Origin of the sequence: Mesorhizobium sp. M0074, assembly GCF_040322975.1 — a bacterium.
GTDB lineage: Bacteria > Pseudomonadota > Alphaproteobacteria > Rhizobiales > Rhizobiaceae > Mesorhizobium.
In genome coordinates this window covers 115,344-159,004 of the sequence record NZ_JAMYUM010000017.1, presented here as the reverse complement: position 1 = coordinate 159,004, position 43,661 = coordinate 115,344, and the positions used below count along the sequence as shown (strand labels likewise).

Here is a 43,661-nt window from a genome sequence, read left to right as displayed (position 1 = left end):
TATTCGGGTTGTTGTGTCCATAATTCAGGGCGCCGGACCCTACGAGGAAATCGATATATGGGTTGCCGGCCTCGTCCCAGATTGTCGCCCCAAGGGCTTTCGTAAAGACTGTGGGAAACGACCGCGCGTAGCGACGAACGTTAGACTCATAAGTCGTAAAAACGTCGGTGTTCATTTCAAGATCCCTCTGCATGTAGAGTCGCGTTCAACGAGAGATTGGTTTATGCGTTTTGGTCGGTCGCGGTTGTTCTTCAATTTCACCTAAAGATCAGCACAGTCCGGACGGCCCTTTGGAGGTCGGTGACTTCCGACAAATTTGTTTGCTACATACTCCTCAAAAGTTCCGCGATAAAAGGAGACCGGGGCGTGCGCGGCAGCTCAACTGCTGCACAGACTCACTTGGAAACCTCCCCGTCGTCATGTGGTAATGTATGCCCATATCTCTCGGTCAATGCGTTGGAACGAATTCAGTTGTAGAGTTTTCGGGCAGGCGTCGATACTACGGCATCTGGTAGTTGACGCACCTGCTTGTACCCGGCGAAACGCCCTGCCGGTCCTATCAAGCTCAGCGCTAGACCGGCTCATGTGACCGGCGCTTCTGCCGTGCAGCAGCATGCTAAGGCGTTGCAGGCCGCTCCGGCAGCAACACGACCCCTCGTGCCCCGGCTGGTGGTTTAGCTCGGCCGGTAGCGAAGCCGCTCGCGAGCGCGCCCTCAACAGCGCTCTAGCGAGCGAGCGGTGTAGCGGCGACGATCGGCGTTCTTCGATGTCGGAGCCTCTTCGGACCGTTTCTGAAGCGTCTCGACCAACTCTGCCTGAATGAGGATCAGGGTCTCAAAAAAGCCGACAGCGGAGGATAACACAATCTGAATGTGGGACCAGACTAAGCCGGTTCTCCCCCTTTTAGGCCAATAAAAGCTTACAGACAGCTTCGTGCTGGGAGATGCAACCACAGGATCTGTCGAAGCCGCGTAAAAGTAGGGGACTTGACTCCATCGACCAGGTTCACGCGAGGCAGATGGAGGCGGCCCGCCTTATGCAGTTTCGAGAGGATCGACATTCGCTCCGGCCCCGCTTTCAGGCGGCTCGCCGACCCCCAATCAGCATGCGGACGCCTTTGCATGGGCATATTCGCACATCCTGCAAAGCAAAAAAACCATCCGTCCCATTCATGCGGTCGACGATCTCACAAAAAGCTGACCCTTCGAAGAGATCTTCGTAATGTCGCGCAGAAGATTGCCCAATACGTGGCGCCGTTCAAAATCCATGCAGCAGAGCGTAACGTCACCGTTTGGGAGAAGAACATTCCGATACTGCCGTCCGTCAACACATGTCAGCACTCCGACGACCGGCTGCCGTGGTTCGACGATCTTCGGATCGACGCTTCCACCCCTGCTGCTCAGAGGCGGGCGCGAACTAGCGCGTCGGCGGGGATTATCTCGACGATATCGGGATGGACCTCGCCCAGGACTATAAACCGAACTGAGGCAATGTCTGTGTCGACCACTTGACGAATCAAAGCGAGATAATTGTCTCCGACGAGGCGGCTATTCATGTATGCGCCATCATCGAGAAAATGGATCACGAATACCCTTGAGCGCAGCGCTTGCAAGCGGTGTAGATCCCGCCCCTTCATTCCTACAAGCGTCGTGAAAATCCGGACGCCATGGCCCCCGGCGTAAGCGTGCCGACCATTTCGGTGCAATCCGGATTGAGCCAAGGCTCGCAGTACCCGGCGAAACTATTGTCGACGGAAGTTGGTACGCGCGCCAGACATCGCTTGAAATCTTCAAGACGAAGATGCTTCACACGAGAGACCGCTCTTTGCCGATGGGCGAACTTGTCCTGCGGACAATAAGAACATCCGACGATGCAGCCGGTGGTCGTCGTTATTTCCAAAACCCTGCCGCCCGGGATGGCAGAGCCCAGTTCCTGTAAGATCATCGGATGCCTCCACTTTTCTGGCGCTATTGGCCATTCCTGAACTTTCAAATAACAAGTTAGTTCATTTAATTCTGATCGAACGTTGTTTCGCCTGCCATCAGATATTGAACTATGTCGCTTGGGATGTCCGGTCTATCAACTAGAATTCCAATATTGCTATGATCATACTCCCAGGGATTTTCGATTTCCTCAGCAAATATCCATCGATCAAAGTTTTCCAAATGAACTCAGTCAGCTTCGCGTTGGGCGGCAATCAACCGCCGGCTCCCTCGGTTTGCTGGGCGGCCCGCACCTACTTTGGGCGCATCGCCGGCACGGCAGGACGGCGAAATCGCAATCTGTCGAGCGTCAGCCGTTGCGGAAGGTGTAGCTGTACCGGTTGATGGCCGGCCCGCCGCCGAGATGCGCGTACGCTCGATCCCTCTGGAAAGAAGCCTTTCTGGACGAGGTCGATCATCCCTTGCATGGATTTGCCCTCGTAGACGGGATCGGAAATTATACCCTCGAGCCGCGCACACAGGCGGATGGCCTGCTTCGTTGCCTCGGACGGAAGGCCGTAACCGGGAGACGCGTACCCCTCGAGCAACACCACGTCATCCTGGACGATTTCCATGCCCAATTTGACGAGCTTCGCAGTATCCCGGGCAATACTTAGCACCTGCGCCTTGGTTTGGGCGGGTGGCGGAGGCATCGATACCGAGCACGTTGCGCTGTCGACCGTCCTTGGCGAATCCAACGAGCATGCCGGCATGCGTCCAAGCACAGTATTCCGTCTAATATCTGCTCAATGTTTATGGTTGGTCCAAAGTGGCGCTAGCTTGAGCACTGACCTTGTCATGGCGCCTCAAGGCAGCAGCAGCGATATGGCCAGCATTTGATCGCGCTGGAGCAAATCTGGGGATTCATTCGTCACCTCATCAAAGTCTGGCGGCTCGGATCCAACTTCCTTGCAACTGTCGAAATGCTCAGCCCTTTGGCCAGCTCGGCTAACGCAGCCAGACCGCCAGATCAGAAAGAGCACGCTTGCGAAATACGCCAGCTGAAGGAGCAGCGAACAAGTCAGCGTCGTGATGACTACTGTGCCAATGGAATGAGAAGCGAAGTAGACAATCAGTGCGGTGCTGCACAGCACCAGGCCCAGGACGCGACAAAAGATTCTAAAGGGCAACGCCGTTCTCCTGGTTTTGTCTCCTCAGATCATGCTGCGACCTGATCGGCCGCAACATGGGTCTGGCAGTTCTTTGGGCAGACGCGGCCGCAGGCTCTGCAGCCAATGCAGCGGCCGGCATGGTCGATGACCATGATCATGCGATTGAGCTCACCATCGAAGTCGTCGTCGTCCTCGCCGTCGCAGGCGCCGAGGATTTCACCCGCGTCATCGACGCCGTAAAGATGCATGACCTCGCGAGAGCAGACTTTGAAACAGCGGCCGCAGCCGATGCAGGTCGCGCCGTCAATAGCGGTGAGATATTCCGGCATCCATTCGGAGCCGTCGCGGGTGGTGAATGTGCTCCTCATCGTAACTTCTTCATTGCAGCGAGCTCTCTCTTGGCACCATCCAACTCGGCAAAAACGGCGGACGTTTCCTTGGCAACGTCCTCTATCTCCGTCCATTTTCCCGGGAGATCCTCTGCAAGGTCGCGCAATTTCATCTTGGCGACTGCTGCGCGCAGCTGAAGCTTTCGGACTTTCTTCCCCATTTCATCTAGCTTTGACATAAACCCTTCCTCGAAATCGGTTCATCACGCCGGCGCCACACCGGGACCGGCTTCAGTGGCTGCGGTCGCATCGTCGATCAGTTTCGCACCGGCCTCAGCCAGTTTCCGGAGCATCTCGAAGCCGAACCGATGAACGTCTTGCCAGAACGACCAACTGCCCGGCCGTGGAAAGCATGCGGCCCCAAGTCCTCGTGAATTTCATCTCCATCATTGCCGATGTCATCAGGCCGGAGCGCTCCTCGATCGCGAGCCCGACGGCGGTTTAGAACATGTCGAGCCTCCACAGCACGTCAGGATCGGGATCATCGATGATGGGGATCGCACCGCGCTGTTTTCTGCTGATTATGAAGTCGCCCAGCAGTTCGGCGTCCGATTTGCCTTCCCGTGACCCGAAGGCATCCTGAGCACGGATCAGCCGCACGAGGCATCTGACAAAAGGCATGGCAACGGCCGCCTCGTCCTCGTTGACAGCCGGGCTGACCGCGGCATCAGACATTTCGCCTTCTCCTGATTTCAGTCCTCGTCGTCGAAGCACGATGTCTGTTTTCTGGGATGCCTACTTCGGGCACACTTGCGCAGCCGACGCCCGGCTCGGCGCGGCTGATGCCACGCAATTGATATCCCTCTGGCCGACCTTGAACACGTCCTTGACTGCGAAGTCTTCAACGTGGATTCGCGTCGAACATCACTTCCGCCGCAATGCGGCCGGTGGCCATGAAGTTTCGAGCCTCGATCCTGCTGCAGACGATCGACCAAGTGCTGCATGGACCCTCCTGCTGCGGTCACGCCAGGGAAATGGACGAATTGCCCAGTAAGCCATTTCGACCAATTACCCTTTTTTATCTTTCCTCCTCGGCCGACCGCGCTTTGGCACCTTCGGGAAATGGTTTTGCGGAGCCGCACAGAGTGGGCCGCAACAAACCTTCCCACCCCTGTACTTGGCGAGGGCCTGCAGCAAATCCGGCAGATGCTGCTCTTTCAATTCGGCCGGGATAGGCTCCGGACCGTCCAGCGACGTCAGTGCCAGTTCGACCAATTCGATCGCGCGATCATTGTTGCCGTTCTCGTGATAGTACCGGGCGACCGCGGGATAGGACCGGAACTTAGGGCTGTCGCCTTGCGGGGGATTCAGCGCCAGGATGTGTTCGGACAGCTCCTTGCCCATCGCGAAGCGCTCAGCAGGGGGAAAGCGCGAATGGTCATTCGCCGGATGGAAAAGTTGGTCTAGCGCCGAAACCATCCAGTCCTCAGAGTTTTTGTCGATCGCGTCGCGAACCAATTGGCTCATCACGGGCAAGCCGGTCCACATGTCTTGAATTTTGTGAAGCAACAGATGCGCATGAGCCAGACGGAAATTGATGTCGTCCGGCATCAAGGCAATGCCTTCTTCGATCGCCCAGAGCGCCGTCTTCCAATCTTCTAACTTCACCGCCGCCCAGAATCTGTCATCGATCGGCTTCTTCAACGCTTGTTGGGGCGCCATGGGTTCGCTTGTGGCGATCCGCTCCCTATCGGCGGCTTTCGCTTTGTCGCTGGTGCGCCAGCTGCCGTTGAGCACTTCCGGCAAAACCTCATCGAGTTGGCTTGGATGACCGATAAAGGCGATCTGGCCGTCTCGGTCGACCACGTACGAAGTCGGAATCCCGGCGGAAAAGCTGGGTTTCATCCAAAGCTTGTTCATTTCACCCGTGTGGTCGAACGCGATCCGATAGCTCAGATGCGAGCACTTTTCGGTCAACCACGCGTCCAACTTGGTGCGAGCCTCAACGGCCGTTGGAGCGTCTTCATTAGCCGCGACGCCGACGACCTCAAGTCCGCTGTCCCTGTATTTTTCCTGGAGCCGCATCAGATCGAGCATCTCCGCCATGCATAGTTCGCACCAAGTTGCCCAAAATTCGACGATATAGACTTTGCCGGGCTGGAAGTTCGCAAGGGGCTCGCCACGCAGCCAGCCCTCCATTTTGATCGAGGGAGCCGGTGACCCCATCTGCAATACCATGTTGTCTCCAAAGCTGTTGCCAAAAGTTGCGTGACCTTATGCGCAAGCTTGTTCCCCCTTTGAGACGGGGCACGAGGGTTCAAGGAATGGAGAGCATCGCTCGTCTTGCGCATCTGCGTGCAGTCAGCCTTCACTCAGTGTTGCTGAATCTCAATTCGCAAAGGCCGTGCCAATGCGCTCAGCGCGCAGTAAACGCTTGATTCTACTTTAAAAAAGTTTCGGAGTGCCCAAGATAGGCGGTTGAATTGGACGCGACATGTCTTCTTCCACTGTCAGGTCTTGGACACGCATCACGCGCTTCGCGTCGCCAGAGAAGCGTGGCCACGGACGACTCGACATATATTCGCGCTGAGGTACGAGCAGATGGACATTATGACTGCGTTGGCTACCGCTAGGCTCGTCATCATCGTCCGCCTCAAGCCTTGCTTGAGCTTCTTGCCGTTTCGGTCGCTCAGGTGGTAGCGGAACGCCATTGCGATTGCAGAGGCCGCTCCATCCGAGCATCGCCTCTACCCTACCTCTTGCGCGTTGCGATTGAATTCCTGGCTGGCGACATGGGAGTTCTTCACGACTAAGCCGGTCATGTCCGGCTGCGGGTCGCGAGTACCGTCTTCGCCAGATTGACGATGATGATCGTGGCGAAGAGGGCCAGGATGAGTGCCGGCATGTGCCGGCGCGGTGAACTCTCCCGGATTCCTGCTTTTGTCGTTCTGTGTCCCTGTTCACAGGCCCTACAGGGACCGCCTGGTGCGAATGTGAGCGTTGTCGGAATTGACCGGCCAAAGACCACTCGGTCGCCACGCGGGTTGGGCCGGACCGACTGAAAACGCTGAAGATGCGGCCGTCCTCACCCCTAACCCGCCTGCCATTCCAGACCATGGCAACGTGATTTATGCGATCGATTCCCGCCGACCGCGGCAGGAGCTCGACCGTTCCGACTCGAAGTTGAGGGCGTCGGCCACGGCACGGTCGTTGCGTTGTTAAGCTCCCGGCCAGTAATGACGAGATCGTGATAACGCCAATACGATGCGGCTACGGTCCGAACGCGGCCTGCCGCGCTGAAGCGACTCTCTTTCTCGACCTGGACGCCGACCTGAAGCGGTGGTTTTGAGTGCATTGAGGAGCGCCTGTACCTCTGCGCGGCCTGGGCTCCGCGTTACGGATCATCTCGGGCGAGGAGAACCCCCGAGCGCGCGTTAGAGACGTCCGGGATGTCTCGGCGACGGCGCTTGCAGATTCGAGCTTCGCGAAAGTTGCGCTTTGCGCGATCTTCCTCCGACTTGGCATCAGGATAGGTGACCCAGGGGGTAGAGCTTCGGACAGCATCGGTGCTAGTTCAAAGCCCGTCAGCGAGCCAAAAACAGCGGCAATGGCGGCTTCCCAACTATCCATCTCGTCACGCCACCGAAGAGCCGCTCGCGCAGCCGGCGGCTGCCATAAGCTCCCATGACTATCATATCGGCAGACGTGTCGATTGCGTGCTGCGCGAGCACCATAGCCACCGGTTTGCCGGCGCTCGCCAGCCGGTCAACCGACACCCGAGCACCGTGCCGAGTGAGATAGGCAGCGATGTCGGCTCCCGGCTCGGCGCCGTTTCCGGTGCAGGTCGCCTCCGGATCGACTAGTGCGACACGAACTTCCTCAGCACCGGCTAGCAGATCCAGCGCTTCCCGAACCGAACGGGACGCCTCGACTCGCGAATCCCAGCCGACCAGCACGCGCCGTGGCGACAGAGTCGCCTCAGCGCCCTCCGGCACGACAAGCACCGGCTTTCCGGTATCGAACAGGCTGCCGTTGATAACAAGGGGTCCGAGGTTAATGTCGTTGAGAAGTGCGGGGCCGACGATTGTCAGGTCATTGCAGAGCGCCCGCTGTCGCACCGCGTCACCGACGCTGGCCTGATCGCAGTTGGCAATATCGACATCATAGCACCGCCACGTGGCTCTCAGCAGTTTGTGAATTTCCCTGGATGTTTTTTCCAGACTGGCCGTGTCCTGTGAAAATCTTTCGATCTGCCTAAACCGTTTGTCCAGTCTGGCGATGGCCTGTGCGTTGTCCAGGCCACTCGGGGATGCCATCGCCGAGCAGCGGAGACGGCATAATGAGCGGCGGAGGCGACATCACCAGTACGGAAAGATACGCGCCGACTTCGGCACACAAGCTGGCGGCTGTACTGACATCCTGATCGGAGTGGTCAGCTCCCGTCACACTGAGTACGCTTCTGAAAGCCATTTGACTGCTTCTTTCTGAATATGTCGTACCTGCCGGCGCGTTTCGAAGCCGCAAGACTTGCCCTCAGCACGGCGGAAATGCGGAGTGGCACCACATCGGTTATCTATTCAGCCGTCCGGCCACTCGAGCGAGTAGCCGGCCGACCTGACGGTACGAATGACGCTGGAGGGGGAGGCCGCCTTCAGCGCCCTTCTGAGCCGGCTGATATGGACGTCCACGGTGCGTACACCGACATGGATATTGGCCGGCCAGGCCGCGCTGATCAGCTCGTCTCTGGTGAAGACCTTGCCGGGAGTCTCAAGCAGAAGCCGCAGCAGGTTGAACTCGATCGGCCCAAGGTGGACTTCGTGGCCATTACCCCGAACGCGGTGGGCATCGAGCCTTATCTCAAGGTCGCCACAGGAGATCCAGCCGCCGTTTTCAATCCCGTTCGAACCCGGCTTTGGCAACGCCAGCTTCATCCGTAGACAGTCAAGCAGCTTGGCCGGCGCGAAGGGCCGCACAAAGCTCTCGTCAATACCAGCCTTCAAGAGATCGAGGTGCTGGTTCTCGGCGCCGGGCGCGATCAGCGCAATTACGGGCAGGCCGCCGGTCCGGGGCTCCCCCTTGAACCGGGCGCAGATTGTGGAGCCTGTCGCGCTTGCCGGCCCGCAGTCCAGCACTACCGCCTGGAGCTCCCGTTCATCGGCCAATGCAAGTGCTTCCTTCACACCGCCTGCCGGCTCACTCGTGAAGCCGTCCACTCCCAGAATGTGGCTGAGGAACAGATACAACTCAGCATCTTGCGAACAGATCAGGACCAGTGGCTTCATCAGCGCTACCCCAAGAACCACATCGGCCTCGACCGCCTCCATTGAGAGGGCTGGCCATCGCATGTCCTCAAGGCCTGACATGATCCCCTTGATCGAAAATCGGTTCCATCACGCCCGCGCCACCTCGGGATGAGCCTCAATGGCTGCGGTCGCATCGCCGGCCAGTTTGGTACCGGCCGCGGCGAGTTTCCGGAACGTCTCGAAGCCGAACCGGTGGACGTCGCGCAGGGTCTTCGACAGAACGACCAACCGCCCGGCCGTGAAAAGCACGCGCCCGAAGCCCTCATGGCTCATCTCCATCATCGGCGATGCCATCAGGCCGGAGCGCTCCTCGATCGCAAGCCCGACGGCGGTGTAAAACATCTCGAGCCTCCACAGCACGTCCGGATCGGGATCGCCGATGATCGGGATCGAACGGCGCTGTTCCCTGGTGATGATGAAGTCGCCCAGCAGCTCGGCGTCCGATTTGCCTTCCCAAGACCCGTGGGAATCATGAGCCCGGACCAGCCGCACGAGACATTTGACGAACGGGGTGGCAAGGGCCGCCTCGTCTTCGGCGACAGCAGGGCTAACCACGGCGTCAGACATTCGCCCACTCCTCATTTCAGTCCTCGTCCTCGAACGACGGTTTCTGTTCGGCGACACCCGCCTGCGCCAGCACCTTGCGCAGCCAAGGGGGAGGACACGTCCTGAGCATCATCTGCGTGCGCAACAGCACCTCTTCGATTGTTTGGGGCTGCGGCACTTTGATCGGATGAATTTTTGCCGAAACAACCTTGGCTGCCGAAGGTCCGCCGATCGCCAGACAAAACAGGAGGTGACAGCCCTTCAGCGCCTCCACCTTCGGGGTGATGCGGTCATCGCCCTCAGTTCGGTGCTTCCCGCTCTCGTCGGAAACGTCATCGAAGGCCACGGCCTCGACGAGATTCCACTCCTCGCGCGTCACGTCGTAGACAGCAAAGCGCCTGGCCGAACCGAAATGCGCGTTGAGGTTCTTCATGTCCTGCGTGGCGATCGCCACGCGCAATGCGCCGGCTTGGCGTTCCGGCGTCGGTGCGTGAACCTCGTCAGTGACGAGCGAGAGGCGACGAACGGAGCTCATCTGGCATTTCTCGCTTACGGAGTGGATCAAGCGCCTCAGGCGTCGGCGCGTGCCGGTTGGCTTCGAAAATGTGGGCGACCTCGAAGATCAGGTCGCGGGTTCCCTGGTAGAGGATTGTGAGCTTGTGCTGGCTGCCGAGCCGGTCGAAGATCGGGAAGCCGACCCGCATGAGCGGAATGCCGAGGCGCTGCGCCGCCTGGCGGCCATGGGAATGGGTGACGAGAAGATCAGCGCCGGCGCCAAGAGCTTCCAAATCGCCGAGATCGCCGATTTGAACCGACTGCGCCGGTACTTCCTCCAAAATTTTCGACATGTCGGTCGTGGTGACCGCCGCCGCGATTTCGGAGCCCATGCCGATGAAGAAGCTCGCGAGTTGGTAGAGTTGGTCTGGTTCAGCAGCGATCGCAATTTTCTTGCCTCCAAAGTGGAAATGTCCGTCGAGCAACGCGTCCTGCAACTGCGCCCGGCGACGGCGCACCCCAGCCGGCGCCGCCGCGCCCGAAACCGCGGACAGCAGCGAGACGAACCGGTCGGCGTCCTTCAATCCAGTCAGCGACCGGAACAGCACGTAAGGCACGCTGGTCAACCTCTGCAGCAGCTCGGCCGGGCGGCGCATATGCTCACCGATGACGATGCATTGCTCGGCCGTGCCAAGCTCACGGATATCCTCGACACTGGTGCCGCCATAGGTGGTCGTGACCCAGCGGTTGGGCACCGTCCCGTCGAGCGAGCCGGAGACGTCCGGCAGTATCACCGGCTTGAGTCCAAAGCTTTCAACCATCTCACGCAAATGCTCGATATCAGCCACAGTGAGGTTCCAGCCAGGCAGGATCACGATCTTCTTCGACTGCCGCGCCTGCTCGCCGGGCCGCGTAATCCTTTCGATCATCGCTGTGACAGCCTTGGCCCAGCCCTCTTCGATCGCGCCATCGAAATCCGGTGTGTTGGCCAGCACCACCTCCGTACCTGCGAGTTCTTCCGTGCGCTTCAGCCTGATATTGGCGATATCTCCTGCGCAGTCTTCGCCCCGGGTTTCCACCAGCGCCGTCGTGCAGACCCCGATCAGCGTTGGCTTTGTGCGGGCCTTGAGGTTGAGGATCGCCTCTTCCAGATGGTCTGCCCCGCCGAGGATCGTCGCCACCTCGTCCATCGCCGTGGTCTGCAAGGGGATGGCTTCCTTGAAATGCCGCACGAACAGCACGAGCGCAAAGCTGGTGCACCCCTGGCTGCCGTGGAACAACGGCATCGCGCCGTCGACGCCAAGAAAGGCCAAGGTGGCACCCAGCGGCTGCGACGACTTGAGCGGATTGACCGCCGCCGCTTTGGTGTGGGGAAGGATGCGGACCATCGGCTTTCCTCAACACTCGCCGAAATCGTCGGCCATCGTGCCGGCGAATTTCTTGAGAGCCTGGACAGTCGCGGTCTCGCTTTTCGTGCTCGGCAGTTCCTCCCTCACCGCAGGCTGGCAATCCCATGGTGCCGGCTCCCGCACCTGGCGCCAGATCGGGTTATGAATGGCGAGGTCGATCTGGCGTACGAGTTCCACCATGCCGTCATAGCCGGCGTAAGGATGTTGGCGCTCCTGGTTGATATCGAGCCAGGGTGTCTTGGCCTTCAGCGCGATGAACTGCGTGCGCCCGCCCGACAGCATGATATCGGCCTTGTGTTCTGAGAGCATGGCGTAAAGCTCGCGCGGCGCCATCTGCTCGAACATGTGGTTGTCGTCCTTGAGGATCTGCTTGATGCGCTCCTTGTCTTCGACGGTCGACTTCTTGACAGAGGTGCCGACGATCTCGATGCCGATCTCCATCAGCGCATGGACGACCGACCAGGACTTCACACCGCCGGTGTTGAGCAGCACGCGCTTGCCTTCGAGCCTCGGCCGGTAGGCCGCGAGCTTCTTCCAAGCGATCGCCTCCTCTTCTGCAATCAATGCCTCGGTGCGGCCGAGGATCTCCGGATCGGCACCCTTCTTCACGAGCAGCTGAGAGATCTGTCGGAGCGCTTCCGAGGTGTCGGTGATGCCGTAGAAGGAGCCCTCGAAAAACGGGATGTCCCAGCGCTGCTCCATCTTGCGGGCGAGATTGATGAGCGCGGTCGAGCACACCATCATAGCCGCCCGGGCGCGGTGCGCGCAGGCAATGTCGAAGTAACGCGCGTCGCCCGGAATGCAGGCGCGCACCCGGATGCCCAGCCGATCAAGAAGCGGCTTCACCAGCCAAAATTCACCCGAGAGGTTGAATTCGCCAAGAATGTTGATGTCGTAAGGGCCGGCATCGTCGGGCTCCACCGTGCCGATGACATGCTCGAGCAACGCCTCGCCGGCGAGCTTGTTGCCGAGATTCTTGGAGCCGACGAAGCCCGGCGCATTGACCGGCACCACCCGTAGGCCGAACTTTTCCGCCGCGCGCTTGCAGACGGCCTCGATGTCGTCCCCGATCAGCGCCGTCACGCAGGTCGGATAGACGAAGATAGCCGGCGGCCCATACGCTTCCTTGATCTCGCGGATCGCTTTGAAGAGCTTCCGCTCGCCCTGCCCCATCACAACATCGAGTTCGGTGAGGTCGGTCGTGAAGCTTGTGCGCCACAGCGTTGGCCCGGACGAAGCCGCACCGCGGTTGTCCCAGGAATTGCCCTCGCAGGCGAGCGGCGCATGGATCAGGTGCGCGACGTCGGTGATCGGCTGCAGCACGATCTTGGCGCCATCAAAGGCACAGCCGCCGGCCGCCGCCCCGGGGGTCAGTGGCTTCGAACAGCCCTTTTTGCGCGCCTTGGCATCCTTGCCGCGGTTCTCCTCGCAGGCAGGCTCGTTGAAGGCATCCTGGATTTTGGCTCTGAGCAAGGACATTGCGTCGGTCTCCAAAGTCCCTCGGGAAGACGACCGGCCAAAGCCGACCGTCACGCTTAGCGGGTGAGGTCATACGAATAGTCCGTCTCGCTTGTCTCGCGATCGAGCTTGTCGAAGATCTTGTCGAGGATCGTCGTCAGGACGCGCAACCCGCCTTGGTAGCCCATGAGCGCAAAGCGATGGTGATGGTGGCGGTCGAAGATCGGAAACGTCAGCCGGATCAGCGGCGTGCCGGTGTCGCGCTCCAGATACTTGCCATAGGAGTTGCCGATCAGCAGGTCCACCGGCTCGGTGAAGAGCAGCGAACGCATCGCCCAGAGGTCCTTGCCGGCCCAGACTTGAGCATCCTTGCCGAAGGGCGATGATGCAAGCAGTTCCTTCAACTCCGCTTCCCATGCCGAGGTGCCGTTGGTGGCGAGGCAATGGGTCGGCTCGCCGCCCGTCTCCATGATGAAGCGGGCCATGGCGTAGACAAAGTCCGGATCACCGTAGATGGCGTATTTCTTACCGTGCAGCCAGGATTGGCTGTCCGCCATGGCGTCAACAAGTCGGCCGCGCTCGAGGCGGATTGTCTCGGGGATTTGCTTGCCGGAAATCGCGGAGACCTCCATCAGGAAGTCGTCGGTCGCCTGGACTCCGAGCGGATAATGAAACGAGGCCGTCGCCTGCCCTACCCCCTCGCAATACTCCAGTGTTTTTCGGGTGTTGTAATGCTGTAGCGAAAGTGTCGCCTGGGCGTTGAGTGCCTTCCTCACGTCTTCGATCTTCGTGCCGCCGTCATACATGCGGTATTCGCCGTCCGATGGCGTGTCGAACTGGTCAGAGGCGTCTTGGATGAAGGTATAGGACACGCCTATCAGATCGAGCAGGCGCTTGAGTTCCCGGTTGTTGCCGACACAGAAGCCGTCGAAGCCCGGAATGATGTTGATGGTTCCCTCGGCTTCCGTTCGCTCCTCGCCTTTCCAGAAATGCTCCAAAATGCCCTTGACCGCGACGTCATAGCCGTCGACATGGCTGCCGACGAAGGCCGGCGTGTGGGCGAAGGGCACGTCGAAGTCGCGCGGGACCGAGCCTTCGTCCTTGGCGTTCTCGATAAAGCTGTGCAGGTCGTCGCCAATGACCTCCGCCATACAAGTGGTCGAGACGGCGATCATCTTCGGGTCGTAGAGTTGGTACGTGTTGGCGAGCCCGTCGACCATGTTCTTCAGGCCACCGAACACTGCCGCGTCCTCGGTCATCGAGGAGGAAACTGCCGAAGCAGGCTCCTTGAAATGGCGCGACAGGTGCGAGCGGTAATAGGCCACGCAGCCCTGGCTGCCGTGGACGAAGGACATGGTTCGCTCGAAACCGGCGGCCGCGAACACCGCGCCGAGCGGCTGGCAGGCCTTGGCGGGGTTCACGACAAGGGCATCGCGAGCGAGGTTCTTTTCGCGGTATTCCCACGTCTTGGTGAATTCGCGTTGGTCGGTAACGACCTGGTCCGGGTGAGGACATTCGAAATTCAGCCTCTTCTCGGCGAGCATCTGCCTGTATTCCGGCTCGCGGAACAGGGGCGCGTGGTCGAGAACTTTTTCAGCCGACTGCGGCATGGATGGTCACCTCTTCTCCATCTGGCCGCGCCATACGGCGGCACAGGGACGTCGAAACGTTTCAGGTCTCCCGCGGACAAAGCGCCACAGGCGTTCAACGGCCTCCCAGCTTCCGGGAGGCCAGGTTTTCATTCGGCTGCGATCGCCGCCGACGGCTCGGCTTTTTTCTTCCAAGGGGCGTCGTAGAGGTTCCAGACTGGGTTGTTGATGGCCAGATCCATGTCGCGGGCGAAGATGGCGAAGCCGTCGTAGCCGTGATACGGGCCGGAATAATCCCAGGAATGCATTTGACGGAACGGTATGCCCATCTTCTGGACCGGGTACTTTTCTTTGATGCCGGAGCCAACGAGATCAGGGCGGATCCCCTCGATGAACTTCTCCAGCTCGTAACCAGTCACGTCGTCATAGATCAGCGTGCCCTTCTTCACGTAGTGGCCGGTGCGCTGATAATCGTCGTTATGGCCAAATTCGTAGCCAGTGCCGACGATCACCATGCCCAGATCCTCATATGCCGTGACGACGTGACGGGGGCGCAGCCCGCCGACATAGAGCATCACCGTCCTGCCTTCGAGGCGCGGCCGGTACTTGGCGATGACGGCATCGACCAGCGGCCGGTATTTTGCGATGACCGCCTCGGCCTTGGCCTCGATTTCCGGTCCGAAATGCTTGGCTATCTTGCGCAGAGAGGTTTCAGTCTGGGAGGGGCCGAAGAAATTGTACTCCATCCAGGCGATGCCATACTTTTCCTCCATGTGCCGGCAGATGTAGTTCATCGATCTGTAGCAATGGATGAGATTGAGCTTGGCCTTCGGCGCTCGCTCTATTTCGGCCAGCGTAGCGTCGCCCGACCAGTTGCCGACCACGCGCAGGCCCATCTCCTCGAGCAGGATGCGCGAAGCCCAGGCGTCGCCGCCGATATTGTAGTCGCCGATCACATTGACATCGTACGGGCTGGCCTCGAACTCGACGTCCTTCTTGTCGAACACCCAGTCGCGGATCGCGTCGTTGGCGATGTGGTGGCCGAGTGATTGCGAGACGCCGCGGAAGCCCTCGCAGCGCACCGGCACGATCGTCTTTTCGTGCTCCTTGGCCTTGTTGCGGGACACCGCTTCGGTGTCGTCGCCAATCAGGCCGATCGGACATTCGGATTGCACGGTCATGCCCTTGTTCAGCGGAAACAGTTCCTCGATCTCGTCGATGATCCGTTCCAGCTTCTTGTCGCCGCCGAAAACAATGTCCTTCTCCTGGAAATCGGACGTGAACTGCATCGTGACGAACGTGTCGATGCCCGTTGTTCCGACGTAGTAGTTGCGGCGTTGAGACCAGGAATATTGCCCGCAGCCGACCGGGCCGTGCGAGATATGGACCATATCTTTGACTGGACCCCACACCACGCCTTTCGAGCCGGCGTAGGCGCAGCCGCGAATCGTCATCACTCCGGGGATGGACTTGATGTTCGATTTGACCTCGCATTCGGAAAGGACCTCGCTTTCCTCGCCAGCCTCGTCGCCGCTCTTTGTGACGCTGAGGTGCTTTCTTCGGCGCTTCGCCGCCTTGTCAGGATATTGCGACAGCACCTCCTCGATAAGCTTCGCATGGAGGGCGCCGTCATTCTCGTATTCCAGGCTCATGAGACCCCTTTCAAGGTTCAGGGTGACGCCTCACCAACGAGGCGCCGTTCTTTGAAAGGCGCGCCACGTCAGGCCGCGCCATCAGTCAGTAGCGGTCGTTACTGTGCGGCCGCCTTCGCCGCTTCCTTGACCTGAAGCTCGGCAAGCATCTGCTCGTCCGTCTTCATGATGCCGAAGTCGAGCAGCATGTCCTCGAGCTCCTCCATGGTGATCGGGGTGGGGATGGTGCCCTGGCCCGAATTGTTATGGATCTTCTCGGCCAGCGCCCTGTATTCCCCGGCCTGCTTGGAGTCCGGCGCATACTGGATCACAGACATCTTCCTGAGCTCGGCGTGCTGGACGATGTTGTCGCGCGGCACGAAGTGGATGAGCTTGGAATTGAGCCTGGAAGCCAGCGCTTCGGCGAGGTCGAGCTCGCGGTCGGTTTGGCGCTCGTTGCAGATCAGGCCGCCGAGCCGCACGCCACCCGAATGAGCGTATTTCAGGATACCCTTGGCAATGTTGTTGGCGGCATAGAGCGCCATCATCTCGCCGGACATGACGATGTAGATTTCCTGAGCCTTGTTCTCGCGGATCGGCATCGCGAAACCGCCGCACACTACATCCCCGAGCACGTCGTAGGAGACATAGTCGACATCGTCATAGGCGCCGTTCTCCTCGAGGAAGTTGATCGAGGTGATCACGCCGCGACCGGCGCAGCCGACACCCGGCTCGGGGCCGCCCGACTCCACGCATTTGATGCCTTTGTAGCCGACCTTGAGCACATCCTGGAGTTCGAGGTCTTCCACCGAACCTTCCTCTGCCGCGAGGTGCAGGACCGTATCCTGCGCCTTCGCGTTCAGGATCAGGCGGGTGGAGTCGGCTTTGGGGTCGCAGCCGACGATGAGGATTCTCTGCCCGAGGTCGACAAGGGCGGCGAGGGTATTTTGGGAGGTGGTGGACTTGCCGATGCCGCCCTTGCCGTAAAAGGCGATCTGACGCAAACCTGACATGTAGCTTTCCTTCCTTCGTTCCATTCATCGCGGCTGCCGCGACACGAATGCCGGTCGGGCAGCTGTCGCCGCCTCGCACCCAAGGTTTCAAGACTCGTGCCAATTTGGCTCGTCGAATCGAAGAATAATTTTGTGGTTGTTTTTCAGGTATTTAGCTTGAAGCCGCGTAAAGGATCGTCGGAACAAGCCGTGTAGCGGACCCGACAATGGCGACACAAAGCGTCGGATCGCGATCCTCAGTCACGCATTCGTTCGAACCGCATCGTTGTGTTGAGGTGGGCGAACAGCATCTCGACCCTCTTGCGTTTTTGCGGGATGCTGCGAACTCTCCTGTTCCGGCGAGCTGACGTGCTTGGTCTCGCGTGCCCTCATCGACATTGCGCGGAATCTTGCGCCACGCTGGCATACCTGCGAGCCACCGCCATCAATTCGGGGCTGCGGGCGATCATCCGCAATATCATCAACCCAAGAGGCTCGGCTCACTTATCGGCGCAGGAGTTCAGTATCGGCGTCATCGCCTTCACATGTTCGTCGATTCGCTCGAGCACTTTCGCCGCGACAACGTCGCGCTCAGGCAGATGCCACCAGTGCTCGTTGACGAGTTCGACGGTCTCGACCACTGCCTTCAGGACTGCCGGCTCCGGAAGCCTTGCACGGTTCGCGAATGCTTTCCATCGCGGTGCTGCTAGCGCCTTGAACGAGCGCTCCCCTCCAAGCGAAAGCGCCATGGCGTCTGTTCTTCATGACCGACAGCTTCATCTGCACGCCGGCAAGTGAGAACCGTGCCTTGGGCTTATCTTTTGAAGCATCCTGCGAAACCGCTATCGCGCCGTCACTGGGCAACGCCCGTACGGCTCCCGGCAGATCGGCGCCCAGCGCCGCTAAAAGATCGAAATCATTGCCTGGCCGGACATTGCCTTCGTGGTGCTTTTCCATCGCCTCGCGCAATTTCTCCTCCGGCAGGAGGTTCGCGAAGAAAGCGGGCAAGGCGCCCGCCAGAGGCTTCGGATCTTTTCGCAATCCTCCCGTCGCTGCCCGGAACGACAGGCTGAAAACCGGAAAGCCGCCCGTCGCGCGGTAGGCCTCATCGAAGTTGAATGCATTGAAATCGCCCGGCGTCCTAACGATTGTGCCGATCTTCAGTGCGTTCAAGAGCACGTCCAGCGACGGGATCGTCTTAGGTGCGCGAAAGACTGGAGCCATGATCGTCATCGTCAGGTTGAGAGACAAAGGCGGGTCGATCGTCATCATCATGCGGACGCAATAGAGCCTGGACAGCCGGCACCATGACTTGCGGAACCAGCATCATTTCCAGACCGAGCGCGCGAGCGATATTCATGAGCGTCGTCGCACGCGCCGCTGCGGCTCCCTTTTCGATGTCGCGATAGCGGGGACGGGATATACCCGCCAAATCAGCGACCTGCTCCTGCGTCATGGCAGCGGCCAGCCTCGCCTGCCTGAAAAGCCGACCGATTTCGCGCAGAATTTCCGATTCAGATGCCATCATGATACCTATACGATCTATTCCAATGCGCGATGATACGCAAAGGTATCTCATTGCTCCGGTGAGTGCGATATGAGCCCAAGGAACCGGTGCGACCTGGGAGAGCAACTCGGCGGGAATATCGATGCCCTGGCTGCGGACATAATCGACAGCGCAGCTGAGATAGACGGTAAAGCGCGTAGGCTATTGGCGGCCCGTTCAGTTCTGGCTGTCGGAAAGGCGCCCGAAGCCGGTTGCGAAGTTCGCCCTTGATCTCCGCCGCCCGGAGCTGCACGAGCATATGCGCACCGTGAAGTGACCAGCGCATCTGCTGCTTCTTGACCATAAGTTTCCCGACGACTGAGTTCACCGCCGACTCGGCGAGAGTGGTGGCGACGGCGAAGCCCAGCCCGGTAGCGCTTTCCATCCGTTCTGACTCAGTAAGACTAGGCGCCCGCCGCCACGTGCGGGCGACGCCGGCATCAACCGACGGGCAGATGCGCCGAGGGCAACAAGCGCGCCTGACGCAACGCCGCCAGATCAGCCGAGCCGGTGCAGAAGCAGGCGACGGCCAACTGGCGGATGACGATCTCGAAATGCGCGACAACCGCCTCGGTGGATACCGTAGCCGCGCGCAGCACGCCGGCCGCCTGCCCGGCGATGTCCGCGCCCAGGCGGATGGCCTTGGCCACGTCGACGCCGTCGCGGACCCCGCCCGACGCGATTAGCTTCACCCTTGGCAGCGCCCGACGTACCGCCTGCACGCTGGCCCGGGTCGGAATCCCCCAATCGGCGAACGCCATCGCCACTGCACGGTCGGCGGCATCGCGGGCGCGCTCGCCCTCCACCGCGGCCCAACTGGTGCCGCCGGCGCCGGCGACATCGATCGCCGCCACGCCCGCGTCGACGAGCGCACAGGCCACCGAAGCGGACAGCCCCGACCCCACTTCCTTGGCCACGATCGGCACGCCCACGCTGCGCGCGGCGCGAGCGATCTGCGCCAGGACGCCGCGCCAGTCGCGGTCGCCCTCCGGCTGTACCGCTTCCTGCAGCGGATTGAGATGAACGATGAGTCCATCGGCCTCCAGCGCATCCACCGCCCGGCGCGCCAGGTCCAGGCCGTCGGCCTCGCGCAGTTGCGCGGCGCCGATATTGGCCAGCAAGGGAATGTCTGGGGCCAGGCGGCGCAGGGCGCGCGTCAGTCCCTGGGAGTTGCGGGATTGCAGGCTCACGCGCTGCGAACCGACGCACATGGCGATCCCCAAGGCTTGCGCTGCCTCGCTCAGATGCCGGTTGATGGCCTCGGCGCGTGGCATGCCGCCGGTCATGGAGCTGATCAGCAGCGGCGCGCGCATGGTCTTGCCCAGCAGCGAGGCGCGCAGGTCGATCTCCGTCAGGTCCAACTCGGGCAATGCGCAGTGTTCGAAACGGATGTACTCCCAGCCGGCGGCGACCGTGGCCGGCGCCGTTCGCTGATCCAACACGATGTCCAGATGGTCGTCCTTGCGCCGGCTCAGGGCGGTGTCGCTCATGCTCGCTCCATCCGTGGCATCGGGCGACGGCGTTGCGTCGGATCGGACCGACGGCAGCGCGCGCACGCCGCCGCCTCCCGCGCGTTCAGGCCGGCGCACGCTGGCCTCCCCCCGCAGCGTCGCTGCGGTAGCGGCTGGTCGAGGTCTGGTAGTACTGCGCGCGGATGGCCGCCATGGCCTCGATCAACGGTCCCCACGGCGCGGGAAAGCGTTCTTCCGCCATCACCCGGTGCAGCATGCGCGTATGGCCGGCCAGCTCGTCGTTGAGGAACTCCACCACAGGCATAGCCGGATAGCGCTGCAGCAGCAGGATCGCCGCGTTGTCGGCCTCGCCGGCCGACCTATCCTTTTCGCGTCCATGCAGATCGTTCTGCAGGCGCCCTATCGCGGAGATGAGCCGCAGGACTTGGCGGAACGCCGGACGCGCGCGCAAGGTCGCCATGTCCAGCCCCCACAGCAACGACAGGCAACAGAACACGTTCGTGTAGGCGATCGAATCGATGCCGTTGTGCAGGTACTCGGCGTAGGACCAGCGTTCCGCCCCTGCCGCCTGCGCGTGTCCGGCGCGCAGCGCCGCGCAGTAGCACCGGGTATCGTCGAGAAGCTGAGCATAGTCGCGACGATCGTAGGCGAGCGCGGCCAGCGAAGCGCGCAGCACAGTGCAGCCCTCGAATCCGGGGAGCGCGCACGGCACGCCCTGCCCCAGCGCCTGCTCCACCGCGGCAAGCTGCTCCGGCGCGATCAGGCCAAGGTCGTTGCAATCATCGAGCCAGAACAGCAGCGCCAGTTCGCGATAGAACGCCACGATCAGCGTTTCGTCCTGCGGATCGCGGCCGGTGCGGGCGTGGGTGTCGCGCAGGCTCGGGTGGATGCGCTGCAGGATGTACTGGCCGCCCCTGACCGCTTCCACGGCATGCTCGTCGGCGAACCCGGTCAGGGAACGCCCCCACTCCAGCACCTGCCGCAGCGCGCGTTCGGTCTGGATCATGGCGCCGCTCCTGCTCCCTCGGCCGAGACGCGCCGCCCCCAACGAAGCGCCAGCCACAACCCGGCGAGTTCGGCCACGCGCACCACCCGGGTGGGGCAATACAGTTCCTTGCCGATCCACAGCGGCGTCTGCGGCAATCCATGCGCCGCGTGGCGGGCGAGCATCCACTCCAGCGCACGCGCCACCGCCTGCGCGATGCGCCGGCGCCCTGTCGGCTCTTCGCTCCCGTCCATCACGTGCAACGCGAACAGCGCATAGGCGGTTTCCTCGAATGTGGACGCGCGACCGGCGCCCCAGCCGCCGTCGTCGCGCTGCGCCTGCAGCAGGGCCGCCAGCGCGCGCTCGTCGCGCCACTGGGGCTTGCCTTGCGCCAGCGCAGCGACCGCATGCGCGGTGGGATACAGCCACGAAACGTGCCATTTTTCGTTGTTCCATAGACCGTGCGGGTTGCGATTGGCCTCGACGTAGGCGCTGGTGCCGGCGGCGGGCTTTCCCAACATTCGCAACGCATGCAGGGCATGGATGTTGGTCGACACCGAGGCATTGCGCTCGCCGGGGAAGGTGACGAACAGCTCGCCGATTTCAAAATGGCGCAACGCATCGACCGCCGGGTCGCGGCCTGCAAGGCGCAGGACGCACAACGCAACGGCGGTGTCGTCCGCATCGGCCGCGAAGTGCAAGGCCGGACCCAGACCGCGCACGCCCAGGCGGGCGTCGAGCTGCGCGACGATCACTTGCACCGCCTCGGCGAGCGCGGGATGCGCGAACAGCCCGGCCAGATGCAGGGTGTACAGCGACCAGCATGGCTCGAACACATTGATCGGCCAGACGTTGGGAACGACACCTTCGATGCCGCTGCGCGTCGCCCGCGATGCCGCCTGCAGATACGCGTCGGCGCGCTCGACCTGCGGCGTGCTCCCCTGTGTCACGGCGTGCGCACGCCACGCGGCGGTGGCCGCCGGACTGATGCCGATGCTGCCGTCGTCATCCGGGCACGCGGTGGTCGGCGACGTCCCCCAGGCTTCCCAGGAGTGCAGCAACGGATGGCCGCTCGGCAACGTCGCCACCGCCCCCAGCTTGACCAGGCACGCTTGCCGCAACGGCAACAGCGCCGGGTGGCGCGGAAACGCCACGCCGCCCAGCAAGGATGCGGCCTCGCCGCACAACTGCGGCAGGATCAGCTCCGCGCCGATCGGCGCGTCTTCCGGCACCGCATGCGCGTAGGGATCGGGCTGGCGCTCGAGGAACCGGGTTGCAGCCTGGACTGCGTCGGCAGCGCCGGGAAGAGGATCGGCACGCTGCAATGTCAGCAACGCCGCCCACGTGGGCGCATGGCGGAACAGCGGGAAGTCCGCGCTTCCCCATCCGCCATCGGCCTGTTGCTGCGCGATGAGCCACGCGTATGCGTCCTGCCGACCGGTGACGTTGCCGTGGAACTGCAGAGCTCGCGCCGTGTCGTAGACGGACGGACCGACGCTGCCGCCGTCGCTCATCTCGCTCAGCAGGTGGCGCAAGTCGGAAAGGATCTGTTCGGACAGCGCGTTCACGCGGGATGTTCCTTCTGCAGACGGTTGACGAGAACCAGGGTCGGCAGACGCCGCGGACTCGGACACAGTGCAGCATGCACCGCTGCCGCCGGCCGATCGCAGCGGCACAGGGGCGACTCCATGCGGAGGGGCGCGCTCATGCGCATGGCGCGTGCTTGAACAGATACGCGTTGACCCGCTGCAGCATCTGCGCCAACCGTTCCGCACGCGGCCCCAGCGGGGCGATGGCCTCCTCGGCGTCGCGCAACAAATCCAGCGCGAACTGGCGCGCTGCCTGCAGCCCCATGATCGACGCGCAGGTCGGCTTCTGCGCCGCCGCGTCCTTGCCGGGGGTCTTGCCCAGCGTCGCAGTATCCGCTGTCGCGTCGAGAATGTCGTCGACCACCTGCAACGCCAGGCCGAAACAGGCGGTGTAGCGATCGAGCGCACAGTACAGCGCAGCGTGCGCGGCATCCTCCGCGATGGCGCATAGCGCGCCCATGCGAACGGACGCGCGCACTAGCGCTCCGCTCTTCATCCGGTGCATCGCCACGATCCTGTCCAGCTCGGCGTGCTTTCCGACCAGCGACAGATCCATGGCCTGCCCGCCTGCGGCACCCTCGGCGGACACGGCCTGCGCCAGTTCGCGCACGAGCGCGATACGGTTGTCGCCCGGCGCATCCAGGCTCGCCAGGGTCAGGAACGCGTGCGCCTGCAGCGCATCGCCGACCAGGATCGCAGTGGCTTCGCCGAACTTGACGTGCACGGTCGGACGGCCGCGGCGAAGCACGTCGTCGTCCATCGCGGGCAGGTCGTCGTGGACCAGGGTACAGGCGTGCATCATCTCGATGGCGGCGCCGACGTCGTCGAGCATGTGCGCCGGCGTGTCGGCCAGTGCGCCGGCAGCCAGACAGAGCAAGGCGCGGGTGCGCTTCCCGCCATGCAAGGTGGCGTAGCGCATCGCCGCCATCAGCTCGGTCTCACCGTCGTCTTGGGCGCAGAGAAGACGCGCCAGCGCCTGTTCGAGCCGCTTTGCGCCGTCCTGCATCCAGATCTCCGGCAGCAGCCTGGCGGATGCGCCGCGCGCCTGCGCGCCCAATCCGCCGGGCGCAGAAACGCCAGTTCGGTCGTCGTGTAGCGTGGAACCGGTCTGCATGTTGTTCATGTCCTTGTACCTGACACGGCCACGGCGAGCGCCGAGCCGCCGCGGTGTTGCCGGCGTCGCACCGAGCGCGCGCGCCGAGTGCAGCAATGTCGCGCGTCGCCGGCGCCGCTGCCCGCCACACGGGGCATGCGATGCCAGCTCATGAGAATCCGATGCGGATTGTCATGGACGGATGTGCGGTCGGGTAATAGCGCCGGCCTTTTTCGACGCCGCTCAGCAACCGCGGCCGCACCCCGGCCTGGTGCATGGTCAGCGCCAAGGCGATGCAGAACTGCACCATTTCCAGCCATACCAGGTGGTAGCCGATGCAGACGTGTGGGCCGGTACCGAACTGCAGCATGTCCACCGGCCGGATCGGCTCCGTGCGATGCAGCCACCGCGCCAGGCGGAACTGATCAGGCGCCTCGTGCAGCAGCGCCGAGGTCGAGAAATGCAGCAGCGGGATGCACAGATGGGTGCCCGCGGGAATGCGCCGTTGGCCGAGTTGCAATTCCTGCAGCGCGCGACGAGGCAGGAGCGTGGTCGCCGGATGCAGGCGCAGCGTCTCGCGGAACAGCGCCTCGGCGACCGGACACTGCGCCAGGTCCGCGTGCCGGGTCGGCACCGCGCCCACGCGTTGCGCCTCCTCGACCAGGGCGTCCCACAGCACAGGCTGCCGCGCCAGCTCGATCACTATCCAGGCCATCGTCGAGGCAGTGGTGTCGTGACCGGCAAGCAGCAGCAAGCGGATATTGGCGACCAGGACGTCATCGGAAAGCGCATCGTCGCTGCGGTCGAAGGCGCTCACCATGTCGTTGATCAACCCGGTGCGCGCGGCATGCGCGCGCGCGTCGCGGACGAACTGGCGCAACTGCGCGTCGATCCAGTCGCGGGCGGCGCGGCCTCGCCGCAAGGGCAGTCCGGGCAGGTCGACCGGGGGCGCGACGATCAACTGCAGCAGTTGCCGGTATTTGCGATGCCATCCCGGCAGGTCCTGCGCGGGGATTCCCATGAGGCTGAAGATGAGCTTGAGCATCAGGTCGCCGGTTTCGCGCAGGATGGTTACGTCGCCGCGCTCGCGCCACGCCTGCACCCGCGCCCGGATGACGGGCGCGAACAGGTCGCCGATGCCGGCCTGGGTCAGCCCCTTGGGCAGGAACGCCGCCTTGATCGCGTCGCGCGCTTGCCGGTGCGCGCCGCCGTCCTGGGCAACCAACGTTCCGCCAAGCAATTCGGGCGCGATCTCTTCGATCAGCGCCGAGGACACGTCCTTGTGCCGGAGCAGTGCGAACGCATCCGGATGCACGCAGGTCATCAGGTGTCCGGCAGGGCCGAAATCCAGCCAGAAGTGGCTGCCCAGCGTCCGTTCTGCGCGCTGCAGCAGGCGCGGCAGGTCGCAGACAATGGCGGGAAGATGCCCGACCAGGGGGAAAGCGCCAGGCATGACCGGGATGTCGCATCGCAGCCGGTGCCGACGGTTGAGTGGGTTGAGCAGCATGTCCATCAGCAGCGCGCCGCCGCCGCCGATTCGGTGTCGCCGGCAGGGCGCGCGGCGCAGCTGTTGCCACCGTCGGCGTATGTCGGCACATGCGCCAGCATGCCGCCATCGATGCACACGACCTGGCCTGTGATAAACGCAGCATCGTCGGAGAGCAGGAACGCCACGAGCGCGGCCACGTCCTCGGGGCGGCCGACGCGCTGCAGGAGCTGGTGCCGGCGCAGATGCCGTTGCATGCACTCGTCCAGCTTGGCGAGGAGACGCTCGGTCATGACGAGACCCGGCGCAACGGCGTTGCAGCGGATCTGCGCATGACCGTATTGGGTGGCGAGCGAAGCCGAGAGCATGTTCATCGCCGCCTTCGACGCGGCGTAGGACGTCTGCGCCGTGTCGCCGCTGAGCCCCTGGCACGACGACATGTTGACGATCGCGCCACCGCCGCGGGGGATCATCCGTGGGATGGCCTGCCGGCAGCAGAGCAGCGTGCCGCGCAGATTGGTCGCCATGGTCTGGTCCCAGACTGCCAGGTCCAGGTCGAGGATCGCGCGGTCGCGCGGGGTCAGATGCATGGCGCTCGCATTGTTCACCAGCAGGTCGACCCCCCCGAAGTGCCGCTCCGCCGTCTCGAACAGCGCTGCCACCGCCTGCTCATCGGCGATATCCATGGCTATGGGCAGCGCGTGGCCTGCTTCGGCCGCGATCTGCGCGGTGCAGGCGATGGCCGCCGAGCCATCAATGTCGGCCACCACCACTCTGCCGCCCTCGCGCGCGATGGCGAGAGCGCATGCCTGGCCGATGCCGGCGCCGGCGCCGGTCACCACGGCCACCTTGCCTTCAAACCGTCCCATCGTGTCTACTCCTGAATTGCATTGGTCTTTCGCAGCATGCCGCTCGGCCTCCGCCGGAGAAGGCGCAGGGTCGGCGCTGGCGCGCTCGTCATGGCCAGCGTCACTTTCGATGACCCGAATGGCGGCGACCGGGCACTGGTTGGCCGCAAGCCGCACGGCGGCGTGCAGCGCCTGCGGGACCGTCGCCACGCACACTTCGGCCACGCCGTCCGGTTCGCGCTGGCGAAAGGTGCCCGGCAGCGTCAGCACGCACTGCCCGGTAGTTCCGCACAGATCCTGATCGACCAGGACGCGCATCTCAGCCCTCCTGCCCATGCAGCCGCACCGGCAGCGCGCGGAACGTCCTAAGGAACGCGGAGGGCTCCCGGGTCGGCTGCTCGGCCAATGCCAGCGTGGGGAAGCGCGCCTGGATCCGCGGCAGGCTCTCGGCCAACTGCACTCGGGCCAGTTGCGCACCCAGGCAGAAGTGGATGCCGTGGCCGAAGGTCAGCATGATCTTCCCGTCGATCGACATGCCAGGACTGGTGCCGTAGAACCGCACGGGATCGAAGCGGTCGGGATCGGCGAAGGCGTCCGGGTCGCGATTGCCGGCCGCGATCAGCACGCGCACGTCCGCGTTCTTCGGGATCACCACGCCGCCCAGTTCGATGTCGCGCTGGGCGATACGCGGAATGGAGCTGAACATGGCGGGCGCGTCGTAGCGCAGGGCTTCTTCGACGAATGCCTTCACCCCCACGGCATCTCCCTTCAGCCAGTGCCGCTGTTCGGGATACGCCAGCATCGCCAGGACCGCATGGCCGATGGCCGCGGCAGTGGTGGCGAAGCCGCCCAGCAGCATGCCCCACAGCATGCTGATCAATTCCGCATCCGACAGCATCTCGGCATCGTCGTCGTGTGCGCCGACCAGCATTGACACGATGTCGTGGCGGGAATCGGTGCGCTTGCGCTGTATGAGGTCGCCGAAGTAGGCCTGCACTCTGGCGCTGGCCGCGTCCCCCGCAGCGAGTTGGGGATCGCTGGCGTGCGGGCTCAGGCCTTCCAGAATGGCGCTGATGCCGGTGACGAGCCCGAGAATGTCGTCCGGGGGCATGCCGAACAGTTCGCCGAAAACCAGCATGGGCAAGGCCAGCGCGAATTCCCGATGCAGGTCCACCGCCTCCCCGCGCTCCAGCGCGGGCGCCATGCCGTCCAGGCGCGCTGCGACGATGCGAGCGATGGTCGGCCTCAGGTTGTCGATCTGGCCCATGGTGAAATCGCGCGAGATCAGCCGGCGCAGACGCGTATGCGTCGGTGGTTCCTTCATCGCTAGCGTGGACGCCAGCAGATTGAGTGACAGGCTGGTCGCCGCACGCGGGAAATAGCGCGCCAGTTCGCCCGGCGCCGGTCCCCGAAAAGCATCGCCCGTGGCCTTGAGCGCCCAGTAGATGTCGGCGTGGCGGCTCAACAGAAAGAGGCCCGACGCCGCGCGATGCACCGGATCGTGCTCGCGCAACCACCGCATGAACGGATACGGGTCGTGGATGCACGCTGGCGACGCCAGTTCGGCGAAGGCGTCCCGGCATGCTGCCGTGGTTTCTTGCACGTCCATCTTGGTTACCTGTTGGCTGGCTGATCTGACCGGCGCGCGCCAGGCGCGCCGGCAAATTGCGGAGAAGATCGCGATTCCCGGCGGCGTCCGCGCATCACCAGAGCACTGGGAACTCCTCGAACCCGCCAGTGATGATCTCCTTGCGCAACTTCAGTTCTTCGGGCGCCACGGCCAGGCGCAGCGCGGGAAAGCGCTGGAAGATGGAACCGAACACCACCTTGAGTTCCATCCTGGCCAGCGCCGCGCCGATGCAGTAGTGCGGCCCGTAGGAGAACGCCAGGTGCGGGTTTTCGTCGCGTCCGATGTCGAAGATTTCCGGGTCGTCGAAATGGCGCGCATCGAACGACGTCGCCGGCAGGCCGACAAGCACCTTGCTCTCCGCAGGAATATCCACGCCCGCGATGGTCACGTCGGTCCTCGGATAGCGCATGATGCCGTCCCAGCCCGCGCCCGGCGGGTACATGCGCAGGATTTCCTCCACCGCCTTGTCCACCAGGGATGGATCGCCGACCAGGCGTTCGCGCTGTTGCGGATGGCGGAACATGGCCAGCAGGCCGAATTCGATCTGCGCGACGGTGCTCTCGTGCCCCGCCACCAGCATGCCCGTCGCCAGGCCGATCGCCTCTTCCTCGGTCGCCTTGCCCTGGTCGACCGCCGCGAGCAGATCCGTCAGCAGGTTGTCGCCAGGATCCTGGCGCTTGTCCCGCATCTTGCCGCGAATGTAGGCGCGCAGTTCTTCCCAGGCCAAGCGCGACGCGCTGCGCGGGCCGCTTTCATGCTGGTGCGTCATCACCTCGTCGGACAGTCCGGCGAAAAAGGCGTGATCCTCGTAGAGCACGCCCATCAGCGCGCTGATGACCATGGCCGGAAGTGGAAAGGAGAGGTGGCGCCGCAGGTCGGCGGGCTGGGGCTGGGCCGCCAGTGTCTCGAACAACTGCGCGGCGATCACCTCGACCTGCTGCGCGAGCAGCTTCACCCTGCGGTTGCTGAAGGCCGGCGCCACGATCGTGCGTAACCGGGCATGCTCGCCCCCCTCGTGCGAGACCAACCACCCCGGCGATCCGAGAATCACCGAATCCGGGGTGAATGTCGCGGGCGGCATTCCCGAGGGCCGGAACGCCGCGTCGGACAGCACCGCCTTGGCTTCATCGTAGCCTGTCACCCACCAGCCTTCGTGCCCGGACGGGAAGCGCACGCGGTGGATCGGACCGTTGGCGCGTTGCGCCAACATCTCGGGCGAGGGCTCGATGTGATCGACGCGCCACATCGGCAGCGTCGGCAGGGGTTGTTCGGACATGGTGGCACTTGATCTCTAAGCGATGGAAGGGCGGAAGGTGACCGGCAGGCGCTGCGGGCAGCGAATGGCTTAGGAAGGCATGTAGACGACGTCCTCCGCAGCGTAGCCCGATTCGATTATCAAGATCGGCCAACGTGTAACTGCCTAGGCATACCGCGGGGCGAGATGCAGAACGTTATCCTGCGCCTTCGAGTTCAGGATAAAGGCGAGTGTGGCGGGCCTTTGAGTCGCAGCCGGCCATCAAAATTTCCTGCGCAAGGGTCGACAAGGGCGGCGAGCCTGTTTGGTAGGGGGCGGTCTCGCCAAGGCCCCCCTTCCCATAGAATGCTATCTGATGCGGATTTGACATTTTGCTTTTCTTTCTTCGTTCCATCGATCGCGGTGCCATCCACGAAATGAAGGTCGGTCGGCAGCTCCCGGCCCGCAACGAAGGAGCTTCAAAACTCGTGCCAATTTGGCCGACCCAGCAGAAGAAAAAAATTGTGATTGCTTTTCATCGGGTTAGCCTGAGGCCAGACAAGAGCTCGGCGAAATAGGCCGGTGTCGCGGGCCAACAAAGGCGACAGAACAGTGTCGGATAGTACGCCTCGGCGACCTTTCGGTCGGGCTTGCGACATTCTGGTCCAGTTTCGAACATAAGAGGGTGGCAAATAGACACGATTGGGGAATTCGATCCTCTCAGAACAGAGCGCTTGCCCAAGACCGCACGCTCATGGTTGCTGCAACAGCGCGTGTTCGCGATAGACCGTGCCTGCGCACGCAAGAACGCGCTAGCGGGCAGACGCTACGCAATCGCTGCAGTCCCCGCCAGTGTGAGTAGTGCATCGGCTCGGCTTCCGGTTCGTCTTTGCCCAGCCGGTGCGGAAGCGCCGAATCTCCGCACCATACAGCACCGTCGTCAAGTGTGGTGACGGGGCAGTTATAGCGCGCGCCCGATCTCGGCGAAGACACGGCCTCCGAGAGAAAGGGGGCGGTCCAAAAGCATCTCTATTCGAAATGGCACGCCGCTTGCTGCTCCTGGTTAGAGCCCATCAAACCACGATGAAAGCGACTTGCGCCATGCCTGACACACGAAGCTCTAGACCGTGGCCTGAGGAGACGGTGCCCGTTCCCGCTGAACATCGGGACATCGTCTCCTCCGGTGGTCCGTGCTCGGTAGCCGCTTTGCGCACGGCTGGTCCGATGCCGGCACGCCAACACATGGCGCTCGCGCAATTGCCGTTTACCGGTTCTGATCAGCATCTGAGTGCCCAAGAGCCCCATCAAAGAGCCACCGAAGCCAAGGTCGGCAGGTCACTGGCAAATATCGACAATACGCCGAACCAGCTCAGTAACGCGGGTCTCTTGCGGAAAGTCACATTTGAGGCCTCCACATGCTTCCGATATTGGCTACTTCGGGCCCGCTATCACTTTTTCCCGGGCACGAGCGCGAGCGATGGATGCCGCTTCCGGCGCCATAGCCGTGGAAAGATTGCCCCAGCGGCTCGACAGCCTCCACTTGCTCAGATCGATGGCGTTCGGGTGACGAAGACCAGCAGCCAAGACGTTCCCCTGCATCGGGATGGAAAAAGGAGGGGGCGAGCCGCGAGGGCCTCATTTCATGCCCGGCATACGAGCCTTTGCTCGGTATTGCGCCAGCCTCTGCCAGAGTCCGGCGCGCCAGTTTTTTCCTCAGGAGCAAGTTGATGACCGTTCAAAAGAAGGTTCCCTTCGTCACATTTCTCACGCGTGTTCGCGATAAGTCAGTCCAGGGCCCAAATCCATATCGCTGGGAAGAAAAGACATCTGACGACTACTTTGCCGGCAAGCGCGTCATCCTGTTCTCGCTGCCTGGCGCATTCACTCCGACCTGCTCGACCTACCAACTCCCCAATTTCGAAAAGCTCTATGATGAGTTTGAGAAGGAGGGAATTGACGCGATTTACTGCGTCTCCGTCAACGATGCCTTCGTCATGAATGCGTGGGGGAAGTCCTTGGGCCTGCAGAAGGTCGAGCTCATCCCCGATGGCTCAGGCGAGTTCACACGCAAGATGGGCATGCTGGTCGCCAAGGACAATCTCGGCTTCGGGATGCGCTCCTGGCGCTATGCCGCCCTGATCAACAATGGCGTGGTGGAGCAGTGGTTCGAGGAGGAAGGTTTCTCCGACAACTGCGAGGCCGACCCCTATGGCGTCTCATCCCCGCAAAACGTTCTCGAAACGCTGAAGGCCGCCGCATGACCTAGAAAACGTCTCACTCGTGCCATTACCCACCCCAAGAGGCTCATCGATAGGATATCGCGCTCACCATGCAATCCTCAGCAAGCCTGCTTCAGCGCCAGAAGCAATCCATGGTCGCATCGCCTCAACTCATTGAGTCGATTCGCTTGCTGCAACTGGCGCATACTGAACTGCATCAGTTCGTGGAGCGGGAAATCGAGAAGAACCCGCTCTTGGAATCTGCGTCAAACGATGGCGGGCCTTTTGGCGATGTTTCGAGTTCGGGAGCGGATCAGCCTATCGGCCCACGCGCAAACGCCGTTGACGGACCGACCGGGGGCGGGTCGCCTGAACGGCTCGGGCAATGGAAATCACTTCGCAACACGACCAACAACCCGCCGGGTAATGGCCCTTCCCTCGACGAGTTTGCCACCCTCGCCGAAACATTGCACGACCATGTCGCGCGTCAGATCGCCCTCACTGCGTTCACACCACAGGAGCGGCTGATCGCTGGCCAGCTTGCCGCCGATCTGGAAGACACTGGCTATCTTCGGGCAAACCTTTTGGAGCTGGCCGAGAGCCTGAACGTCCGGGAGGCTGATGTGGAACGGGTTCTCGGAACCTTGCAGCACTTTGATCCACCGGGAATTTTTGCGCGAACTCTCAGAGAATGCCTCGAGATCCAGTTGCGCCAGCGAGACCGGTTCGACCCGGCAATGGCAGCTTTGGTTGCCAATCTTGAAATGCTTGCGCGACGCGATTTTCAGGCACTGAAGCAGCATTGCGGCGTCGATGAAGACGACCTTCTCGACATGTTGCATGAGATTCGTGCGCTCGATCCCAAGCCTGGAAACCGGTTCCAGTCTGGTGCGTCGGAATCCATCATACCCGACGTGTGGGTCACGCCCTCGCCGGGAGGCGGATGGCAGATTGAACTTGATCCGGCCACACTGCCCAAGCTGCTGATCAACCAAGCCTACTATGCCGAAGTCTCGCGTCACACCGCCCAAAATTCGAAAGATCAAGCATTTCTCAACGAATGCTTGCAAAACGCGAACTGGCTGATCCGCAGCCTCGATCAGCGCGCCAAGACGATTCTTAAGGTTGCGGCTGAAATCGTGCGCCAGCAGGATGCCTTTTTGGAACATGGCGTCGCCCACCTGCGGCCTCTCAATCTCAGGACCGTCGCTGACGCGATCGGCGTGCACGAGTCGACGGTAAGCCGGGTGACCTCCAACAAGTACATGCTTACCCCGCGCGGAGTCTTTGAACTGAAGTATTTTTTCACCGTCGCGATCGCGTCCTGCCAAGGCGGCGATGCGCACTCCGCCGAAGCTGTCCGCTATCGGATCAAAGCGATAATTGCCGCAGAATCTCCCGGTGCCGTGCTTTCCGACGATGACATCGCTGTCCGGCTGAAGGAAACCGGCATCGATGTTGCGCGCCGCACCGTCACAAAATATCGCGAAGCAATGAACATCCCCTCCTCCGTGCAACGCCGCCGGGAAATGCGCTTGTGTTTTTAGATTTTGGGTCAAGGCAGCCAACATCACGTTGCATTGCATCAAAGTGGAGACTTCGTTCATGACCCAATCCGCAGCAGGCGTCATGGACGCTGTTCTGCACGACCCAGAAAAGCCCGTCCCACCGTCTGGTCCCGCATGGGGTGCGGTCATTTCGCTTTCCTTGGGCACCTTCGGGCTGGTAACGGCAGAGTTTCTGCCTGTCAGCCTGCTCACGCCCCTCGCGCATGATCTCGGTATCAGCGAGGGAGCGGCTGGACAGGCGATGACGGCGACAGCTATCGTCGGGGCGATCTCGGCGCCGACGGTGGCCATCATCACAAAGCGCCTGGACCGCAGGACCGTCATGTGGACCATGACGCTGCTGCTGATCCTGTCGGACGTTCTGGCGGCCGGCGCGTGGTCGCTGGCGGTTCTCCTGACTGCACGCGTCGTGCTCGGCATTGCGCTCGGAGGCTTCTGGTCGATGTCGGCAGCACTGGCGATGCGGCTCGTTCCAAGCCACCTCCTGCCGCGCGCTATGTCGATCATCCTCACCGGCGTTTCCGTAGCTACCGTCTGCGCAGCTCCAATCGGCGCTTATGTCGGCGATATCTGGGGATGGCGAAGCGCCTTCATGCTCGCCGCAGCCGGCGGCGGCGCTACACTGCTCGTGCAACTCATAACCATTCCGAGACTGCCTCCGATTGGAGTGGCTAGCTTCCGCAGCCTGCTGGATGTGGCCAAGATTCCGATGGTCAAAATTGCGCTTTTGGTCGTCCTGCTGGTCGCTTCCGGCCACTTCGCCGGAATCACCTATATCCGCGCCTTCCTCGAGAAGATTCCCGCGCTGGATGTCGAGACGATCTCCCTCGTGTTGCTGGCTTTTGGCATCGGCGGATTCTTCGGCAATTTGGCCGGCGGGCTTCTGGCCGAGTACAGTCTCAAGGCAGTCGCGGCCCTTGCACCGCTGCTCATAGCGATAGCCGCTGTTTCGCTGCTGACGGCGGGAGCATCGGCCTTGGCCTCGGCGATTGCTGTTGCCGCGTGGGGATTTGCCTTCGGCGCGGTGCCAGTGGGATTGCAGACGTGGATGGTACGGAGGGCCGTTCCCGAGCAGGCCCAAAGCGCCGGTGTGCTGCTGGTCACAGTATTCCAAGTGGCAATCGCAGCCGGCGCGATTTTCGGCGGACTATTGGTGGAGAATGCGGGGATTACCAGCGCCATTGCCTACAGTGCTGTTGCCACCTTCGTCGCTGCCCTCATAGTGTTCCTGCTCGGCCCGAAGCGCGAAACCTAGACCGCCTGACAGGAGAGATCTCAGCAGCGCAGCGGGACGAGAGATGCAATCGCATGCACGGCGCGGCGCGATCCTCCGCATGATTACTTTGGCGGTTGCAGGCTTCGTTTCGCCGAGCGTATAGGCCGACTGGATCGCCGCCGCGGCAGCCTGTTCCGAGGTCGGCCTCCGATCTCGCATGGACCAGCGCCAGCGCCCCACTGGCTTCACCTCCGGGCCATGGCGACCTTCGCCGCCAGACAGGCGAACCTCGCCGGCACCGGTTTCCATTTGGCGACGATGAGCGCTGCCAGTACGATGGAACCCTTGCTGGCGGTCATATCCTTCACGAAGCCGGCATTCTGGGGGAGCGACAGCTACGCGCCGGCCATGCCCGTCAGAACGCCGATGAAGATGCCGCACGATAGCGCAGCCAGGTCACCGAAATGCCAGTGGTATCAACGGCGCCCGGATTTTCGCCGACCGCGCGAAGCCCTAGGCCGAAGCGGGTGCTAACAGCACCAACCAGGTAGATGGCACCATCAGGGACGCGACATAGACCAGCAGCGAATGGTCGGATAGACCGGCCCGAGCACCGGCACGCTGCGCACCGCTTCGGCGCTGGGCACAACGATCGAATCGCGAGTCTTCAGAGAGCGCCGGCGCGCGCCCTGCCGGAACCAGGCCTGGACGAGAATGATGGTGGAGCGCGGCAGCGATGAAACTGATGGCGACGCCGAAGACGATCTGGTCGCCGCGATGGGTGATCGAGGCGAAACCGTGCACCAGCGCGAAAAACACGGCGGTGGCCACGGCGGCGCCCAGGCCGAGCCGAGCCTGTAACCGCGGCCGCCGAGGCGCCGGCAAAGGTGCCGGCCAGCATCTTGCCCTCGAGCCCGGTGTCGAAGACGCCGGCCCGCTCCGAATAGAGCCCGGCCAGGCAGGCGAGCAGCAACGGCACGGAGAACACCAGTTGCTCGGCGGCGATGGTGCGGGTCGGGTCCTGCTCCGCCATGATGACGGCACCGCCGAAGGGAGCATCCAAGCAACCGGACAGCAGATTCAAATCCTCGAAGGCGTCGGTCGACATTCGACAAGAGACATATGGCGCGGCGCGAGCCCAGGCGCTTGTACGACTGACGAAAGCGGCTCTTAATCCAAGGCCATGCGGTTCTTGATCCGTGTGAGGCGGCTTTCGCCTTCCTCCGGGCCGAAGCAGCTTTCGAAATCATTGCATTCCCGGCAACTGGGCGCGCTGCACAGCGAAAAACCTTCGGCCTCGCAGAGCTTGCGGTAAAAGTACTTCTTCCATTTCATATTTTGGGTGTTGCCGGCCGCCAGCGTCGGAAAATGCGAGGCGAGCAGGCGGCCGAGCTCGGTCCGATTAAAAAGGCCGAGGTCCTGCCAGAGATGGTCATTGCGCATGGCACGCCGGGCGATGATCTTGGCGAAGCGGGCGCTCGCCTTGTCGCCCGGCCGGGCATGCTCCAGCAGCAGTCCACGCAGAAGTTCTTCCTCCAGATCCGGCTCGGGCTCGCTCACCTCTTCCAAGGCAAACGCGTTGATTGGAATAGCAGGGAAACTGCGGGCCAGGACATCGCGCAGCTCGGCGCGCGAAAGGCCGGTTGCCTCCGTCGCCGTCGCCTCGCCGGCCTCGATCTCCTCGAGCGCACTTGAAAGCACACAGGCAAGCACATGCTGGTCGAACCTCCTCTCCAGCTCGATCTGCGGCCATTGGCCAGTGCTGAGCCGGGCATAGTGTTGGGCAAACATGGTGCCGTTCTCCTGGTTTGTCCTATCAAGTCATGCAGCGACCGGGCGGCCGCAACATGGGTCGGGCAGTTCTTCGGGCAGAAGCGGGCGCCAGGCTCCGCAGCCAATGCAAAGGTCGGCAATGGTCGAGAACCATGATCATGCGATCGAGCTCGCCGTCGAAATCGTATCCTCGCCGCCGCAGACGCTGAGGATTTCACCGAGCGGGCGCAGCCGATCCAGGTCCTGCCATCGATAGCGGTCAGATATTGCGCATCCGTCTGAAGCCCTCACAAGGTGTGCGACAGCAAGGTGAACGCTGCGCTCCGGCCGGAGGCCATAGGAACAGCGATTGAAGCCGGGGGAAGGCATGTCTGATCGAATGTTCGTCTTCGCCTGTCCGGCGACCGTCTTGATCCATCCGAACCGCCTCCTCAATGCGCTTGCGGATGCGCTGGCTGACCGCATAGTCGCTGTGCCGCGTCGTGCGACCGTCGATCGCCGAACGGCGCCCGTTGGTGTTCTGCGCCACGTGCGGCGTCACCTTCATCAAGCGTAACTCGTGAAGTCCTGCGCATCGTAGGCCTTGTCGGTGGCACTGGACGTGGCGCCCACCTGCTGGCGCGATTCCCCATCAGGTCGTCTGGGTTTCGCTGGCGAAAAAAACTTCCGCGTGTCTCTGCGCGATCCATCCCGCTTGCGCGTGCCTAGTCAACCAAAAAACTGACCATCTGCAGGATCAGGATCAGCAAAAAAAAGCCAAAGGCAGACGCCAAAACAGCTGCCAGCAGGACGATGCGTTGTTTCTTACCCACAGTTCCCCCGGGAGAGAGTCTGATGATAACCGTTAAAAAAAGGGCGCCCGGGAACAGGGCGCCCTTCTCATCGACGAAATGCTCGGATTGGAGGTCCGTGATCAAGCAATTCGCCGAAACCTCTACAAGCCTCACCACAATGGTTCAGCCGCGAATTGAAGGCTCGCAGTTACCGCTTCGAACGCGGCAACGGGCTCTTCAATCCTCAGAACGAGCGCTGGAAGCGGAGGAGACCGCCGACGCTGTTCTTCTTGTCGGCATTGGTCCAGTTAGAGAAGTCCACATCCCCGAACTTGCCAGCGTGGAGATAGTCGACTTCGGCCGTGATCGTCAGACCAGGAACGATATCGTAGGCGACATTGGCGGCAATGCCGAGGTTCTTCCACTCGTCATACGCCGCCTGAAGGTTGAAAGAGGTCTTCTCGTTGAACTTGTAGGTGCCGCCGCCCCAGACGGCCCAGTTGCCACCCCACTGCTTGTAGAAGCCGCGGCCGCCGGCAGGAATGGCGTAGGTCCCATCGGTTAGGTTGTCGTCGGTCCCATAGCCAGCCATAATGAAAAGGGACAGTTCGTTGGTGGCGTTCACATCCAAGCGGACCTTGCCGGCTACCTCTTCGTAGTTGCTGTCGTAAGCCACGACGCCGCTGATGGCGCCCCAGCCCTGCGTGTACTTCACGCCGCCGACAAGATGCGGAACGTAGCTGTCGATCGTGCCGACGACGCCAGAACCCTCTTCGAGCGATACCACGGCGGAGAAGCCATTGCCGGCGTCGAAGTAGTACTGCACGACGTTGGTGTCGAAATCGCCGTAGGGAACGAGCGTATCGTTGAGGACGTTGCCGGCATAGCCGATAAACGTATCGAACGCCGATTCGTCCTTGCCGACGCGAAGGCCACCGAGCTGGATCCAGGCGAAGTTTAGTGTGATGCCCCTGTTGAAGGCATAGTTCTGGGGACTGTCGGGACCCGAATAGGCGTTGCGGTTACCGAAATTGAATTTGGTCTCGGTGTATGTCTTCAAAGTACCGAGTTCGGTTTCCTGGCCGGTCCAAGTCCTTAGGTCAAAGCGGGCGTTCTTGCGCCAGGTGCCCTGGTCGCTGCCGTCTTGGACGTCGTGGGTCCGCGCCCCGTCGTAGGAGCCAACGTCGCCAGCGCTGATGTCGTAACGGACATAGCCGCCGATGCGCAGGCAGGTTTCGGTGCCGGGGATGTAGAAGTAGCCCGAGCCATATACGTCGCAGATCTTGACGTATTCAGCCGGTTCCGGCTCGGCGACCGTCACCGCGTCGGCGGCGCGAGCACCGGAAGCTGCGATCAGAGCCGCAGCTGAGCCGAGAAGAAGGCTCTTGATGTTCATACTTTATCTCCATTCAATGATTTGAAAAGGGCGAGGACGTCGATGGACGAACCGCTCCCGGTCCCCACGATCGAAAAAGATGCGCATCGCGATGCATCCTTCCCGGCTCGAACGCTATTCACCGGGGGAATTAGTGCAAGTTCAAATCCCGTTTGTCAGCCACATAACGAAGTACAGTTGTATTTTTATCACTGAATCTTCAATATTACTTGCACAAATTGGACAACTATACATTTGCACAAATCGCGCAATTGGTACAATTGGTGTTTACGCACGTATAGAATGTGCGCGAGCAGCCACCGGCGTCCGGCCAATCGTCAGATAGGTTCAATCAGAGAAATAGCCTGGGCGGCCGATGAAACAACTTCTGTGTTCATACCTTCTCTGAGCAATTCGATAGGGACGCGACCCTTGAGAAGCGGCGAGGGGCTGATCAGCCACAGCCAAGCCAATCTGGGATCGGAGATCGAGGAAAGAACCTGCCTGATTCCGGGCATAGGCCTGCCGTCGATGAACTGAGCCAGGGGAAATACATGCTTACGGGAGCCTCTCCGAAAGGCAACCACATCATTGTGTTGCTGCCACCAATACAACGTGGATCGCGGTATTCCAAAACGTCTCTCGAGATGCGTCGACCCGGCAACTGGACCGGCCCATTCTGCAATGCGCGCGCCTTCTCTCGGGCAATCTTTCAGAACCGGATGCCCGAGCGGATGATCGGCTGGCCGGGGTCGCGAAGCGATCTCACCCGCCTGGGCGTTTAGCCGTCGCGCTGCTTCGGCCTCGAGCCTACCAAGAAATTCGGCGGCCACGGCGGTCAATTCGTTGGAAGGAGAACCCGAAGGCGCAACAGCAGCCTTGTCACCCTGCTTCGCCTCATCGCATTGGGCAAGAATGCGCTGCACCTCCCTCATGACAAAGCTTGAAAGCTCGGTCTGGCGCTTTTCATCCCCAAGATCACTCGACGCGGACATATGTGGCTTTCCCAATAGCATTCCCTCAGCAAGCCGCCGAAAGAGCGTTGAAGACATGAAGTTTGGAGGACGGCGATGTGTTGCGTCTTCGTTTGCCCGCGACCTAGCAACCGTCTTGCGGTTTCAACTTGTGCCTCTCAATAAAAAACGGGAAGAACGTCGATGGACGATCCGTCTTTGTCCACACGATCGAAACAGATGCACATTTCAGTGCATCCTTAGCAACGTGACGCTATCCGCAACGCTCGTTTTGGCAAGTTAAAAGTTTATCTTTGTATCGTTATATAGTTTGGACGTTGCTTTTATGCAACTATTTTCCAAGTGTTACTTGCACAAATCGAACGTATTGCACATTTAGACAAGCTGTATACTCGCCCACGACTTCGACGCTCGCATTTACTGGCGACATACATGCTTCCCCGTTGCCGCATCGCATTGGCCAGGTGCAGGGCACCTCCTTCATGACAAAGCTTGAAAGCCCGTCCTCGGGAGGTTTCATTTGCAAGATCACTCGAACCACTCATACGGGCTTCCCGGCAGGGAGAGCAGGTTTTATCCGGTGCCTCAGCGGACTATCTCAGCCGAAGGACCAGGCGCCGCGTCCTCGTCACCACCGACCAGCAGGCCCGCTGATCACGAGTGGTATCGAGATCGAAGGAAGGTGTGGTATTTCGCTCATTGTAGGCACCCGAGGATATCTCTACAGGCCGCATGGGCGTTTGTCCTGCTAGCTGCTAGTATGCGCGACGTGGTGTTCAGTTCGCCAATATAATATTCCGGACGATACCATCGCGTTTGCAGATGGCCGCGTCCCATGGGGAACTGCGGCTGCTTCGACGCTCGCAAGGACGTCCGGAATGAAGCACTCCGCCGCGTAGCGAGTACGACGGACCCGATCGTCTTGCGTTTAAAGTGGTGCGACTTGATCTGCTTGATCAGATCTGGTGCGCCTCTTCTGGAACGGCCGCGGCCAGGATATCGTCCTCGGTCCCCGACGACATATGCGCCCCGCTTCTGGATAAGCGCGTACCCCTTCGCTGAAGTCGCAGAATAGTCTAGCTGCAGGGTACCCGAGCATCCAGTTGACTGCTGGAACAGACCCGGAGACTGATCTTCTTGGAAGGCAAACCGCATCGGCGCCTTTACGCAATTGCTACCCTGGCGGCACTGCGCGACGCTTGCACGCCGGTGACGTCTGTGTAGACGTATCAGCAAAGACGAGCACCTGATGCCCCGAGCCGACCCGGTGCGTTGTTCTAGGGTAACGGCCAGTTGCAGGCCCATATGGGCTGTTCGTGGGTTCCGGCAGCGGTCCAACTCTCGATTTGACAGCCGAAGCTGGTGAGGGATCCGCCGAGGACAGGCGCTTGCCCCGATGAGCGGCTCTGCGGAGGTCCCGCAAATCGATGCACACCAGCGTCGTCGGCGGGCTCGTGGCGACAGAGAAGAACGCTGTCACCGTCACGCCGTCGCGGGGAGAAAAGGGCACTCCTATCGGCCGCATCCTCACCCGGCAGGCTTTCGCCGGGATCGCTGTGGCATTGCAAAATTGTTATACTCTTTTATCCCCACTGCCGATGCGGCCTCCCACTCGAAACCTCTGACGGCATCAGGGCGAGAAGGAATGCGACGCTTCTTAAGCGTGTAAACCGGATCGTGCGGATGCGGTGCTCCAATAGGCTGTCGCGGGCCGAACCGTTCTGTTTCAACGACCGCTGGTGGGATCTGCTCCTCGAGCCAATCGTAGACCACTGTCCGTTCGGCAATCCGCCACTCCCCCTCCCTCTTGTGAAACAGATCGCAGTATCGGCCGCAGAGGAGCGCCTGGCGTACTTCTCCGTCGTTGTCCGGTCCGCGTTGCAGCGCGGTGAAATAGCTCTCGACCGCAGCCTCTGCCGAGCTGATGAATTCGATCAGGACGTTCGTGATCTGATGGATGTTGCGGGGTCCGCTCTTGAAGACGCTGAGCGCAAACCGGATAAAGCCCTCTGCCGAGCCGCAATTGGCCCGGTGATTGCCATACGCATCGGGCCAGTACGCGCTGCGGAGCGCCGCTTCATCCACGCGGTCTATTCCGCGGCAGTACCGATAGAGGCAGTCGCGGATCGCCTCGCGGTCGAGTGGTTCGGTAATTTTCGTCTGGTCCATCGGCTCTGTCGCAAATTCTGTGATTGGAAGAGGTGTTTCGCGAACCCCCGCCCTGCCGTTTGCGCCTCATGGGGAACACCTCGGCGCCGGAAGTGCCCCGCGGAGTTGGACGTGGACCGTGCTGGGACAGAGCTCGCGTGCCGTCCTTTCCAGTGCGGCCACATGGTCGACCCCATTCAAGCCCGCCAGACTCTCGGTTGAATGACGTCTGATTCAAAGCGTCAGCGGGTGAGTTCCAGCGCACGTTCAGGACAGCATCGCGCGCCTCGCGATGCAGGCAGCTCCTCCCCTACCGCAACTTCAATGTCACCAGGCAGGATGTAGCCCTCGTCATCAAGCTTGAAGATGTCCGGCGCTTGCGCCGCACATCGCGCGTGACCCTGGCATTTGGCCTTTTGGACGATGATGCGCATGGCGCTGCCTCCATTGTCTGTGCCCCGGCTCGGGGCGGGCCTAAGACCAGTCCAGGATCAAATTTTCGATCCCGAACACATGGCCGCCAGAGGTTACGGGTGCCGTACCCTGCTTGATCCTGAAAGCCGGGATGCGCGCCAGCCACTCCTCCAGGCCAATGACAATCTCCCGCCGGGCAAGGTGTGAGCCAAGGCAACGGTGGGGACCATAGCCAAACGCTGCGTGGCGATTGTCCTCCCGCTCCAAATCGATCGTGTTGGGGCATTCGAATTCCGCCGGGTCACGATTGGCAATCATCGTGGCGCAGGAAACATAGTCCCCCTTCCGGATCGGCGCGCCTTCGAAGTCGATATCTTTCGTAGCCACGCGGATCAACTGAATGGGCGGATAGGCCCGCAGCAATTCTTCGGTTGCGAGCGGGATGCGGTCCGGTTCGCTCCGCAGCAATTGCTGATCTTTGAGGTTGCGCGCGAGGTACGCCAAGTCAAAGCCTATAGCTGCTGCGACCGTGTCGAGCCCAGCGACGAAGACAAGCACGCCGATGCCGCGGACTTGGGTGTCCGTCAGCGGGCGGCCCTCGACCTGTGCCTGCACGATAAAGGTCATGAAATCGTCAACCGCCTCCTGGCGGCGCATGGCCGCAAGTTCGTCGATGAATGCCACGATCGTCCGGGCAGCCACAGGTCGTTCCTTATCGTCGCCGTGGAGCAGATCTTTCCCCCAGCCGACGAATGTATCGAGTCGGTCATCGGGCAACCCCAGAAAGCGAAGAAAGGTGCTCACCGCGAAAGGAAAGGCAAAATCCTTCATCGCGTCGCAGCTTGTGCCCGATGCGACAATCCTATCGATCAGCATGATCGCTTGCTCGCGGACAGCCGGCTCCAACACCCTCACCCGCTTTGGCGAAAGCAGCGGATTGAGCAGTGAGCGAAAGACGCCGTGGGCCGGTGGATCGAGCTCAAGCGGGATCGTCGGCCAGTTTTCACCCAGTATGGAGGAGAAGATGCTGCGATGGCTGGAAAAAGTCTCTGCGTCCTGCAGCACCTTCCGCTGGTCCGCGGCACGGGTGATGACCCAGGTACCCCGGCCATCTTGCGTGTTGTAGCGGGAGTAAAAGATCGGAGGCCCGTCATGTACGCAAGCGACAGCTGCGTGTGGATCCCCGTTGGGTGTTGGTGGCATGCCTGGCGATGTAAACAGACTGAAGTCCCTCACCATTTCGGGCGGGACATGATCTGGAACGGGGTTGGTCGCCATTTTGTGTTCTCTACATTGGCGTTCATGGCTCGATTGAGATTGCACGGCTGTTCATAAAGTCAATTTCCAGCATGGCACGTCTCTTGTCGGGCGCCTTCTAGATTCTGTCGCCTGATACAGCCCACCTGCACCAGCGCGGATGAGATCGGTTGCGAAGTCGATCAGAAGGGGCATCTCCGCCGCGCTGCGGTCATGAAGCAAAGCCGCCGCTTATCCCCGTTAGGGTTGAGAGGCTGGTCAATCACCTCTGAGCCCGTGACGCACTGCTGATGCCCTGCTGATCAAATTGTCGAAGCAAGTCGCGTGCCGGATAGGCGTACCCATGGCGCTGCACCAATCGATGCCAGCCTGCACTGGGCCCGCCGCTGATGATCACCTGTCCATCATTCTTAGGACAACGTCCGACAACCGACATCCGTGGTCGGTTTTGTCGAGTCCGGGACATCGGGCTGTTCGGCTTGGCTGCTGCTGCACAGCCTTCCGGTCGACGAGCGAGGAGATCGCTCGCACGGCCCGGATTGAGCAACGACGCGATCCAGCGCAAGGATCGGGTGCGGTCCGACAAGAACCGACGGCGCTTGCGCGCGATGATCGGAAATATCAACAAGGTCGAGCCGCGCTTCGGTTCGGCGCTGATGGCGTATGCGTTTTATCGCTCGCAGGCGCTGCAAGGATTTCCGGTTAGACGGCGATGCACTTGTGCGCAGCAGTCCGGCCGGCGACGAACTGGACTGTATCGATGCGGTCAATTCCGGCGTGCACACCTAACCGTCCGTATGCGCTACTACCTCGCAGCCGCTGTCGCAACGTGGTGCCGAGTCCTATGGCGGCCGGTTCAATCCGAGGGCCTGTCGGCACTCTACACGTCACCGTGGGTCGGACCATGAACACGTGGCAGACTCTCGGCCAGAAACCGCCAGTCGCTGCGCTCGCGTTCGCCTTCCTTGCGCGTGCCGAAGAACTGGATGATCATCTTGCCGTCGGCGCCATAGGCTTCAATGGACGTGACGTGACCGTCCCTCGTCGGCTTGCGCACGGCCCAGACCTCGCGGATGTGATGGGTCCTAAGATGCAGATGGAAGGTCTCGTCGAGCACATTGATCCGCGGCCCGATCTGCTTGACCGACTTGATCGGGCCGGAATGGATCTGGATGCAACCATGATTGCCGACAAAGCACATGATCGGCATCTCGT

The 43,661-nt window shown here is 61.7% G+C and carries 37 protein-coding genes and 8 pseudogenes (1 of these 45 only partly in view); 4 read left to right on the top strand and 41 right to left on the bottom strand.

The annotated features are described in order from the left end of the window. The 31 genes and pseudogenes from NKJ73_RS22675 to NKJ73_RS22530 all read right to left on the bottom strand — a co-directional run. A pseudogene (locus NKJ73_RS22675) lies at positions 1 to 175 on the bottom strand (diaminobutyrate--2-oxoglutarate transaminase); the annotation flags it as partial. Positions 176 to 1,169: 994 nt separating this feature from the next. Continuing rightward, on the bottom strand, positions 1,170 to 1,340 hold the full coding sequence (locus NKJ73_RS34325; protein WP_502905395.1) for an SPASM domain-containing protein: 171 nt from the start codon (positions 1,338 to 1,340) through the stop codon (positions 1,170 to 1,172). 59 nt (positions 1,341 to 1,399) lie between these two features. Beyond that, positions 1,400 to 1,612 carry a hypothetical protein gene (locus NKJ73_RS22670; RefSeq protein ID WP_352571120.1) on the bottom strand — a complete coding sequence of 71 codons (213 nt, stop codon included), beginning with the start codon at positions 1,610 to 1,612 and terminating at the stop codon, positions 1,400 to 1,402. 26 nt (positions 1,613 to 1,638) lie between these two features. Next, a complete protein-coding gene (locus NKJ73_RS22665) occupies positions 1,639 to 1,944 on the bottom strand; it encodes a hypothetical protein (protein ID WP_352571119.1) in 306 nt (101 codons plus the stop codon). Between the two features lie 348 nt (positions 1,945 to 2,292). Next, positions 2,293 to 2,699 (bottom strand): annotated as a pseudogene (locus NKJ73_RS22660) (pyridoxal-phosphate dependent enzyme); the annotation flags it as partial. Positions 2,700 to 2,788: 89 nt separating this feature from the next. Continuing rightward, the gene (locus tag NKJ73_RS22655; protein WP_352571118.1) at positions 2,789 to 3,112 is read right to left on the bottom strand and encodes an exopolysaccharide production repressor protein; all 324 of its coding nucleotides are present in this window, start codon (positions 3,110 to 3,112) and stop codon (positions 2,789 to 2,791) included. Positions 3,113 to 3,141: 29 nt separating this feature from the next. Next, complete coding sequence (fdxB, locus tag NKJ73_RS22650; protein ID WP_352571116.1) at positions 3,142 to 3,462, bottom strand: ferredoxin III, nif-specific; 321 nt, start codon at positions 3,460 to 3,462, stop codon at positions 3,142 to 3,144. After that, positions 3,459 to 3,662 carry a CCE_0567 family metalloprotein gene (locus NKJ73_RS22645; protein ID WP_352571114.1) on the bottom strand — a complete coding sequence of 68 codons (204 nt, stop codon included), beginning with the start codon at positions 3,660 to 3,662 and terminating at the stop codon, positions 3,459 to 3,461. The genes fdxB and NKJ73_RS22645 overlap by 4 nt, the downstream gene beginning before the upstream one ends. 24 nt (positions 3,663 to 3,686) lie before the next feature. Further along, positions 3,687 to 4,158: pseudogene (locus NKJ73_RS22640) on the bottom strand (NifX-associated nitrogen fixation protein). Positions 4,159 to 4,491: 333 nt separating this feature from the next. Continuing rightward, the gene (locus NKJ73_RS22635) at positions 4,492 to 5,661 is read right to left on the bottom strand and encodes a TlpA disulfide reductase family protein (protein ID WP_352571112.1); all 1,170 of its coding nucleotides are present in this window, start codon (positions 5,659 to 5,661) and stop codon (positions 4,492 to 4,494) included. A 1,346-nt stretch (positions 5,662 to 7,007) separates the two neighbouring features. Continuing rightward, on the bottom strand, positions 7,008 to 7,541 hold the full coding sequence (locus NKJ73_RS22630) for a universal stress protein (protein ID WP_352571110.1): 534 nt from the start codon (positions 7,539 to 7,541) through the stop codon (positions 7,008 to 7,010). A 459-nt stretch (positions 7,542 to 8,000) separates the two neighbouring features. Next, the gene (locus NKJ73_RS22625) at positions 8,001 to 8,747 is read right to left on the bottom strand and encodes a response regulator transcription factor (RefSeq protein ID WP_502894707.1); all 747 of its coding nucleotides are present in this window, start codon (positions 8,745 to 8,747) and stop codon (positions 8,001 to 8,003) included. 66 nt (positions 8,748 to 8,813) lie between these two features. Beyond that, positions 8,814 to 9,293 (bottom strand): NifX-associated nitrogen fixation protein, encoded by a 480-nt coding sequence (locus NKJ73_RS22620; protein WP_352571106.1) that lies wholly within the window; start codon positions 9,291 to 9,293, stop codon positions 8,814 to 8,816. A 16-nt stretch (positions 9,294 to 9,309) separates the two neighbouring features. Beyond that, positions 9,310 to 9,807, bottom strand: coding sequence for a nitrogen fixation protein NifX (gene nifX / locus NKJ73_RS22615; protein ID WP_352571105.1), 498 nt, complete (start codon positions 9,805 to 9,807; stop codon positions 9,310 to 9,312). After that, positions 9,773 to 11,155 carry a nitrogenase iron-molybdenum cofactor biosynthesis protein NifN gene (gene nifN, locus NKJ73_RS22610; RefSeq protein ID WP_352571103.1) on the bottom strand — a complete coding sequence of 461 codons (1,383 nt, stop codon included), beginning with the start codon at positions 11,153 to 11,155 and terminating at the stop codon, positions 9,773 to 9,775. Before nifN ends, nifX begins: the two co-directional genes overlap by 35 nt. A gap of 9 nt (positions 11,156 to 11,164) precedes the next feature. Then, positions 11,165 to 12,655, bottom strand: coding sequence for a nitrogenase iron-molybdenum cofactor biosynthesis protein NifE (nifE, locus tag NKJ73_RS22605; protein ID WP_352571101.1), 1,491 nt, complete (start codon positions 12,653 to 12,655; stop codon positions 11,165 to 11,167). Between the two features lie 56 nt (positions 12,656 to 12,711). After that, positions 12,712 to 14,244, bottom strand: a complete 1,533-nt coding sequence (gene nifK, locus NKJ73_RS22600) for a nitrogenase molybdenum-iron protein subunit beta (RefSeq protein WP_352571100.1) — start codon at positions 14,242 to 14,244, stop codon at positions 12,712 to 12,714. Positions 14,245 to 14,372: 128 nt separating this feature from the next. Further along, a complete protein-coding gene (gene nifD, locus NKJ73_RS22595) occupies positions 14,373 to 15,875 on the bottom strand; it encodes a nitrogenase molybdenum-iron protein alpha chain (protein WP_352571099.1) in 1,503 nt (500 codons plus the stop codon). A 98-nt stretch (positions 15,876 to 15,973) separates the two neighbouring features. Beyond that, on the bottom strand, positions 15,974 to 16,867 hold the full coding sequence (gene nifH, locus NKJ73_RS22590; protein ID WP_352571098.1) for a nitrogenase iron protein: 894 nt from the start codon (positions 16,865 to 16,867) through the stop codon (positions 15,974 to 15,976). 479 nt (positions 16,868 to 17,346) lie between these two features. After that, positions 17,347 to 18,070, bottom strand: a pseudogene (locus NKJ73_RS22585) (HipA N-terminal domain-containing protein). Beyond that, complete coding sequence (locus NKJ73_RS22580; protein ID WP_352571097.1) at positions 18,045 to 18,371, bottom strand: helix-turn-helix domain-containing protein; 327 nt, start codon at positions 18,369 to 18,371, stop codon at positions 18,045 to 18,047. Before NKJ73_RS22580 ends, NKJ73_RS22585 begins: the two are co-directional and overlap by 26 nt. A gap of 461 nt (positions 18,372 to 18,832) precedes the next feature. Next, a complete protein-coding gene (fni, locus tag NKJ73_RS22575; RefSeq protein ID WP_352571095.1) occupies positions 18,833 to 19,882 on the bottom strand; it encodes a type 2 isopentenyl-diphosphate Delta-isomerase in 1,050 nt (349 codons plus the stop codon). 85 nt (positions 19,883 to 19,967) lie between these two features. Continuing rightward, positions 19,968 to 20,870: a terpene synthase family protein gene (locus tag NKJ73_RS22570; RefSeq protein WP_352571093.1), complete on the bottom strand. Its 903-nt coding sequence runs from the start codon at positions 20,868 to 20,870 to the stop codon at positions 19,968 to 19,970. Beyond that, positions 20,867 to 22,417 (bottom strand): hypothetical protein, encoded by a 1,551-nt coding sequence (locus NKJ73_RS22565; protein WP_352571091.1) that lies wholly within the window; start codon positions 22,415 to 22,417, stop codon positions 20,867 to 20,869. The genes NKJ73_RS22570 and NKJ73_RS22565 overlap by 4 nt, the downstream gene beginning before the upstream one ends. Positions 22,418 to 22,553: 136 nt before the next feature. Next, positions 22,554 to 23,552 carry a polyprenyl synthetase family protein gene (locus NKJ73_RS22560; protein WP_352571132.1) on the bottom strand — a complete coding sequence of 333 codons (999 nt, stop codon included), beginning with the start codon at positions 23,550 to 23,552 and terminating at the stop codon, positions 22,554 to 22,556. Positions 23,553 to 23,700: 148 nt separating this feature from the next. Then, positions 23,701 to 25,044, bottom strand: a complete 1,344-nt coding sequence (locus NKJ73_RS22555; protein ID WP_352571089.1) for a cytochrome P450 — start codon at positions 25,042 to 25,044, stop codon at positions 23,701 to 23,703. Continuing rightward, on the bottom strand, positions 25,044 to 25,886 hold the full coding sequence (locus NKJ73_RS22550; protein ID WP_352571131.1) for an SDR family oxidoreductase: 843 nt from the start codon (positions 25,884 to 25,886) through the stop codon (positions 25,044 to 25,046). The genes NKJ73_RS22555 and NKJ73_RS22550 overlap by 1 nt, the downstream gene beginning before the upstream one ends. A gap of 171 nt (positions 25,887 to 26,057) precedes the next feature. Then, positions 26,058 to 26,183, bottom strand: a pseudogene (locus NKJ73_RS22545) (ferredoxin); the annotation flags it as partial. 1 nt (position 26,184) lies between these two features. Beyond that, positions 26,185 to 27,474 (bottom strand): cytochrome P450, encoded by a 1,290-nt coding sequence (locus NKJ73_RS22540; RefSeq protein WP_352571087.1) that lies wholly within the window; start codon positions 27,472 to 27,474, stop codon positions 26,185 to 26,187. 94 nt (positions 27,475 to 27,568) lie between these two features. Then, positions 27,569 to 28,771 carry a cytochrome P450 gene (locus NKJ73_RS22535; protein ID WP_352571085.1) on the bottom strand — a complete coding sequence of 401 codons (1,203 nt, stop codon included), beginning with the start codon at positions 28,769 to 28,771 and terminating at the stop codon, positions 27,569 to 27,571. 175 nt (positions 28,772 to 28,946) lie between these two features. Then, entirely contained in the window at positions 28,947 to 29,120 is a 174-nt protein-coding gene (locus tag NKJ73_RS22530; protein WP_352571129.1) for a hypothetical protein, read from the bottom strand. Positions 29,121 to 30,456: 1,336 nt separating this feature from the next. On the opposite strand from NKJ73_RS22530, the gene NKJ73_RS22525 reads away from it, so the two are divergent. From NKJ73_RS22525 to NKJ73_RS22515, 3 genes are all read left to right on the top strand, one after another. Then, positions 30,457 to 30,990: a peroxiredoxin gene (locus NKJ73_RS22525; RefSeq protein ID WP_352571083.1), complete on the top strand. Its 534-nt coding sequence runs from the start codon at positions 30,457 to 30,459 to the stop codon at positions 30,988 to 30,990. A 68-nt stretch (positions 30,991 to 31,058) separates the two neighbouring features. Further along, positions 31,059 to 32,495, top strand: a complete 1,437-nt coding sequence (gene rpoN / locus NKJ73_RS22520) for an RNA polymerase factor sigma-54 (protein WP_352571081.1) — start codon at positions 31,059 to 31,061, stop codon at positions 32,493 to 32,495. A 58-nt stretch (positions 32,496 to 32,553) separates the two neighbouring features. Next, positions 32,554 to 33,771, top strand: coding sequence for an MFS transporter (locus NKJ73_RS22515; RefSeq protein WP_352571079.1), 1,218 nt, complete (start codon positions 32,554 to 32,556; stop codon positions 33,769 to 33,771). A 236-nt stretch (positions 33,772 to 34,007) separates the two neighbouring features. Here the strand turns inward: NKJ73_RS22515 and NKJ73_RS22510 are convergent. The 9 genes and pseudogenes from NKJ73_RS22510 to NKJ73_RS22470 all read right to left on the bottom strand — a co-directional run. Further along, positions 34,008 to 34,765, bottom strand: a pseudogene (locus NKJ73_RS22510) (ABC transporter permease); the annotation flags it as partial. 137 nt (positions 34,766 to 34,902) lie between these two features. Further along, positions 34,903 to 35,523: a nitrogen fixation protein NifQ gene (locus tag NKJ73_RS22505; protein ID WP_352571077.1), complete on the bottom strand. Its 621-nt coding sequence runs from the start codon at positions 35,521 to 35,523 to the stop codon at positions 34,903 to 34,905. A 357-nt stretch (positions 35,524 to 35,880) separates the two neighbouring features. After that, positions 35,881 to 36,096 (bottom strand): annotated as a pseudogene (locus NKJ73_RS22500) (IS5/IS1182 family transposase); the annotation flags it as partial. 113 nt (positions 36,097 to 36,209) lie between these two features. After that, positions 36,210 to 36,422, bottom strand: coding sequence for a hypothetical protein (locus tag NKJ73_RS22495; protein WP_352571075.1), 213 nt, complete (start codon positions 36,420 to 36,422; stop codon positions 36,210 to 36,212). Between the two features lie 100 nt (positions 36,423 to 36,522). After that, positions 36,523 to 37,674, bottom strand: a complete 1,152-nt coding sequence (locus NKJ73_RS22490) for a porin (RefSeq protein WP_352571074.1) — start codon at positions 37,672 to 37,674, stop codon at positions 36,523 to 36,525. 317 nt (positions 37,675 to 37,991) lie between these two features. Continuing rightward, positions 37,992 to 38,648, bottom strand: coding sequence for an antitoxin Xre/MbcA/ParS-like domain-containing protein (locus NKJ73_RS22485; protein WP_352571072.1), 657 nt, complete (start codon positions 38,646 to 38,648; stop codon positions 37,992 to 37,994). 1,506 nt (positions 38,649 to 40,154) lie between these two features. Next, complete coding sequence (locus tag NKJ73_RS22480) at positions 40,155 to 40,796, bottom strand: nuclear transport factor 2 family protein (RefSeq protein ID WP_352571071.1); 642 nt, start codon at positions 40,794 to 40,796, stop codon at positions 40,155 to 40,157. Between the two features lie 221 nt (positions 40,797 to 41,017). After that, positions 41,018 to 41,209 (bottom strand): ferredoxin, encoded by a 192-nt coding sequence (locus tag NKJ73_RS22475; RefSeq protein ID WP_352571069.1) that lies wholly within the window; start codon positions 41,207 to 41,209, stop codon positions 41,018 to 41,020. Positions 41,210 to 41,249: 40 nt separating this feature from the next. After that, the gene (locus NKJ73_RS22470; RefSeq protein ID WP_352571068.1) at positions 41,250 to 42,467 is read right to left on the bottom strand and encodes a cytochrome P450; all 1,218 of its coding nucleotides are present in this window, start codon (positions 42,465 to 42,467) and stop codon (positions 41,250 to 41,252) included. A gap of 427 nt (positions 42,468 to 42,894) precedes the next feature. On the opposite strand from NKJ73_RS22470, the pseudogene NKJ73_RS34320 reads away from it, so the two are divergent. Next, positions 42,895 to 43,235 (top strand): annotated as a pseudogene (locus NKJ73_RS34320) (hypothetical protein). A 91-nt stretch (positions 43,236 to 43,326) separates the two neighbouring features. On the opposite strand, the gene NKJ73_RS22465 reads toward NKJ73_RS34320, so the two are convergent. After that, positions 43,327 to 43,661, bottom strand: the end of a protein-coding gene (locus tag NKJ73_RS22465; protein WP_352571066.1) for a hemin-degrading factor. 733 nt of this gene lie beyond the right edge of the window; only the last 335 of its 1,068 coding nucleotides appear in the window; its start codon lies beyond the right edge, outside the window; the stop codon is at positions 43,327 to 43,329.

What these genes read in the sequence shown, in the direction of transcription:
- NKJ73_RS22530 (WP_352571129.1), bottom strand. Translation starts at nt 29,120, where the DNA reads ATGTCAAATCCGCATCAGATAGCATTCTATGGGAAGGGGGGCCTTGGC.
- NKJ73_RS22535 (WP_352571085.1), bottom strand. Translation starts at nt 28,771, where the DNA reads ATGTCCGAACAACCCCTGCCGACGCTGCCGATGTGGCGCGTCGATCAC.
- nifD (WP_352571099.1), bottom strand. Translation starts at nt 15,875, where the DNA reads ATGAGCCTGGAATACGAGAATGACGGCGCCCTCCATGCGAAGCTTATC.
- NKJ73_RS22490 (WP_352571074.1), bottom strand. Translation starts at nt 37,674, where the DNA reads ATGAACATCAAGAGCCTTCTTCTCGGCTCAGCTGCGGCTCTGATCGCA.
- nifK (WP_352571100.1), bottom strand. Translation starts at nt 14,244, where the DNA reads ATGCCGCAGTCGGCTGAAAAAGTTCTCGACCACGCGCCCCTGTTCCGC.
- NKJ73_RS22475 (WP_352571069.1), bottom strand. Translation starts at nt 41,209, where the DNA reads ATGCGCATCATCGTCCAAAAGGCCAAATGCCAGGGTCACGCGCGATGT.
- nifH (WP_352571098.1), bottom strand. Translation starts at nt 16,867, where the DNA reads ATGTCAGGTTTGCGTCAGATCGCCTTTTACGGCAAGGGCGGCATCGGC.
- NKJ73_RS22620 (WP_352571106.1), bottom strand. Translation starts at nt 9,293, where the DNA reads ATGTCTGACGCCGTGGTTAGCCCTGCTGTCGCCGAAGACGAGGCGGCC.
- nifX (WP_352571105.1), bottom strand. Translation starts at nt 9,807, where the DNA reads ATGAGCTCCGTTCGTCGCCTCTCGCTCGTCACTGACGAGGTTCACGCA.
- NKJ73_RS22480 (WP_352571071.1), bottom strand. Translation starts at nt 40,796, where the DNA reads ATGGACCAGACGAAAATTACCGAACCACTCGACCGCGAGGCGATCCGC.
- nifE (WP_352571101.1), bottom strand. Translation starts at nt 12,655, where the DNA reads ATGTCCTTGCTCAGAGCCAAAATCCAGGATGCCTTCAACGAGCCTGCC.
- fdxB (WP_352571116.1), bottom strand. Translation starts at nt 3,462, where the DNA reads ATGAGGAGCACATTCACCACCCGCGACGGCTCCGAATGGATGCCGGAA.
- NKJ73_RS22505 (WP_352571077.1), bottom strand. Translation starts at nt 35,523, where the DNA reads ATGTTTGCCCAACACTATGCCCGGCTCAGCACTGGCCAATGGCCGCAG.
- NKJ73_RS22470 (WP_352571068.1), bottom strand. Translation starts at nt 42,467, where the DNA reads ATGGCGACCAACCCCGTTCCAGATCATGTCCCGCCCGAAATGGTGAGG.
- NKJ73_RS22665 (WP_352571119.1), bottom strand. Translation starts at nt 1,944, where the DNA reads ATGATCTTACAGGAACTGGGCTCTGCCATCCCGGGCGGCAGGGTTTTG.
- NKJ73_RS22625 (WP_502894707.1), bottom strand. Translation starts at nt 8,747, where the DNA reads ATGGAGGCGGTCGAGGCCGATGTGGTTCTTGGGGTAGCGCTGATGAAG.
- NKJ73_RS22485 (WP_352571072.1), bottom strand. Translation starts at nt 38,648, where the DNA reads ATGTCCGCGTCGAGTGATCTTGGGGATGAAAAGCGCCAGACCGAGCTT.
- NKJ73_RS22635 (WP_352571112.1), bottom strand. Translation starts at nt 5,661, where the DNA reads ATGGTATTGCAGATGGGGTCACCGGCTCCCTCGATCAAAATGGAGGGC.
- nifN (WP_352571103.1), bottom strand. Translation starts at nt 11,155, where the DNA reads ATGGTCCGCATCCTTCCCCACACCAAAGCGGCGGCGGTCAATCCGCTC.
- NKJ73_RS22570 (WP_352571093.1), bottom strand. Translation starts at nt 20,870, where the DNA reads ATGATCCAGACCGAACGCGCGCTGCGGCAGGTGCTGGAGTGGGGGCGT.
- NKJ73_RS22550 (WP_352571131.1), bottom strand. Translation starts at nt 25,886, where the DNA reads ATGGGACGGTTTGAAGGCAAGGTGGCCGTGGTGACCGGCGCCGGCGCC.
- fni (WP_352571095.1), bottom strand. Translation starts at nt 19,882, where the DNA reads ATGAGCGACACCGCCCTGAGCCGGCGCAAGGACGACCATCTGGACATC.
- NKJ73_RS22540 (WP_352571087.1), bottom strand. Translation starts at nt 27,474, where the DNA reads ATGGACGTGCAAGAAACCACGGCAGCATGCCGGGACGCCTTCGCCGAA.
- NKJ73_RS22515 (WP_352571079.1), top strand. Translation starts at nt 32,554, where the DNA reads ATGACCCAATCCGCAGCAGGCGTCATGGACGCTGTTCTGCACGACCCA.
- NKJ73_RS22645 (WP_352571114.1), bottom strand. Translation starts at nt 3,662, where the DNA reads ATGTCAAAGCTAGATGAAATGGGGAAGAAAGTCCGAAAGCTTCAGCTG.
- NKJ73_RS22555 (WP_352571089.1), bottom strand. Translation starts at nt 25,044, where the DNA reads ATGGACATGCTGCTCAACCCACTCAACCGTCGGCACCGGCTGCGATGC.
- NKJ73_RS22525 (WP_352571083.1), top strand. Translation starts at nt 30,457, where the DNA reads ATGACCGTTCAAAAGAAGGTTCCCTTCGTCACATTTCTCACGCGTGTT.
- rpoN (WP_352571081.1), top strand. Translation starts at nt 31,059, where the DNA reads ATGCAATCCTCAGCAAGCCTGCTTCAGCGCCAGAAGCAATCCATGGTC.
- NKJ73_RS22580 (WP_352571097.1), bottom strand. Translation starts at nt 18,371, where the DNA reads ATGGCATCTGAATCGGAAATTCTGCGCGAAATCGGTCGGCTTTTCAGG.
- NKJ73_RS22560 (WP_352571132.1), bottom strand. Translation starts at nt 23,552, where the DNA reads ATGCAGACCGGTTCCACGCTACACGACGACCGAACTGGCGTTTCTGCG.